The following is a 57671-nucleotide window of genomic DNA, read 5'->3' as shown; positions in this document are numbered from 1 at the left end:
TTTGCCTATGATTTAGCGGCAGATGCTCTGGAAAATACGGATGTGTCTTCCCTTAATCTTGATTTTTCTAATGTTCGTTGCCTGGTCAATGGCGCTGAGCCGGTTAAACCAAAAACAGTCAGACGCTTTGAGCAATTACTTGCCCCGTTTGGACTGGCAAAAAACACCATGAAAACCGGCTATGGTATGGCTGAAACAACCCTCTGTATCTCGTTTGAATCCAGGCGAAAACGCTTTATCAAAGTTGACAGACGATCCTTGGAACAAGGGGTGATTGCCGGGGGTGAAAAATCGACTCGGCAAACCGAACTCGTCTGTTGTGGGGTGATAACCAATTCATATCAATTAAGGATAGTCGATCCCCTGACACAGCAGACTCTTCCCTCAAATCAGGTGGGGGAAATCTGGGTTCAGGGGCATTCCGTAGCCAGTGGCTATTACAACAATCCGGAACAAACCCGCGAAACGTTTCACGCCTTCACCCGCGATAGGCAGGAAGGCCCTTTCTTAAGAACAGGTGATTTGGGATTTGTAACCCCGGATGGCGTGCTCATTGTATGCGGCCGAGTCAAAGACCTGATGATTATTAATGGCCGTAATATCTATCCCCAGGACATTGAAATGGCCTGTTACGAAAGTGATCCCGCATTAATAATGGACAGTGCGGCCGCCTTTTCTCTGGACAATGAACGATCTGAAGTTTGCGTGCTGATTGGAGAAGTCACCCCGGGTCTTCAGGAGGCAGACTACCAACGCATTCTTCAGCAAATCAAGCGAGCCGTGTTCGACAGTGCCGATATTGTGCCCCACGATATTGTCCTCATTCCGCCAAGAAAAATATTTAAAACCAGCAGTGGAAAAATACAACGCAGGGCCTGCAAAAACGCTTATCTTCATGATGAATTTGAGGTCATCGCCCGTTTAAATCCACCGCTTGAGAGCATGGAAGGCAATAACATTGCTCAGCCGAAACAAGTGGATAATGCTGTGATTCACTGGTTGAAGCAATGGATTAGTGAGCAAACCAAAATTCCCATAACTCAAATCGACAGCTATAAGGCCTTTGCTGATTATGGCCTGAGTTCCGTGGCACTGGTTACCATGGTAGGCGAGCTTGAGAAATTTCTGCAAAAACCCTTAGATCCCTGGCTGGTCTGGGAATTTCCAACCATTAGCCGTTTAAGCGAGCAGCTTGTCGCTAAAAACAGGCAAGTGATACCGGATGAGGAAACGGCTGTTTATGAACCCATTGCCATCATCGGCATGCATGGTCTTTTTCCTGGAAAAGAGGACACAATCGAGGGCGTGGATGCGCTGTGGGAAAATCTCAAGGCGAATAAGGACAACATCACCCCCATTCCTTTGGACCGTTGGGATAACCGCCTGTATTTCGATTCTGATCCTGAGAAAAAGGGGCATATGTATTGTTCTGCTGGCGGTTTTTTAAGCCGAATTGATCACTTCGATGCCAAATTTTTTAATATTTCACCTCGGGAAGCGGCCTATCTGGATCCACAACAGCGATTGCTGCTTCAGGCGACCTGGCATGCCCTGGAAGACGCGGGCATGACCGCAGACAGCCTAAAAAATTCAAAAACGGGCATTTATATCGGCATCAGCACACATGATTATGATCAGTTAATTCATCAACAGGTCCCGCTTGAAGAGTTAAACCTTTATCAGGCAACAGGAACCAGCTTCTCAACCGCGGCTGGCCGACTGGCTTATTTTTTAGGGGCGCAAGGTCCGTGCATGGCCATTGATACGGCCTGCTCTTCTTCCTTAGTCAGCATTCATCAGGCAAGCCGCAGTTTACAGAATGGGGATTGCAGTTTGGCCATCGCCGGCGGCGTCAACCTGATGTTATCTCCCAAGGGGAGCATTATTTTTTGTAAAAGCCATATGTTGTCTCCGAGAAATCGTTGTTCTACATTTGATGTAAGCGCCGACGGCTATGTTCGCGGTGAAGGCGTGGGGATAGTCATTTTAAAGAAACTGGCGGATGCCATTCACGATGGCAATTCAATTTATGCGGTCATCCATGGCAGTGCGGTCAATCAGGACGGCGCAAGCAATGGGTTGACGGCCCCCAATTTGCAGGCGCAAATTGATGTCATTCAAACAGCCCTTCGCCGCGCTAATCTCAACGCTGCGCAGATTACGCATGTGGAAGCCCATGGCACCGGCACGGAATTGGGTGACCCCATTGAATGGGAAGGCATTCGCCGCACTTACGGCATGGAGCGAAATGCCCCGCTTTATATTACGTCCTTAAAAACACGAATTGGCCATCTTGAAGCCGCAGCCGGGGTTGCCGGGTTGATTAAAACCGCTCTGGCCATCAGGCATGGCCAGATCCCGGCTCATCTTCATCTGCACCAATTTAATCCCAAACTGCATCAACAAGACACCATGCAGGTCCCGGCTGAATTGACAGACTGGGCTGTGGAAAGCCGTTATGCCGGCGTGAGTTCATTTGGATTCAGCGGTACGAATGCCCACCTTATTTTAGGGGAAGCGCCGAAGGGAACATCAACGGGTGAAAAAGTTATCCGACCTAATCATTTATGGGTGGTGAGTGCACAGGAAAAACCCACCCTGCAGGCTTATCTACAACGTTACCTAGCCTATGGCCAACACCGGGGCGATAGCATTCATTTCGCGTCTTTATGCCACCACTTGTTAACGAAGCGAACTCACCTGCCGTATCGTGCCTTTATCGTGGCGCAGCATACCCCACAATGGGTCGAGAAATTGCAGGGTCAACATTGGGAGGAAGGCGTGATGACGGATGCCAACGCCATGGCCTGGCTTTTTACAGGACAAGGGTGCTTGCAGCCGAACGTGGCCGCTGAATTGTATACGACGCTTCCCCCATTTGCCGCTGTTATTGACCATTGTTGCGCCCGTTGCCAAAAGTGGCTGCCCTACGATTTGAAGGAAATCCTTCTGAATACACCGTCATCGGTGGATATCAATCATACCCAATACGCGCAACCCGCACTTTTTGTGTATGAATATGCCTTGGCTCAATGGCTATTGAAGTTAGGTTTACGGCCCCGATTGTTGTTAGGTCATAGCCTGGGAGAATATGTGGCTGCCTGTATTGCCGAAATCATGTCGCTTGATGAGGCGCTGAGTCTGGTCTGTCAGCGGGCGATGCTGTTCTCAAAATGGCCGGGTGATGGGGCAATGCTTGCCATTGCAGCCGAACAAAACGTGGTGGAATCCCTGCTTAAAGAGGTTGGTAATCTGGTGATTGCATTAAAAAATGGCCCGGGTCAAATGGTTGTTTCGGGAACAAACAAAGCCATAGCCGCCTGTGAGCGTGCCTGCCAGGACAAGAATCTGCGCTGTAAAAAACTGGCGACATCCCATGCCTTTCATTCGCCGCTCATAGAGCCTGTCGCGCAAGAATTTAGAGCGATAGCTGAGGCTATCCATTACCGTCCTGCCAAAATCCCGGTGATCTCAAATGTCACCGGCGTTGAAATAAAAGACGGTCAAATCAATGGCGACTATTGGTGTCGGCACATGCTGCAGACGGTCGAATTTCATCAGGGGCTTAACACCATCCAGGAAAAAGGCACGAATCTCATGCTTGAAATTAGCCCTAAACCGGTGCTGGTTTCTCAACTTCAGGACATGGATAATATCCTTGCACTGGGGACTGTCTCAGATGCTAGAAGGCCGTGGCCGGGTTTGCTGACGACACTGGGCCGTTTATTCTTGAGAGGGGTTGATATCCACTGGCAGGAACTGGATAAGCATCAGATTTTTGTTGACGAGCCCCTGCTTAAATACCCATTCAACGAGAAACAGTACTGGTTACCCCGGTTTGATAAGCATCCGGAAGGTACAACAGCAGAAAACAACTGGAAATCCTGTCTTTATCAGCCGCAATGGGAGAGGCTTAACGGGCAACCTCATCCAGTCCATGCCGTACAAGGCACAGTCTTATTAATAAGCAGGGACCAAAATCCCCCAATCGATGGCTACGTGACCCGGTTAAAAGAAACAGTCTCAGCTGTTAAGGTATTGCTTTATCGCTCTTCCGAGACCGAGTCATTAACGCCTTACCTGGAGCAGGCTGACCACCTTGTCTATCTCTGCCTGACGGAAGAAGGGAAAGTCGAAGAAGAAACGGCTTTTATGATGCAGTTTTCGCAGGAATTGCTGCGCCATTGGCCAGAAAAGCCCCTCTTTTTCTTAACCACGACCGACTCGCTAACCGGTGCGGCCTTACTGGCCTTGCTGCAATCGGTAAAGCAGGAATATCCCGCCTGGCCGCTGCACTGTTTACAGATTGATAAGGGAACCGATGAGCATGATTTTGACTTTATTTTTTCCAAAAAGGATAATCATGGGTCTTTGCGTTACCGTGCAACAGGGGACTATGAGCAGAAAAAAATTATCCCGCTGAATACGTTTAAACTGGCCGATTTTAAAATAACCCCTGACGATGTGTGTTTAATGACCGGTGCTTCAGGCGATATTGGCCAGGCCCTTCTTGAGACACTGTCTGCACTGGGGCTTCAGTATGTGGTTGCAGTGGGGCGCAGGGAAAATGAACCACGCTGGTCAGCCTTAATTCAGGAGAGAAAAGCCAATGGCCTGCAATTGCATTATTGTGCCTGTGACGTATCCAACGCGGAGGAAGTGAAGAAACTACTGAAAAATCTGCCGACGCATTTTCCCCCATTAACCATGATTATTCATGCTGCAGGGACAACTGTCGATAAGCCCTGGCTTAAAACCACGGAACAGGAGATAAGCACTATCCTGAAGGCCAAGGCATTGGGGGCCTGGTCGCTCCATCAGGCCACCGTGGGTTATCCACTGAAAGCCTTCATCTGTATCTCGTCCATAAGCGCACTATTCGGCAATGAGGGCCAGGCCCTCTATGCGGCCGCCAATGCCTATTTAAACGCCCTGGTTTCTTTACGGCGCAGCCAGAATCTTGCGGCGCAATCGTTGATTCTGGGCCCGGTAAAAAACACCGGTTTATTTAAAAAGAATGAAAAATCACTCACTGCGTATCTGGCTGAGCGGGGGGTTACGCCCTTAACCCTGGATGAGCTTCAAACGGTCTTTAAACAGCAACTGGATTGTCCGCAATTAATCGTCGGGCATTTTTCAAAACCCCTTGAGGGTAAGGTATTATCTGCTGAACCCAGCGCCCGGGATGGGCGAGATGAAACAGTGGTCAGGCCAGAGGATATCCTGACAGTCGCTCAGGACATTCTTTGCGTGGCTGCTGGTGATTTGTCCGTTCATGACAATTGGTTTGAAGCCGGTATGGATTCGATTATGGCTGCGCAATTAGCGCATCAGCTTAATCGAAAATACAACAGGAAATGCCTGACGGCGAAAGATATCTTCACTGATTCATCAGCGGCGCAGTTGGCTAAAAAAATTCATCAGGCCTTGCAGGACAGTCAGCGAGCATTGACGGAGCCAGTCGGCAGCAGCCGTTTCCCAAAAACAACCCCTCTGTCCTTGCAGCAACAGGAAATATGGAATTTTCTTAAACAATCAACTGAAAAAGAGGCTTATCAACTACCCATTGTTATCCGCATCGATACTGCTGTATCCAGTGAGAGGCTGCAAAAGGCCTTGTCACAGGTTTTGGCACGCCATGATGTGTTACGTTGTAGTTTTCATGAGGTGTTAGGGCAGGTTAGTCAGCATATTCATGACGAATGCGAGCTCTCTCTCGACTTATCCCGCACGGACCAGGAGGCCGAGGTGGCCGCATTTTTCAGCCTGCCTTTTGATCTCACGCAAGCGCCATTAATCAGAACCAAACTCATTAAACAGGACGAGGGGCGCTATTTATGGCTGCTTAATTTTCATCACCTTATCGGTGATGGTTATACCGTGACTGCCTTTATCCATGAGACGTTACGAGCATATGAAGGGGAGTTTCTCGATGGAAAAACACCACAGTACAGGGAGTTCATTGCCTGGCAATGGGATCATGTTTATCCTGCGCTGCAGGATAGTTTGAAATCGTATTGGTATCAAAAACTTAAGGATATACCAGTCACTGTTCCGTTTGCTAAAGACACGCAAACCCCCATGGAAGCCCATATCGTTTCTGAATCATTCGCCCTTCAAAAAATAAAACACAGCCTGGCATTTCTTGAAAAGCACAATTTATCCATCAGTAATTTTTTATTGGCTAACCTGTTTGATGTGTTGCTTGCCGCCTTTCAACTGGAACAGCTGGGCATTGTTGTCTTTTTCTCCGGGCGGCAAAACAGTGAATTGACGACGGTTTTTGGCGATACGTCGAATGATGTAGTGATCACATCCAGACACGAATCCGATATCTTCACCCACAGTCAATTACTGCAGGAGCAGATTTTATCTTTGGAAGACAAGCAGTATTTCCGTCTTTCTCTGTTAAAGGAACTTGGATTAAACAAGCCCATGATATCATTTGATTTTCAGCGTGGTATTGAGCTCAATCTTAAAACCAGCTTGCCGATAACCATTATAAAAACAAGCAATGTGCAAAACTATTTATGGGGGGATGAGCCGAGGCTGTTATCGTTTAAAGTATCCCTGGCTGAAGACCACTTTAAATTCGCGTTGAAATATCGAGCCGATAAAATTACCAAGAAAACCGCCCAGACCTTGCTGCAGCAATGGCTGACTTACCTGCTTAGCCATGAAGACAGGCTTAAGCAGGATGGCGTAGCCAACAGACTCAGTCAGCCAGCATCCGCGTTACAGACCAACTTGTGGCAATTATTAAAGAATCACCCAAATGGCTTGCCTTATTCAATCCCTCTGTTCAACGTCTTGAATCCCTCAGTGGACATCGAGAAATTAAACCGGGCCTTACAAAAAACCATTCAGGACAACCCCGCTTTACGTCTGTCTTTTAGCGAAAAGGATAACAATCTGCAATGGCAAATCCATCCAGAGGCGTGCCTGCCCATCCAAATTATAACCCCTAAAAATCTCTATGAGGCATTGAATAGCCTGTTGGTAGAACCCATTGATGCAAAGCAGCCGCCTCTTCTTAAAGCCTATCTGCTGGTGCCGGGTCAGGACAACGAAAACAGGATTTTATTCTTTAAGCTGCATCATCTGGTCTGCGACGGTATAGGGGCTGAGTTATTTCTTAAAGCGCTTGAATGGTGGTACGATCATGCCGATGAGGCTGTGGATACAGCGCAAAAAGACGTGGATTATTTAAGGCGGCATCAACCCGATCAATCATCCTATCGCCAATACCTTAAGAACTATGGCGATTATATGGCTAAAACCAACACCCTTCTTTCAGAAAATGACTGGTTGCCATGGGGTAGCCAGGAACCTGAGTTTATAAGTGGCGTCGTTTATAAACAAATCCCCCAGGCACTCACCGAAAAAATACTCACTTTCTGCCAGAAAAATCAGTTCTCGAGTTATGCTTTTTATTTCCATATGTTCTGCAGGGCCTTAAGTGCCCTTATTCAGCAAGAAACGGTTTATATCAGCCTGGTTAAATCAAACCGGCTCACGCAATCAAAGCAGGCGATGATCGATTATTATGCCGATAATATCCCGGTTGTTATGCGAATGCATTCCTCTGACAAGTTAGTGAGGCAAATAAAACAAACCCAGATGACGATTATTGAGTTGATTGAGCAACACCAGTATGCATTATTAACGGAAGACATGAAAAAAATGGATTACCGGCAACCGCCGTTTATTTTCAATCAATACAAAGCGGAGCATGAAAGCCGCCTGTTCCAATCAGCGGATTACCTGGTTCCTATTCTCCTTGAACAAGGGGGAAATCAAGTGACCGTTTGGAATTATCCTAATCCTGAAAAATTGAATCTATTGGTGCGAAGTAGCCAAGCGGGTGACAGGATGGGCCTTGCCTTTAACCCACGCTTCTTCAATGAGGAAGAAGCCGGTTTATTCTTACAACGCCTGTTGCAAGCCATCGAATCGAGCCTGGATTGATTTAATCAGAACAAAAGCCGAGCTAACGATGATATGGCTAGATTGACTTATTACCTTAAAAAGCACTATTATAAAGTCAGCTAGAAATGTCTATTTTATATTCTCCAAATCGTCGTTTTATTCATTTAATCCCTCGTTCGGTAGTTTTTAATTTTGACCGGTTTCCGGCTAATTCGCCTATACAGGCATTAATAAACACTTAAGGATACTTATGTCTAAAACGGTAAACGGGGTTGTGAAATGGTTTAACGAATCCAAAGGATTTGGTTTTATTGAGCAAGAAGACGGGCCGGATGTATTTGCTCACTTTAAAGAAATTTTAAGTTCCGGCTTTAAAACCCTTACAGAAGGTCAGCGAGTACAATTCATTGTGACGCAAGGAGTAAAGGGCCTTCAAGCACAAAATATAGTCGCTCTTTAATTACGGTAGTATGTAAAAAACTTCAGGGATCTTACCGGAAGTTTTTTACGTTGTTATTGATCCGTATCCTATTCTCTATCCGTGAAACAAGCTCCCCATCGATTAAAAAATGAATAGAGTTCCGGCTGTGTTAACAGCTGCTTATGATTTTTGATTAGTCTAATTTTTCTTTTAGACAAAAGCAGCATAGGGCCAAGCCCTGGCCCTGTCCTTACGGCACCTGTTCCAAGCCCTCGAATCGGTCTGGATTGATTTAATCCAGAGTTGCCTGCCTGCTCTGGTTCTGTTAATAGGGTCTTTTCGGCTTGTCTTTATCAAACAAGGAGGACGATGTGGTTCCTGATGGGCTGCCTATGGAAAATAGCCTGACGAATAAACAGAGGTTTGTGTCGAGGGTCCTGCCTCCTCGCTATGGCCTGAACGGACGGCCAAGTGACCACGGTATTCGTCAATCAAACCCTCTTGCCTTGAGGGTGAAGCAAGGATTTCTTCAACCTCTTTATCATCGAGTAGTTCGCCGCTGGCGCGATACCGTTTATAGGCTTGAAAATTCTGGTTTTTTTCTTCGATCTGGTGGTCATTGAAGCATTGGATTAATTGCCTGTGGATAAAAATAAACAGAGCGGCCATTTTTTTTGTTTCGTCATGGGTTTCTTTTTCCGGGTTTTCATCAAAGATCACATTGTTTTTGCGAATCAGATTAAACAGTGCTTCCGGGAGTGTTGCCATGAATTGTCGGGTAAAGAGTCCACCCCCAGTATGCTCATTCACCAAAATTCTTTTCAGCGCGGCATTATCACAGCCTATGTGCCCAAGCTTTTGCATGCGTGATGGCAGGATATTATCGTGTTTGGTGTGATAAATGCTAATTTCCCGCGGTGTCCCTGGCCAAAAACCGGGGGTACCGATGGTCCAGAGCTGATTATATACCCGTCTGCTTTCGGCATTTAATACCATGCCCTCTGTTAAGAACCCCTCAACGGATTTAAGCTCGCCCTTGTCATCCAATGCTTCGGCCAGGCCAAAATCGATAAGGTGAACGAGTCCATGTTCATCGATGACGATATTATCGGGTTTGATATCGCGATGTACAAAATGTTGATGCATATCATAGAGTTGGAGGCAGGCTTGTATTGCCAAATCCAAACGCCTGGCCGGAGCCAAGTTAGGATTTTGACTGAGATAGGACGTTAAATTGACGCCCAAATCCAGCATGACGGTATAATATTTCTCTTTATCGTCTTGCTTTTGCTTGTCACCTTTCACTAGTCCCAAGGCCTGTCCAACGCGAGTCTCCATTTGTTGGAACGGATCATTGGTCGTCTCGATTTTGACCACATAAATCTGACTTTCCTCATCCATGATGTATTTGACCTTGCCGTAGTTGCCGCGGCCAAGATAATGGGGTTTGCCGGGTTCATTGCTGCGGGATAACGCGTACACCTTACCCTGTAACTTGATAAAGGATAAGTTGTATGGGTTGTTCGGTGTTTTTCTTGAAAACTTGGTGCCGTCGGCTGCTTCGGCTAAGGCTAATTTGGCCTGTGTCATGGCGTCCTGGAATGTAGATCCGGGAGCAACTTGAAAAAACTCATGCTTACTACGGGTCATATTATCTTAAATGAAGACATAATGAATAATTATAATACATTCCGCAGCCTCTATGACCGCTCACCATGGGCAGGGTTGCGCAGTAGGCAGCGCACCCTGCTTTCGCTGTTAGTAATAGTCATAATCGATGGAAGTAGCGGATATATCCGTGTAGGTATCCATCGGTTCCTGTTCGATGTAGGTGACTGAATTATAAACAGGTGTACTGCGTACCACGGTAGAACCGCAGCAACTATTGGTTACAACCGGTGTCGTCACAACCGACGTGCAGCATCGCTTAACGACTGGCTTCACCACCGTGGTTGGGCAACAGGCGCTGGATACATAGTTTGTGCCGCAACAGGGCCTGGTGACAACATAATCGTTAACGGAGGTATTGACATAACCACAGGCCGTTAAGCCCATGATAATCGGTGCTAAAATGATCCCTTTCATGATGAATTCTCCCAGCCATATTCACTAGCATAAGTGTATAATATTTGTTCATTAGTTGCCAGTTGGATACGATTTATTTTTGTTTCAAGTGTAATATTTTTAATCCAAATGAGATCAATAAAATCAATTATTTGAATATAAAATAGGCAATTTGCTTTTATTTGATAAAAATAATGGCCATTATGATCTATAATTATTCATAGTGGACAAATGGAGTTGGCCATGACTGAGAAACTGGAATTGGAAGAGTATCTGACGACCTTACTGTCTGGTGAATATCGCACATCCAGACCCTTCGATTAAAAATCCGATATTACCGCAGTAATGGGACCAGAAGCCAAAGCACTGAAAATTCCTGACATCCCCATGGAACAAATAATCCCACCTCGAGAGATGATCGTAAAAGGTATCTATCTTTTGCTTGAACCCGTGTTGAATGAACTGGTAGAAAATAGCGCCTTTGATTGGCAATTATCATATGGCTCTTTATCAGCAAAGGATGTCGCTAAAGGATATCTCTTCAATGCGATCACCAGTTCCATGCTCAAAGACAGACCCTTCACCCCTCAGGAATTGGGTTTACAAATCTTTCTGCGTCACGTCAGTGATGCCTATGTTGACGGCATCAGCGCAGAAAAAGCCATCTCAACATTTGCTGGTAAACCCCATGTGCAAAGCCAATTCGGCACCATGGTCACCTCCATGTCCCTTACTAGACCGACCAAGCAGGATTTAATTAACAGTTATCTGGCTGATAATCGTTTTGTTATCGCTTATCAAGCCAGCCTGTTTGATGAAAGCGAGTTTGAAAAAGGTGTCTCCGATGATTTAAAACAGTCCTTGCTGATGGTCATGAATATCGTCACAAAACACTATAAACCGCATTTCTGGAATAAACCTAAAGAAGTATTCAGTCCTTTAAACCTCAAGATCATTAATGAAACAATGGGTTTGCCCGCGTTGCTGTACTATTTTCTACCGTACTGAAAGAAATCCGTAAAATCAATTCACGGGTGTTTATGGATGAAACCTTAACGGAGATTAAAAAATCCTCATTTTTTTTGCGGAATAGCGTGGATTTAACCGATGACAGCCGTCAGGAATTAAAATTGGCTATGGATAAACTCATTAAAGAAATAGACAGGGTCAGTGAGAAATTAATAAGCAGCAGAATCAAGGAAACGCTCACGTCCTGGACACCTGCCTACCCAGGGAAAACAACCAATATCAGAGGGAGTGTTTAACTTTTAATGACCTTATTAAATGCCAATAACCTCGGGTATTTCAGAGGGCATTTATACGGGTAAATGCCTGTTCTAACTGTTCGCAAATTGCCAATTCCTCGACTATTCTTAAAGAGGGTTGTAAGTCGGAATTGGATATGGATAAACGTTTTGGATTACCTGTTTCTACCACTTCAATGGAGTTTGCCACCGCGCGCGACCACTTTCACCACCAAATGCTTGCTTCTGGCTCTCAGGCGAAGAACGAAGCCAGGCAATTTTTTCTGAAGTATCTGTCTCATTACCGCAACTCAGCCCTGAAGTCTTATTGGTTTCAGAATGAAACGTCATGACCACATGACCTGGAGACAGGGTAACAAGAAAGGAAATGCGTATGGCAAATGATTGGGTAGAAAAAACAAAAACCTGCTTTCTGGATTTACAAAGCAGGGTATGCTCGGAACTTAACAAGTATGAACCTTTGCAGCGCTTTGAAAAGGATGCCTGGACTAGCCCGGTCGGTGATGGGCTGACTTGCGTGCTGGAGGGTGGCGACGTCATTGAAAAGGGGGGAGTGAACGTTTCGTATGTTCATGCAGCCTCCCTGCCGCCGGCGTCGTTAGTGCATAGAAAAGAACTGGCGGGGTTGCCCTTTTACAGCACCGGCATCTCCATAGTCATCCACCCCAGGAATCCGTATGTACCGACATCTCATGCTAATTTGAGGCTATTTTACATGGAAAGAGAAAAGGAGGAGCCTCTATGGTGGTTTGGGGGCGGTTTTGATTTAACGCCATATTATGGTTTTGTTGAAGATTGTCAGTTATGGCATCAAAAGGCGTTAGAAGCATGCCAACCCTTTGGCAAGGACTGTTATAGGGAATTTAAAGAAAGAGCCGATCACTATTTCTACATTAACCATCGTAGAGAGCCGAGAGGCATTGGCGGGCTGTTTTTTGATGATTTAAATCGTTGGGATTTCGACACAACGTTTAATTTTGCCAAGCATGTGGGCGATAAATACCTCGAAGCCTATCTACCCATCGTTGAAAAACGATATACCATGGACTATGGTGAACGGGAGCGCCATTTTCAATTGTACCGTCGCGGGCGTTATGTGGAATTCAATTTGGTCTACGACCGTGGTACCTTGTTTGGATTGCAGTTTGGCGGTAGGACTGAATCCATTCTAATGTCCTTACCGCCGCTGGTGACCTGGTGTTACGAGTATCATGTTCAGGAAAAGAGTGCTGAGGCGGAATTAGTGGATTATTATTTAAAGGCCAGGGATTGGATTAATCTTTAACCTTCTATAACGCAGGCATTTAACAAGTTTTACCCGACAATAACCTAGAGGGTTTATGATGACAAAGACGATTCGTTTAGCCACAAGGGCATCAAAACTGGCCCTGGTTCAGGCCGAAATTGTAAAAAGCAAGTTAGAGGCGTTTCTTTTGGATCGTGCGACAGTAACGATCGTGCCTTTAACAACGCAAGGCGACAGGGATTTGACTAAACCCTTGCACGAAATCGGCGGTAAAGGGATATTTATTAAGGAAATAGAGCAGGCCTTACTGGATGATTTGGCTGATATCGCAGTACACAGCCTTAAAGATATCACGACCAATCTGGCTAAGGGATTGCATTTGTCGGGATTTTTAAAACCGGAAGGGCAAAGAGATGTTCTTGTTTTTAATAAAAAAGATAGTCAATTCAGTGCCTTGCCTGAAAATGCAACGATTGCTACGGGGAGTTTAAGACGTAAAGCCCTGCTGAAATACCTGCGGCCTGATATTCAAACCCTTCCTATCCGCGGCAATGTTTTAACCCGATTGGATAAAATAAAAAGTTTACCCGTCGAGGGGATTTTATTGTCAGAGGCCGGATTAATCCGTCTCAAACTGACGGATCTCAATCAGGAGGCATTAGATCCCAATCTTTTTATTCCGGCACCGGGGCAGGGGGTTATCGCCCTGCAGACGCGCGATGGGGATGATTTTGCTATTGAATGCGCCAAGGCCATCAATGATAGTCACCAGGAGTTGATCTCCACCTCGGATCTTCATTTTTTAAGCCATGTCGGCCTGGATTGCAAGGCGCCTCTGGGTTTATACACCACCGAGCAGCAGGACAGGTTACGAATGAAACTGTTTTTATCCAATGAGCCCCTGACACAGTTTTATCTTAAAGAAGTGGACTTCGCCACGAAAGAGCGTATTAAAGCGATCGATGAATTGGCTCACATGACTATAGAATGGCTTAAAGCCCATGAACACTAGCGATTTACCCTTACGTGATAAGCGTATTGTCTTATTACGCAGTAAGGAAAAAAGCAAGAAAATAGTGGAGAGAATTGAGGCACTTGGCGGAGTGGTTCTATTTCAACCGGTGTTGGATTTAGTGCCTACGGCCACTCTTAAAACCCTTACCCCCGAATGGCTAAGCGCCTATGATACGATTATTTTCGCCAGTGCCAATGCAGTGGATTTTTTTCTTAAACAGCTTAAACAATACGTTATATCACCGGTGAGCTTGTTAAATGGTAAATGCATTATTCCAGTAGGCCAGGAAACAGCTAATTATCTGCTTTCTTTGCAAATTAAGCCTTCATTAGTGCCAAAATCCTATAGTCAGGAAGGGATAATCGAGGCTTTACCACTGGATTTGCGGTCCAAAAAAATACTTCTTCCTAATAACCTCGATTCAAGAAAATACTTGGAAGAGGAATTAATTAAACGCCAGGCTCAGGTCACGGCTTTGCCTATCTATCAAAGTGTACCCGTTATTAAGAAAACAACCTTGAATTTAAAGAATGATGACTTTGTTGTATTCAGCAGCAGCTTAATAGCAAAATTTTTCTTTGAAAATCAAGATAATATTCCTAAGATCAGACCCGTTGCAATAGGGCCATCCACCTATAATACCATTCATGAATATTTTCAAGGCGAGATTTTGCTCGCCGAAGAAAGTTCTCTAATGGGTACTATTGAAATCATTCTTGCGTCTTGTTCCCAATCCATGCGGTGATTAGCGATATTGTTCGTGTTCAAAAAATATTCAATTGAGGAATTGCCTCTGGTGCTCTATAGTTAAGATGTTGCTTGCTGGTTAACAACTATTCAATTGATATTAACTTTTTTTATAACGATAAACAATGGGGTTATGAGGATGGCAAATGTTGTCATAATTTCATTAGTCCAACAAAGCGATACCCTCATCTGGAGAGAGGCAGCAGCAAGCCTTAATGAAGTGACTGGCGCACTCCCGGTACAATTGTTTTCTGGCTCAGATTGCTCAAGACAAGCGACTTGCCCGGGTCTTTGTGGTAATTCTTACTGCAAATGTCCTGACATTGAATCATCCATAAACCAAGAGTCGTTTGTCATCATTAATCTGGTGAATGATCGGTATGTGGCTGAATGGCTAATCGAAATAATTAATCAAAAAAAGCCTAAGGGCATATTTTGCTTTGCCTGTATGCCAGAGTTAATGCAATTGACCAGGATAGGCAATTACAGCATGAAAAATTCCTCAGGAGGGATGCCTGGTCCTTTAAAAAAAATTTTAACGTTTTTTTCGGGGGGACGAGAGGAAGATGTGATTTATGTCTACAGCAAACTCAGTAAAATTACAGCCAGATTGCTGCCTTTTATTCCTAAAAAATACAAGGATGTCACCAATTGGATAAACATTGTTCTATATTGGGGGCAACCTGATGTTTATAATCGCGAGCAATTATTACGCTTTCTTGCGCGTGAAATCTTTGATTTGGATGTGACTTACAAGCCGGTCAAAATTATTCCATCCATCGGCTGTTTTGATCCATTCACCGGGGAAATCTTTTCTTCACCAGACGATTATTTAAGCGCGAAGCGAAACGAGCAGTCATTTTCCTCTGCCAAACCCATGATTGCTTTACTGGTGTTTCGCCAATATGCCATAGAGCGTCAACCCTTTATTCAGGATGTGACGGAGCGCTTATCGGCAAAAAATTTGCTAGTCATACCCATTTTTGCTTCTGGCGTCGAAACGCAAGTGGCGGTAAGGAAATGGTTATTACAAAAGAAAATCGATTGTATCGTCAATACCATGGGATTTTCCTTAGTGGGAGGTCCTGCCATTGCCAATACCCCAGGTCTTTATAAAACCCAATCGGGCGAATTACTAACAGCGCTTAATATTCCCTATCTCGTTGTGCCGCCTTTAGTTGCGCAAAATCGCGATTGCCTGGAGTGTGCTTTTGAGAAAAAGAAAACATGTTGTGGTGTCGGCGTTGATTCTTTTCAAAAAGTGTTGATGTATGACATCCCTGAAATGGATGGTGCCATTGTGCCATTAATATCGGGCGCCATGCGGCAAAATTTAATTCAGGGCATCCCCGATAGGATTAATCAAATCGCCAACCAGGTCTCAGGTTGGGTTAATTTAAGAAAGAAAAACAAGTCGCAGGTTAAAATCGCGATGGTGATTTATAATTTTCCACCTGGGCAAGGCAAAGTAGGCACCGCGGCCTTATTAAACGTTCCTCTCTCGTTGATTTCTATTGTTAAGCGATTAATTGAAGAGGGTTACAACATAGAGAATTTTCCCCAAGAGGAAGAAACTTGCAAAGCCATGATCAGTCGCTTTGACGAACGTGAGGCGCCTAACCAGGCTTCCGTCCAGGATTACCGCAAACTGCTCAATCACGCTAATCAGGCTCGAATTGATGCTAAATGGGGGAATCCGCCTGGCAATATTGACCCGATTGATCGACAGACTATTCGTTTAAATATTCAAGAATTTGGTAATTTGTGCGTGGGCGTCCAGCCTGTTCTGGGTGTTCCCGGGGATCCTATGCAATTTTGTTTTGATAAAAATTTCACCCCTCATCATCAGTATGTTTTATTTTATCGTTGGCTTAAAGAATTATGGCAGGCTGATGTCTTAATTCATGTGGGCATGCACGGTACGGTAGAATGGATGCCTGGATTGCAATTAGGTCTTGGTTCCCTCTGTTGGCCTGACATTTTACTCGGTGATTTACCCAATATTTACCTCTATCCTCTCAATAATCCATCCGAAGCGATTATCGCTAAACGTCGGGCAAATTCGGTAATCGTAAGCCATATGTTACCCCCCTATGTGAGGGTAGGAGATTATTCTCGAATCAAAGAGATGAGAGCGGCGCTCTCTCATACGGATAGCTCTCTGGAACAACAATTTTTTGATCTTACGCGGCAACCCCATGAAACAGATTCTGACTTCAAAAAGCGGGCGGAGACTTACATCAACGATATAGAAGAACATTTAGTCAGTATCGGGTTGCATGTCTTTGGTAAGAATTATGGAACGGAAGAAATAAAAGCCTATTGTTATTCCATTCTTAATGTCAATGGCAGCGAAAAGCCTGGCCTGGCCGAATTAATCCAGCGACAAGTGGCTTGTGATAAAGAAAAGGCTTGGCAATTATCCTGTCAATTGATTGATGCAAGCGTCATTGAGCAATTAAATTGTAAGAAAGCCTGGCAAAAAATCATTGGCAGTGACTTTCCTTGTCCGGTTGACGAATTAACCCCCATCGTAGAGGAAGGGCTTCGCATTGCTCATCATTGTGCAAATAATCAGCATGAGGCGGATGTGCTGGTCAACGTACTCGCTGGCGGTTATGTAGCGCCAGCCCCGGGTCGAGATCCCTTGCGAAGCGGATCCATCGCCTTGCCCAGCGGTCGCAATATTTATGGTACCGATCCCTGGCGCTTGCCTGGCACGATAGCACTGCCGCGTGGCAAGGAGTTAAGCGAGCAGTTGGTTCAACGTTTTCAGCAAAATCACAATCAACAATACCCGGAAACCATTGCGATTACCCTCTGGGCTTTAGATACGATTAAAACAGAAGGCGAGTCCTTAGCCACGATTTTAAGCTTAACCGGTGCAGAGCCACTCTATGATGGTCAGGGTAAAATTTATAAATACCAGCCTGTATCTTTAGCAAAATTAGGGCGTCCCCGCATTGATGTTTGTGTGGATATGAGCGCAATATTTAGAGATTCGTTTTCTCAATTGGTAAATCTTTTGGATAAATTGTTTATTGATTTGTCGAATCTGGAGGAGCCGGTTACCCAAAATTATATTCGCAAGCATTATTTAGAGGCTTTGCAGTCGGGTATTTCCGAAGAAGAGGCTTCTTCTCGTATTTTCTCACGACCTCCGGGACGTTATGGCAATGGGATTGACCAATTAATTCAGGAGTCGGCCTGGGAAGAGGAAGACGAATTGGAAAAGGCACTGCTTCAAACCAGTTCGTTTAGTTATGGGGGAGTAAAGCAAGGCAAACCCTGTCCGGAAATATTTAAAAAAATGCTATCCACAGTAGACAATACCTTTCAAATCATGGATAGCACCGAATATGGTTTAACCGACATCCCCTTTTATTTTTCCAGCAGCGGTGCATTGCGTATGGTGGCTGAACGGATTTCATCCAAAAAAGTTGACTTGATCTACGCAGAAACCTATGCCGGCAAGACCAAAATTAATGAAGCCAAAGAATTAATCGCCAGAGAAGTCCGGGCAAAATTATTAAACCCAAAATGGCATGAGGCATTAATGAACAATGGCTATGCCGGAGCCGCGGAGCTCGGGAATCAATTTACCAATTTATTAGGACTTGCCGCCATTGAAAAAAATATCGATAAATGGGTTTTTGATGAAATGGCAGAAAATTTTATTCTCAACGAAGAAAAAAGACAGTGGCTTGAAAAAGCCAATATCAAAGCCTTAGGCAATATGATTACTCGCCTGCTCGAAGCCCATAATCGCGGTGCCTGGGATGCGGATGAAGACATGCTGAAAACATTGGAAAGTTTCTATGATGACATCGAAGACAAAATAGAAGGTATTAATAATGCAAACAATACATAGTCCAAATAGGGTCTATCCTTTTTCTGGTATTGTGGGACAACAAGGATTAAAAACCGCTTTGATTTTAAATGTGATTGATCCCAACCTGGGCGGTGTACTTATTATGGGGCATCGAGGAACAGGAAAGAGCACCATTGTCCGCTCTCTGCACGCCTTGTTACCACCTCAAAAAGCGATAAAAACATGCACTTATGGCTGTGATCCTCAAAACATTTCACCGCATTGCCCGGCATGTCAGATTTTTCTTCAACAACCCATTAAACCCGCGGCTGTAAAGCGTAGCGTACCTATTGTCGATTTGCCTCTTGGCGCAACAGAAGACCGAGTGGTTGGATCTTTAAACATAGAAACGGCATTAACGCAAGGGAAGCAGACTTTTTCACCAGGGCTGATTGCCAAAGCCAATCGCGGAATTCTTTATATCGACGAAGTGAATCTTTTGGAGGATCACTTGGTGGATTTGTTATTGGATGTGGCTGCCAGTGGCGTCAATGTGGTCGAAAGAGAGGGGATTTCAATTCGCCATCCCGCCAAATTTATTTTGATTGGTAGTGGTAACCCTGAGGAGGGGGATTTAAGACCGCAATTACTCGACCGATTTGGCCTCAGTGCGCACATAGAAACCTTGACCGGTGTCGAAGACAGGATCAGTGTGGTTCAGAAAAGACGTTTATTCGACCAGGATCCAGACGCTTTCAATCTCTCTTTGGAGAAGGAGCAAGAAAAGCTGCAAAACAAAATTAAAAAAGCACAAAAAAATTTGCATCAAGTCGCTCTGCCCGAAACGGTGGTTTATAAAATTGCGGAAATTTGTTCAAAGTTAAATGTTGATGGGCATCGTGGCGAATTGACATTATGCCGGGCCTGCGTCGCGTTGGCGGCTTTCGAGCAGAAAAAAGAAGTCAGTATGAAGCATTTGGCCGTGTTAGCGCCGCTGGCACTAAGTCATCGATTGAGAAAAGATCCTCTGGAAACCGTTGACGATTTAACCAAAATTGATAATGTGATTCACGAAACCTTGGGGATTGTCTCATGAACAGCATGAATCCCCTGCCCATCCCGGCCATGGTCGGTCTAAAGTTGGCTAAAAAAGCCCTGTTTCTTTTAGCGATTAATCCACGTTTAAAAGGGCTGATGTTGTCAGCCAAATCCGGAAGTGGAAAATCCTTAATCAGCAGCGCAGCCAGGCAGTTGTTTGTCGGGAAAAATCTGTTAAACCTGCCTGTACACACGGATGAAGCCAACCTTTTAGGGGGAGTTAATCTGGAGGAAACATTAAGATGTGGCCATAAAGTCGTGACGGCTGGCTTACTAAGCAAGGTTAATAATGGCATTTTAATTTGTGAAAGCATTAATCTATTATCGGCCAGTGTCAGCAATATTGTCTTGAATGCTTTGGATGCGGGTTATCTACAGATTGAAACCACCGGCATCAGCGAATCAATCCAGACCAATTTTCTGCTGATTGGCGCTTACAACCCCGAAGAAGGGATACCTCGTAAACATTTAATGGAACGGGTGGGCCTGCATGTTCATCTCCCTGCCAATGACAGCCGCGATTTAAGAAAAAAAATAATTACTCATAACCTTCTAAGTGACGATGCTCTAAAAGAAGAGTGGCAGGATGAAGAGGCCATTTTAATGGGTATTATTCAAAGCGCGCGTGAATTACTACCCAAAATCGAGTTGACGACAGAACAGATTAGAAAAATTGTCGAAGTGGCTGTTTATTGTAAAGTAGAGGGGAGTCGCGCGGATATTTTTGCTGTCGAAGCCGCGCGGGCAGCTGCTGCGCTGAGTCTTAGAGAGGAGGTTCTCGATGAAGACATTCAATTGGCTCTTAAATGCGTTATCTTCCCGCGAGCACAAATAAGCGAGCAGGAGCTCGCCAATTTGCTGCAAGAAGAAAAGCGTGTTGAACAAGCAAACTCAAGCCAAGAAAATACCAAGGCTTTGTCTACAGAAGAGCCAATAACCAACACAACCCTGGAAAATCTTGATGCGGATTGGGTTACTCAGGATCAACCGACCTCAGAGAGTCATAACGAGCAAAATCAGGATTTAGAGCGTTTAGATACCCTCTCTGCCGAGATTGAAAAAATGGCGGATGTCGTTTTTGAGGCGGAAGATGTCATGTTGCCCTCCGATATTATCAATTTATCGCCCTTTCGTGCGAAGGAATCATCAAGTAAAACCGGATCTCAGGGTAAAACGCTGGCTAGTCATGGCCATCATATTCGCAGCATGCCGGGTGATCTCAACAAGGGGCCGATTGATATTATCGCCACACTCCGCTCCGCGGCGCCCTGGCAGAGGGCTAGAAAAAAAGAAAGCCAAACCTTAGTCATTGAAAAGGAAGATATTCATATTAAACAATACTCCGCTAAAGCCGGTACTTTATTTATTTTTGTCGTTGATGCAAGCGGTAGTATGGGTATCAACCGCATGCGGCAGGCGAAAGGAACCGTCATCAGCCTATTGGAGCATGCTTACATTCACCGTGATCAGGTCGCTTTAATTTCCTGTCGAGGTCAATCCGGCAAAATTATTTTGCAGCCGACTGCCAGTGTTGAACTGGCCAAGAAGCATCTGGATATTTTACCCACAGGCGATGCCACACCGTTGGCCTCTTCTTTAATGCAGGTGTTTGATGTCATCCAGTATGCCAAACACATTGGCATACACCAGTATATTTTAGTGTTAATGACCGATGGCAATTCCAATGTGGGCATTCATGCCAACCAAAAAGAAGCGATTCTTAATGAATTACAAACGCTTTGCGGTGCTATAGTAAAAGTTGGAGTGAAATCCATAGTCGTCAATACCAGAAAAATTGTTTTAAAGCAGAATTCGGCCAAAAAAATTGGCGAATGGCTGCACGCAAAGTATTTTGATTTAGGCAGTAAATTGGATGTGAAATTGGCTGAAAAGATCAAAGCGTCTTTTCAATAAGCGGCAGGACAGTAGCCTATTTGGAGGAATACGCCATGACCTTATCGTCTCAGTTATTTGAACAAGCGCAGGCTCTTTTTCCTGGCGGAGTCAATTCACCGGTCAGGGCGTTTAAATCGGTGGGCGGAATACCAGTCTTTTTCAAAGAAGGGCAAGGCGCTTATTTGATTGATGTAGACGGCAAAAAATACATCGATTATGTCGGGTCCTGGGGCCCCATGATTTTAGGGCATTGCAATAAAGACGTGGTCGAAGCGGCTCGTGAAGCCCTGGGTCATTTTTTAAGTTTTGGCGCACCCAGTGTTCAGGAAATACAATTAGGCGAGCGAATAAGGGCATTGATGCCGGCACTTGAAAAAATCCGTATGATGAATTCAGGCACAGAAGCGGCAATGACGGCCATCCGTCTGGCTCGCGGATATACTGGACGCAATAAAATCATAAAATTCAAAGGCTGTTACCATGGTCATAGCGATTGCTTATTGGCAAAAGCGGGTTCGGGTGTGTTGACTTTAGGCATTCCCTCAACGCCTGGCGTTCCCGCGAGTGTAACGGAGCATACCTTAATTGCTGATTATAACAACCTCGATGAAGTGGCGTTGCTGTTTAAAAATTATGGCGAGGATATCGCGGCGATTATTATAGAACCGGTCTGTGGCAATATGGGATTTGTATTACCGCAGGAAGGATTTTTACAAGGACTTAGAGCGTTGTGTGATCAATATGAGGCCTTGTTAATCTTTGATGAAGTAATGACTGGATTTCGTGTGGCCCTTGGAGGGGCACAATCGCTTTTCAATATTAAACCGGATCTAACCACGCTTGGAAAAGTCATCGGCGGTGGCATGCCTGTCGGTGCCTTAGGCGGACGAGCAGACATTATGGATTACTTAGCTCCCGTCGGCGGCGTTTACCAGGCGGGAACCTTGTCAGGTAATCCTTTGGTCATGACCGTGGGCTTAGCGACAATTGATCAATTGGCTGCCCCAGGCTTTTTTTACCGCCTATCTAAAACAACCGACTCCTTAGTGCGTGGCTTTAATGACCTAGGAGAGCGTTTGGGGATCCCTCTGCATGCTCTTTCCAGAGGCGGGATGTTTGGTTTCTTTTTTAATCCTAAAAAAGAAATTGCCAATTTTTCCGATGTAGCAGAAGGCAATGAAGCCTTATTCAATTTTTTCTTCCACGGCATGCTCGATAAAGGGATATACCTTGCTCCATCGATGTTTGAGGCAGGATTTGTCTCCATTTGTCATGGTCAGGACGACATTGATAAAACCTTGTCCGCCGCTGAAGAAACGCTGAACGAGGCATTAAGAAAAAAGTTTAATGCCTCCGGTGAGGTTTTAAGTTCTCACCAGGAGGCATTAACTCAAACAGCGGACTATTTCAATCACATCGGCTTTGAGCGTTGGAAATTAATCTACAGCGCGAGCGATAAAGCCAATTTCATTCAAAAAAAGATTAGACAGGGCCATCAACAGGTTGTGGAAAATTTGATTGGTTATCTGGGGAAGACTGACAATATCAGGAATAAAAGCTTTTGTGACGCCGGTTGTGGGGTGGGTATAGTCGCTATTGAACTCAGCAAGCAATCACCCTCTGCCATTGTTGCATCGGATATTTCAAAAGCTATGGTGACTGAAGCAAAAAACCGCTATTCACAACAAGGCAATCGAAAGATCAACGCCCAATTTATTGTTTCCAATTTAGAAGACTTGCAAGGGAAATATGATAATGTCATCTGTCTCGACGTGATCTTTCATTACCCGCAGCCTGTAGCGGAACAAATGGTCGATAAACTATTTCAGTTGGCTGATAAGATGGTCATTATTAGTTTTGCTCCTTACAGCGTATTGTTGGCGACTTGGAAAAAAATAGGGGAGTTATTACCGGGTGCAAAGAAAGCAACTCGTGCCCATCTGTTAAAAATGAAACCATTCATTAATCTGGCAAAAAAATACAATTTCAAGCCTGTTTTTATTAAAAAAACCAACGAGTTTTTTTATTACTCCACACTGGTTGTTTTTGAAAAAAACGAGTAGCTTAACGGTTTAAATGCTACGGAGACGCAACAATGACCCCATCACTAATTCGGATGTTTCTATCAGCACGCTCTGCATATTCAGTGTTATGAGTGACAATCAATACCGCTTTCTGTTCTTCATGCGCTAACTTCATCATGAGTTCAATAACTATTTCGGCATTGACAGAATCCAAATTTCCTGTCGGTTCATCGGCAATGATAATCGCCGGATTATTGGCTAAGGCTCTGGCTATCGCAACCCGTTGACGCTCCCCTCCTGACAGTTCATTGGGTCGATTGTTGATTTTTTTTTCAAGGCCAAAATGGCAAAGTAAGGCTTTCGCCCGTTCAAAAGCGGCGTGTTCTTTCACACGATTCAGTTTACGCATCGGCAGTAAAACGTTTTCAATCGCTGTAAATTCCTGGATTAAAAAATGAAATTGAAAAACAAAACCTATTTTTTCCAGACGTATTTGCGCTAATTGCTCGGTGCTTAGTTGATTGGTGGCCTGGTTTTCAATGAGGAGATTACCTGCAGTGGGTTTATCAAGCAAACCCAATAAAAAAAGCAAGGATGATTTTCCCGAACCGGATGGGCCGGTGATGGTGACAAATTCACCCGGATAAATCGCTAAATCTATATTTTTAACCAATTGAACAGGTATTAATTCAGAGCCTAAGACTTTGCTTAAAGAGACGGTTTCTAAAACGGGAGTGGCTTGATTCATTAGGTATCTCCCCGAATAATGTCAACCGGCAGTAAGGCTGAGGCCCTCCGAGCGGGTATAATGGCGGCGAGGATGGATATGGTGAGTGCAAACAAGGCAGAAATTAAATAATTGGTGAAGCCCTTATTCAGCACAAAGCCTTGGGTTTTGGTGAAACTGGAGTTTTCAAAACGAATAGCCGATAACATTTCAACCAATGAAAAACCAATTAACCAACCAATCAGACAACCCGTAATACCAATAGTAATGCCCTGCAGCAGAAAAATGGTGCGAATGTCTTTTACCTGAAAACCCATGGATTTTAATATGGCAATGTCTTTCTTTTTTTCATTCACAATGGTTGAAATAATGTTGTACATGCTGAACAGTGCAATAGCTAGGAGAGCCACAGTACAGGTGTATAACACGCCATTTTGAATGGTGAAGACCCTAAAAATATTTTGATTAAGTTCTTGCCAACTTTGGGTTTTATATAAGTAGGTATTTTCGATGTCCTGAGCGATTGTTATGGCGTTTTGTACATTACCTGTCACCCGCATTTTGATTTGGTTTAAGGTATTTTTTTTCTTGACCAAAACTTGAACTTTATTGAGCAGCATATAGCATTGTTGATCATCCTGGGAGGCAATGCCGCTGCGGAATAAGCCGATGACTTTGGTGTTTAATTTATTCCCTTGATTGGATGTTGCAAACAGGCTGTCGCCGGGTTTAACCCCAAGCTTTTTGGCCAGGCCTTCACCCAGAATAATCCCATTTGGCGTGGTATAAAAATCGGATAACTTCGCGCCGTTGAGCAGTTGTTCATTCAAGTGGGTGATTTTTTCTTCTTTTTTGGGAATGATGCCATACAACAATGCGGTTACTGTTCGGCTGCCCACTTGTAAAAAGACTTCTTCGCTTAATACAGGCGATACGTCGATGTCGGTGCGCTGCGTCAATCCGCTGATGATCCGTTGAGAGCCGCGTATGCCGCGGTTATCATTTTTAGGTTTTAAACCAATCATCTGCACATTATCCGGATGGTTAAAGTAGAGTTCTGACGGCTGTTTGGACACAGTGCGGAATTCATCCTTAAGGACGATATGCGGTGAATTATTAATCACCTGTTCGGTAAAATACAGTTGCAGCCCCTGCAACAGGGCGGCGAGCGCAATGTAAAAGCCCACGCCAATCGCAACCCCGAGTACGGCAACCGTGGTTGCCCGGCGATGGTAGTTTAAATACTTGTTCGCAATCGACAACAGAAAGAACATAATCAGTGCCTCAAGGATTGGGCAGGATTTAATAACAAACGGTCGGTTGCTTTGATATTATCGCTGATAAGTTGTACCTTTTGTAAGGTGGTAATTCCGGTTTTTACAGCCACCGGTTCAAAACCCTGAGCCGTTTTGCGGTAAACTTTGCCTTCATAAACTGTAGTCAAGGGCACCATCAAGGCATGATCAACGACTTCGGCCACGATATTGATTTCCACCGTCATGCCTATCAATAATGGGGTATTGTCAGGCAGGCTAATCCGTACTCGGAATTGCCGCGTTTCAGGATCCCCCTTCGGGGTAATTTTCTTGACTTTTCCTGTCATGACCTGATTCGGGTATGCATCGGATTTGATGAGTACCAATTGACCGACGTGCACCAAAGGAATGTCTTCCTCATCCACCAGGGCGGTAATCTGTAAAGGTCTCGGCTTGCCCACCCAAAAAATGGTGGTGCCGCTTTTTGCTAACTCCCCGAGCTCAATGTCCTTTCGTAACAGGATGCCGTCAATGGGTGAAACCAGGGTGATGCGGTCAAGCAATTTCTTTTGACCCTCATAATTGGCGAGGGCCTGTTCATAATTGCTCAGCGCTTCCTCTGCCGCGGTGACGCTGACTAAATTTTTTTTCAATAGCGCCTGATAGCGTTCATTTTCTTTTTTTAGATAATCAAGTCGTGAAAGAAAACTCGTCAGTGCGGCTTTTTCAACGCGGTTATTCTGGTAAGCCAAGACCTGTCCTGCTTTGATTTCCTGCCCCTCGGTCACATTGATTTGCTCGACCGTGGCCGTTTTGCTGGCCGCAATCTTGGCCCACTTGACTGGCTCCACTTCGCCGGTGGCATAGACAATTTTTTCGGCTTTTTCTAACGTGGGATGAATGGTTTCCGCTTCCTTGGCATGGAGAAAAAAATAGAGCGAGAAACCAACCAGTAGAAATAAGGCCATGAAGACTAATTTTTTCATGTCGCATTCTCTTTTAATGGCAAGGTTTGTCTTTAAAAAGGCCTGACTTCCACCATAACGACGATTAATATCAATAGCAAGGTTGGAAATTCATTAAATAGCCGGAAATAAAGGGTCGATTTAGTGTTTTTATCTTCCGCAAATAAACGGCGGTAGTGGCCAGAGAGCAGGTGATAAGCCCATAGCACCACCACGGCCATGAATTTGACATGCATCCAGGGTTGCGATAGATAATAAGGCCAATTGGCGTATAGCAAGATTAAACCCAATATAGTGGCTATAATGCCTGCGGGCCAGATGATGCCGTAATATAAGCGCCGTTCCATGATTTTAAAGCGTTCGATGCTGATTTGATCGCTGCTTTGCGTGTGATAAACAAATAACCTGGGTAAGTAAAGCAAGCCCCCAAACCAGGCGACAATGGCCACAATATGAAAAGATTTAACCCATAAAAACCACATACCTGTTCCCTTGTTATTATATAGACGGTTAAACAGACTCATTTTAAATGATATAACATCTTCACCGTATGAATTCAAATCAGGTCATGTTGAGCTTACTGGCCGACAATTGAATCAGCATGCGCCTTAAGGATTCGTATTTCATCCGTTCGGGTTCAAATTCCTCATCCGCGGAGTATTTGAGGATAATGGATTTATTAACCATGATTTCCGCGATGTATCCCATGGACCAAAAGGGAAAATCCCTTTCCACGATATCCTGACACCCAATGATTAATAATTTGTGATGTCGTTCATCCCGGGAAATGAGATGATATAAATTCGATATGGCGACAGCGTCACCTTCCAGTATCTGCACAAATTTAAACTTGTTAAACAGTAAGACGCCGGTAATATTATATTTTTTATTGTTGGCGGAAGCATGTTCCCAGATGGCCTCAATATCCTCCGTTTTTACCTGCGGTAAAGCGCTGCTCGTATAAATCAACTGTTTCAAATCCATGACGTTCCCTTTGTTAGCCAGTTGTTTTACCTGTCATTGACTTTTTTGGTCAACAGGTAATTGTTGTTGTGTCTTTCAATCAAGGCACGTAAATCACTAATGGTTTTCATGTCATTGTCTTTACAACAATGCCGTAACAGTATAGTACACAAATGCATCATGGTGCCGGATAATTCTTTCGTTAATTTTTTGACATGTTTCTCGGGATTAGCTTTGAAATCAACGTCATTAAGTGTTTGAGAGATAACATTATCCAGGTAATTTTTAAGGACTTCCCGTTGCGGCTCAATGATTTTACTCATGTAGGATTTGTCGAGTATCTGCTGTAACGAAATGACCTCTCTATTAATGAGACCGTCAAGATACTGGTCAAGGTCGCCATATTTGCTTCTATTCTCCTCTTCCGAGACGGAAGCCAGGTCATCGACATCAAAGTAGTTGACATTGGGGTATTGCCGGATTGACGAGTCGAAACTCCGGGGCAAAGAGGCATCCGCAATATAAACCTTCCTGTTCGGGTTAAATTCGCAATAATCCCTGTCTTTTAAGATGGGTTGATTGGTATTGGTTGCCGAAAAAATGACATCAACATTGAAAAGATGGGGGGTAATGTCATCAATATGAATCACCGTGGCTATTTGCTTTAACTCATCACAGACCCTTTCCGGATTATGCGAGGCGACAACGATTTGATTGGGTTGATAAGGGATGAGGTTAGTCAGGACTTCCTTGACCAGTTTACCGGTGCCGATAAAAAGGTAATTTTTGTTATAGTGATCGGTATATTGCGCCTCAAGTTCATGGAAAAAGCATTGCGTAATCGATGACATGGGTAAAGCAATATGGTTTTGAATGGCTTTTGACACCTGAAAACTGTAGGCGTAAATTGTTTCCAGGGTATGGCCGATGAGGTTATTCTTTTTGGCTTCCAAAAACGCTTGTTTAACCTGGCCATTGATATTTTTTTCACCATAAATTTTGGCCTCCAACCCGGCCACTACTCGCATGATGTGTTTTAAGGCATCAATACCTGACAGATCAACAAAATAATTCAATAACTCTTCAAGACTGGTTTTAGTCCGTAATGAAAGCCAGGAATAGACAATGCCGGGATCGGAGACAATGCAGACGATTTCAAACCGGTTACAGGTATTGAGGATGCAGGCTTCATTTACAGTTCCCAACTCGCACAACTCATGCAATGCGAGTGAATATTGTTCCGGGGACATGCTAAATCGACTACGCACTTGAATATCATAATTTTTATGAGATAAACTGATACAATGCAATCTCTTCATACAACGCCACCTTAAACATTAAAGAAAAATTTGCAATTAGGTTAAAGTGTTAAGGGACATACACAGGTTATAGTAAAATATTGCACACATAGCAAGAAATTTAATCAGCTATCGTCTATAATTACTTCGCGCCTTTCGTTGTGGATATCCTATGACTTTTTCCCCGGGTCCATACCAGAGAAGACTGCGTTATAATCCGGGTATAAAAGACCTGGTACGAGAAAACCACATCCATTTAGACTGCCTCATTTACCCTCTTTTTGTTAGCCATGGCAAAAAAATCAAAAAAGAAGTATCGACTATGCCGGGATGTTATCCATTGTCTAAAGACCTGTTGCATGAACTGAAGGAGAGCATCGCTTTAGGCATCAAAACAATTCTGTTGTTTGGCTTACCTGCACACAAAGACAATCGGGGTTCTGATACCTGGAGAATGAAGTCTAACGCTGTCAACCGAGGAGCGATATGGATACAAACCATCGATTCATTCGGGCATTAAAACGACAACCTGTGGATAAAACCCCGGTTTGGATTATGAGACAAGCAGGACGTTATTTGCCTGAATACCTAAAGACTCGTGACAAAGCCGGTGATTTTATGACCCTTTGCAAAACACCTGAGCTAGCCTGCGAAGTGACGTTGCAACCCATTACCCGCTATGCGCTGGATGCGGCCATCTTGTTTTCTGATATTTTAACCATTCCGGATGCCATGGGCATGGGGGTGAGTATCGTTGAACAGCGCGGGCCGGTCTTTGCGAAAACCATCAAATCATGGGCTGACGTAGAGGACTTGCCTGCAATCGATCCCGGTACAGAGTTAAACTACGTCATGGATGCCGTTCAGTTGATTAAATCCTCCCTGGCGGGCCGCCTGCCGCTTATTGGTTTCTCCGGCAGTCCGTTTACTCTGGCAACCTACATGGTTGAAGGGCAGGGCACCCATACTTTTTACGAAATTAAAAAAATGCTCTATAGCGCTCCGGAATTATTGCATCGGTTACTTGCCAAACTCACCTCGTCCATTCAATCCTATCTGCATGCACAAATCACGCATGGGGTGGATGCCGTCATGGTTTTTGATACCTGGGGTGGGGTGTTATCGACTCGGGATTACCACCAGTTTTCTTTGGTATATATGCAGGAAATTGTCAATTACCTTAAAACGCAAGCCCCGGATATTCCCATTATTCTGTTTACCAAAGGTGGGGGGCAATGGCTGGAGACTATCGCGGAAACGGGATGCCAGTGCGTGGGGTTGGATTGGACCTGCGACATGAATGAGGCAAAACGTCGGGTAGGAAAGCAGGTGGCCCTGCAGGGCAATCTCGATCCTGTGGTGTTATTGGCGCCTCCCGCTGTGATTATTGAAAAGACCAAACAATTACTCGACGATTACGGTGAGGGTCCCGGCCATGTTCTCAATTTGGGCCACGGTATCCTGCCTCATATACCGCCTGAACACCTGGCGGCATTGATAGAAACTGTCAACGACTATAGCCTAAAATTTCATAAAAACGGCGTGGTAACCTGAACGCAGGTGGCGTGAGCCTTTCCTGTACGCGAAAGACTCACCAGACGCGCCTTAGGCCTTTACGCCCAAAGGCAGGATAATATTAATGGAATTGCCGGATTGCCATTGCACCGCACCGCCTTTACCATTGGTCAGGTAGTAGGAGACCGTGAAGCGGGGCTCTGTCGGCAGATTGCTGACATAACCGCAGGTAACGCGCCCGTTGGTGCTATTGTAGCTGACGACTTCATTAAAATAATTGTTCAATTGCGTCGGTAAATCAGTGGGCACGGAATCCGATTTGAAATAAATCAGGTTATTCTGCGACAATAAATTCTCATAACCGTAGCCAGCAATGTAATCACCGAAATTGGTCAACGCATTGCTTCCTATTGACATGGGACAGAAAATATCCACCGTCACGCCAATGGGGCTGGCATGGACTAAGGAAGTTAAGGCTAAACCAGAAATTAACGACACCAACGCTTTCTTTTTCATCATCCGTCCTTCTGTTATTAAATACCGCTTCCATAAAATGAAAATTAATAATGGGGTAGGGAGGCGATGTTGTCAATCCGCCTAAAAAAATATTTATTTTCAGGTAGATGGATAAAATTGGCAGGGTCTTGAAACAGGCTTCATTGCAAGGGATAACGATGCGGATTGCAGGTGTAATACTCGTCAGTGTAGTGCTCGACAATGTAATTGACCATCGCAATAAAGTGCAGATCATGGCTGTACAGCGGGCTGCTCTTCAGTGAGAAAATAATGTCGCGGATGAGCTGACTTTCCTCCTCATCTTCCGAGGGGCTTCTGACGATTGACTCGGCAAGATCCTTTAAGTGATGAATAGCCTCAGGCCTGGTTTTAAAAAACGGGGTGAGGTGCGTGTCGGGTGGAATATAGTCTTTCAGCAGGTAAAAAATAGCGGTCAACGCCCGTGGGATCCGGCAGGCAATGAAGTGTACCCTAAGATAGCAGGCTATGGCCGGTTGATTTGTGTTTTTCGCAATCAGCATGGCGTCCAGGATGGTCTCTGGATCAATGGCATTACTCATGTTGAGTTGGCAGAGTTGGAAGACAACCGAATGTTGCCGGGCACGAACAGCCATTCTCAAAAACTCACCTGCAGCAGGCCAGCCTGGTTCCTGCAAAGCGCCTATTTGTTCAAAAATATTCCATTGTGAATGCTTTGCCGCTTGATGGAGTATGAAATTAACACCGATTTGGTGAGGCCTCAACCCAGCGGCATACAGACGGTCAATGGCTTGCCATTGACTGGCTTTTGCAAGGGCCGTGAAAACCCGGGTACGCATATCTTCGTTGACTCCCATGCGACATAAGGAAACCATGAGGTCCCACTGATGGCTGGACGATGAATGAAAGACGTTCTGCAAGGCGGCATGAATGGCGCCGGTACTGGGAAAATGATGCGGTGGTCCAAGATGCGAGAGGCTCTTTATCAACTCGAGGCGTTCTGAAACAACAGCGGCAAGCAGTACCGTATCAAGGCATTGTTCACTCACCTGGTCATTGCACTGGATATGGCACAACCTGTCAATGATCTGCCAGCAATGCTCGACTTTGTCGGGCTTCCTGTCTTTGAAAAGAGCAATACCTTGGAGGGCGCTGAGAATGGCTTGATCCAATAACCCTTCTGGCATGTGAATCAGTTTAAGGCGGTCGCAAAGGGATTGAACGGTATTGATCAAGCCATTTCCTGATGCGCGAATCAACCGTTCTGAGTCAATGTTTACTGCCATGGATGTGTAGAACAATTCGATCAGGGACTGTTTCTAATTTTAGACTATACGGTATTTTTTTAAATGATGTGCGTGTTTAATAATCTATTCGCGCTTATTATAAGCAGATTATCAAGAGGATTGTTAGCCTTTAATGTCGCTTAAACAAAATGCTATGCTATCGCTCCCGGATCGGATTGTGAATGCCTATGCTGGTATCTAAACACATTGCTATGCTCATTGAAGATTGCATCAAACAGAGCCACATCCATGTCACGCGGTTATACCCTGCTCAGGCTGTTTTGGAAATAGCCGGCGGAGCCGCCTGTTTTTCAGGGACAGATTCTTTTCTGACGCAGGTGATTGGCTGGGGATTTGCCACTGAAAGGGATCGGTTTGGCGACGAGATTACAAGCATAGAGCAATTTTATCGGCATCAGGGGAATCCCCAGGTGGATATCGAACTCTGCCCACTGGTTTCGCACTGGCTTCCTTTGCAGCTGGGTAAACGCGGTTACCGGTTGACGGAAATGAATACCATTTCTATTTTTGATTTAAGGCAGCAGGCGATACAGCGTCCGGACAACACCCCTTGCCTTATACGGCCGGTGCAACGCAGTGACTTGGGTGCCTGGGCCAGGGTTGTCGCGCATGGCTTTAACTGCCTGGATGCAGAAGAGCATTTCTATCATTATGCCTGCGCACCGAATGTGACCGCATTTGCCGCCTGGGTGGACAATAACCTCGTGGCGGGAGGGACTATCGCCATTCATAATGGCATCGCCGATTTGGGTGTTACCAGTACGCTGCCTCTTTATCGCGGTAAAGGCGTGCAAAAAGCTTTGCTCACGAGCAGGCTGCACTTCGCAAAAGAGCAGGGAGTCTGGCTTGCCGCCGTGACGACCGCGCCCGGATCGGTCTCTGAATTGAATTGCCAAAAGGTGGGATTTCATTGTGCGTATACGCGGGTGAAACTGACCTTAAGCCTTGAATAATCACTTCTTTTTTATTTTTTAATTGCCCAGGCCTGGTTGATTTTGATATCATTTGTAAAATTTTTAAACCATAAGGTATCTATGAAATATCTAGCCAGTGCATTGGCGGTGCTGAGTCTACTCCTTGCCAACACCACGGCGGCTTCAGACAGCCACTTGCGTGAAAAGATTGGGCAAATGCTCATCCTGGGTTTTGAAGGGAAAACGGTGGATGCGCATTCTCCTATTCTTCAGGCTGTCGCTGAGGAAAACATTGGTGGGGTGATTCTATTTGACTACAATGAGCAAACCACGACCTTTGATAAAAATATTGAAAGCCCCAACCAGGTTCAGCGTTTAAATCAAACCCTGCAAATCGCCGCAATCAAGGCCAACCGCGCACATCACCGCAAGCCGCTGCCCCTGTTGATTTCAGTCGATTATGAGGGCGGTGAAGTAAATCGTCTGAATGCCAGATATGGCTTCCCCGCTATCCCGTCGGCTGAGGCTTTTGCGCAATTAAACGATGCCAGAGCCCATGAACTGGCTGAAACCATGGCCGTGACTTTAACGAAAAACGGTTTTAACCTGGATTTTGCCCCGCTGATTGACCTGAAGGTGAACCCGGACAATCCCGTTATTGGCCTAAAACACCGCAGTTTTTCTGCTGATCCCACGGTAGTGGCTCATTATGCTGGAATCGTTACCAGCCATTTACGGGCACATGGCCTGCAATGCGCCTATAAGCATTTTCCCGGGCATGGCAGTTCAACGGCCGACTCTCATGTCGAGTTTGTCGACGTGTCGCAAACCTGGACAAACAGGGAGTTAAATCCTTACCAACACTTACTGCGCAAGCCCTTGTCTTGCGGTATGATCATGACTGCGCATATCGTTAACCGCCAACTCGACGACTCCGGTTTACCTGCCACCCTGTCTCATAAGGTATTAACCGGCCTTTTACGCCACAGGTTAAAATTTGATGGGGTGATTGTAACGGATGATATGCAAATGAAAGCCATCAGCAATCATTATGGTCTTGGGAAGGCGTTGACGCTCGCCATTAATGCCGGGGCTGACATGGTCATTTTTGGTAATCAGTTAAGTGCTAAACCGCAAGAGGCTAAGGCTCTGGTTGACTTGATTGAGGCGAAAGTCAAAGCCGGTGAAATCAGCGAAAAGCGCATTAACGAAGCGTATCGGCATATTGTTGCGTTTAAGGGTTCACTTAGAAGGGATTAATTAATTGCAGAAAACTATGACGCGCTGCCTGGCGCTCGATGCATTTCGTGGCTTGACGGTAGCTTTGATGGTGATCGTCAACAGCCCCGGTAATCAAACGGCTTATTCCTGGCTTGAGCATTCACCCTGGCATGGGTGTACGCTGGCGGATCTGGTTTTTCCGTTTTTTATTCTGGTGATGGGGACTTCTTCCGTATTCAGTCTGTCTAACGCATTGTCCCGGGGCCTGACCTTAAGGCAATTGCTGCCCAAAATTGCCAAACGCACCGCCATGCTTTTCTTCATCGGTCTGTTACTAAATGCGTTTCCACATTTTGATTGGCTAAATCTTCGTGTTTATGGTGTATTGCAGCGAATCGCCTTATGCTATTTTGCCGCGTCCCTGTTTTATTTAACCTGTACGGCAAGAACCCAGATTATGCTCATTGCCGCCCTGTTGATTGGCTACTGGCTCCTTCTTGGTTTTATTCCCGTCCCTGATACGGGTTTGATTACATTGAGCCTTGAAGGAAACTGGGTAGGGTATCTGGATCGGGCGTTATGGGCTCCGGGGCATCTGTATACTGGCCTGTTCGATCCTGAAGGATTACTGAGCACCGTCCCGTCAATTGCTACGGCCCTGATAGGAAATGTATTAGGAATTTGGCTGCTTGGCGGATCACGCCCCGAATACAAAGCAGGCATCATTCTGATGATGGGATTGATTTTGGTGGCTATTGGCGGTTTCTGGGGGCAGTTTTTTGCCATCAACAAGGCATTATGGACCAGTTCCTATGTGATATGGACGGGCGGTGTGGCCTTACTCCTGTTCAGCGGTTGTTATTGGCTGATTGACATCAGGAATCGCAGACTGTGGTGTACACCATTCCTTGTTTTCGGTACACAGGCGCTTGCAGTTTATATCCTTCATGTTCTGTTTTTAAAAATCCAGGCGATGATTAAATTCACACTGGCTGATGGCAGCGTGGTAAGTACAAAACTCCTGATTACCCAGACCTTGTTTGGCTGGGCGAAAGCAGAGAATGCTTCCCTGCTCTATGCCCTGCTTTACTGCGGATTATGGTGGACTTTAGCCCTTTTGAGGCAGAAAGCGCGCTTGCCAAATGGGCTTGTGCGTGCCGCTTCAAACGGGTAATAGCCTATTTTTTATGATCAATAACCAGCGTTAGGCCTTGACGGTAAGCTCGGCAGGCGCCTGCCGAATCGTTCAATTCCTGCAACAGATTACCCAGCTCCTGGTAGGCTTCTGGCGTGGGTTCAAGTTCTATGCTTTTTTCAAAATAGGTGCGCGCTTTCCCCCACAGGTGGTTGTGGGTGCTTAATCGTCCCAGGCAAAGCAATAACTCTGTGGAGTCCGGGTGTTTTTTTAGCAGCGATTCTGCAAAGGTCAGTTGTGATTCGCTCACGTTTAATTGGCCATACAGAGTAATCACGAGTGGACTGTATTGTTTACGCAGGGTCTGCCTTAAAATGGATTCTGCCTGGGTTTCCTGTGTGTGTTTGGCTAAGTATCGGCAATATTCGGCCATCAGTTCGGGGTCATAAGTCAGGGCTTTGGGTAAACGGTTTATCAGCTGGGTCAGGGCTTCGCTCTGATCGGCCTTGGCCAAATCAGACAAGGCTTGCAGATAGGTCTGATGCTGTAAGCTGTCATAGTCAGCACCCGTTACCACATGGTATTTTTTCAACTCGGGCAGAAGCTCAATCAATTGCGGCCAGTCCCTGACTTCCTGATAAAGATGGATTAACAGCTTTAAAACATAGGGATGCTTGGGGGCTAAATCCTGCAGGTGCCGTAATGTGGCTAAGGCTTGTTCCCATTGTTTGTTGGCTAATTGCAATTGGGCCTGGGTTAATTCCACTGCAATTTTAGCGTCCGGCATGGATTGCTGGGCTTCGCGCAAATAATGATCGCGCAATTGGTTATCCCCCATTTCCTGCGCGGCACGGGCAGCCGTTAAGTAGTTAAGCAGGGGCGTTTCTGCATTGGGAAGAGCTTTAATCAGGTTATTGCGGGCAGCGGACCAATAGCCTTCACTGAATTCAATCAATCCTCGCCGTGTCTGGGCCTGAGCATGTTGCGTGCGGCGCTTATGCCGCCAGGCTTTATAGGCTCGGGGGGTGCGGCTTAGACGGGCCCCTAAAAGAAACAGGTAATGCAGCAGGAAAAAGCTGAGCAGCACCAGGATAATCGCCACCCACAGGGTGGTTTCCACTGTCCAATGGTTAATGGCAATGAGCAGATAGCCTGGGTCATGGCTTAGCTGGATTCCCAGCCAGACGGAGGTTAACAGAACAATGAAAATGAAGAAGAGCCGTATCATCATCAGTTACCCTCTTCCGTTGAAGCAGGTGGAGCGGCAGGCGGTGAAGCGGCCGCGTTGTCTTCAATCAATTGATTTAAAAGCGGCAGGGATTGACCAATGACTGGGCGGGCAGGATTCAATGCCGTTTGTTTTAACGTGTGTAATTCCCGCACCAGCGATTGGGTGGCCGCTGCCTTTTTTTCAAAGGTGCGATTAATGTCTTTCAAAGCCTGGGTGAGTGATTGTTGATAAACCTGGGCGTTATTCTGCAATAGTGCCCACTGCGCTTCCTGCAGGTTCATACGGATGCTTTCCCGAAGCAAGGCCTGATGCAACGGTGAAAGTATGGGTTTGATATCGTCTGTTTGATGGCGGACCACCACCAGTTTCTCCAACAGATTGAGACTCTCCTTAAGCCTTTCCCGCCAGGCAGAGGGTGTGCTTTTTTGAGCAGCAGGGAGGGTATTGCCTGAAGGGCTGCTGATGCTTTGCTTAATCGGCAACTTGGAAACGATGCTTTGCGCCGCGTCAAGCTGGCTCATCAATCCAGCAATATCGAGCGTGGGGGAGGCTTTCACGTCGGCAATTTCTTTGGCAATGGCCTGGCGGACCTCATAGAGCCGTTGGTCAGACAAGGTTTTTAGGAGATCATCTGCCTGTTGTAAAAGGGCTGTTGTCGTTTCCTGATTGTCTGTCCAATGCGCATTGATTTGTGCCAATTCAAGGTAATAGCGTGCCTTCAGCAAGACCCAATCCTGCTTTTGGTAGAGCCGCTGCGCCATGGCGGTGTCAATGTGTTTATTCAGCTCGGTCATGCGTGCTTGCAGTCTGCTTTGCGTGGATTTAACCTGCGCCTGTAATTCAGTCAGCTTTTGCTCATGGCTTTGCTGCTCCTGGCTGATGCTTTCAAGCGTCGCTTCAAGACGCTGTTTCTCCTCATTGATTTGGCGCGATTCTGAAAGGGCATACCAGGCTAAACCAAGTGACAGGGCTGCGGCTCCCAGCGCAGCAAAAGGCAGCAGCGGCCAGTGTAACCGACGTGACTCGCCTTTTGCTTTAGGACGCTCAGGCGAGGCTTCGGACGGCACAGGGTGAGGAGCGTCATCACGGTGTTTTGTCATGGGCAAGTCCTTGTTGAATGAGTTGAATATCCATTATCGCGTTGAGTGATGAACGATAATTGTTCCTATAAGAAACATGGCTTTATAACTTGTCATTAGTATAATAGCCAAGGTGCCATTGTGCCACGCCGTTTATGCAAATTTTTACTTGCAATGCAGGCATTGATCGCGTGGCTGCCCAAGCTTGACATTGAACGGGCGGTAGTCAATTCTTGCTGTAACAGTCAGTCTGAAGGGATGCAATGGGCAATTTCAAAAAGGCCGTGACCTATCTTGATCATTCAATGCAGCGCAGTCTGTCGCATGCCGCGCATCAGCTCGTTGCCGTTGGAATTCTTGCCTTTGCGGGTTTCCCTCTGTTTTACTGGATTTGGACAGACTGGTTTCCCCAACCCTATGAAAATCTGGGTTTAAGGCTTATTGCAAGTTTATTGGGATTAGGCCTGGCCTTAACACCCTATTGGCCTTTGCGGTTAAAGCCTTATCTGCCCTGGTACTGGTTCATCACCATCCTCTATGCCTTGCCTTTCTTTTATTCCTATTTTTTTTTAATGAGCCACGCCAGCGTGATTTCAGCCATGTCGCTTTTATGCAGCGTATTCCTTCTGGTATTGCTTGTTGATGTCCCCACGATGATTATTCTTCTGGTGCTGGGTTGGGGGTTGGCGCTGCTTTGCCATTATCTGACCGCCCCGGTGGTTTATTTTGGCGAGGAACACGTCGAGATGCTGCTGGTGGTCAGCTTTGTTATTATTGTCGGTTCGACGGTGAACTATAAAACGGCCATGCTGCAACAGCAGCGTTTGGACGGAATGGCTGCGGCTGCCGGTATGATCGCGCATGAATTGCGAACGCCCCTTCTTGGCATTAAAAGCGGAGCCGTGGCGATGGCGCGCTACTCACCGCAACTTTTTCAGGCGTATCATTTAGCCAGTGAAAAAGGCCTGCTTAACCATGCTATCCGCGCCAATCGTCTCCAACAGTTAGCCGGCATCCATGAGCGCATCGTCAGTGAGATTGATTATGCCAATACCATTATCGATATGCTCCTGGTCAAAGCCGGGCGTGAAAATTCCCTGCAAAATTGTACGCTCGAGGCTTGTTCCATCGCAGATTGCCTGGTGCAGGCGCTGGAGCGTTATCCGTTCAAAAGCCGTGAAGAACGCCAACTCATCAGCTGGCATGGCGATTTTAACTTTTACGGTTCGAGATTATTAATGCAGCATGTGCTGTTTAATCTCATTAAAAATGCATTGTATGCCATAGCGACCGTGCAAAAAGGAGACGTGGTTATCTGGGCGGAAGAAGGCGAAAAATGCAATTTCCTTTATTTCAGGGATTCTGCAAAAGGCATGTCTGAACAGCAATTGGCGCGTTTGTTTAATCCTTTTTATACGACTACGTTTATGGGGACTGGCCTCGGTCTGGCTTTTTGCAAGTTAGTGATGCAGCGTTTTGGCGGAGATATCCACTGCGAATCGGCAGAAGGGGTCTATACTCAATTCCTATTGACATTCCCCAAGTACAACTGATATTTATTTGGCAAAAAGATTAGCCTATGTTATTTTTATAAACACGTTGTAAGGCCTGATCATTCAGGTGACATGGATATCGCCTGTTCCGCAGTAAATACCATTTTGTCAGCGCTTATAACTGGTATTGTTATTGGAACGCTTGCTCAGGAGGAGCTATGCAACATTATTCAATTCCCACCTGTTATTTTCCAAGTACTGCCTTGTTTATCGATGACAGCCGCGATTTTTTGCTGAATTTTGTCCTGCAGTTGGATGAGGGATTGGCTTACCGCATGTTCGATTCACCGTTTGATGCACTGGATTGCATTCACAGAAAACGTGGCGAATCAGAAATGCTCAGTCAGCGTTGCCTAAGCGAATACACCGAGACTAAAAATTGCCCGCTGACCAATCAAACCATCAACCTGAACTTGGCAGCGATTCATGCTGAAATTTATAATCCACGCCGTTTCGCGGAAATTTCAGTCGTGGTCGTGGATTACGCCATGCCTGGCATGGATGGCATTGAGTTCTGCCGCCGCATCGCCGACACCAATATCAAAAAAATACTGCTGACAGGCAAGGCGGATGAAAAAGTAGCGATCGAGGCGTTTAATCAAGGTTTAATTCATCGGTACATACAGAAAAGTGATCCACTTGCCGCTGAGTTGATCACCAGGAGCATTTATGAATTGCAATGGCAATATTTTCAGGCCATGTCGGATATGATCGTGCGCATGCTGTCAGTGACGTCGCCAAGTTGTCTATACGATAAACAATTCGCTGAATTTTTTAAGCAATTACGTGAAGAAAAAGGCATTGTTGAATATTACCTGGCGGATAATTCAGGCAGTTTCCTTCTGCTGGATGACGATGCCCGTGTGAGTTTCCTGATTGTAAAAAACCAGTCGGATTTACGTCTGCATTATGATTTGGCCCGCGACAACGGTGTGGATGGCCCGGTGCTTGAGCAATTATTGAATGGCGATAAAATTCCCTGCCTGTGGCAAGCCAACAGTTTAAATTCGAATTGGGAAAATAATCTCGTAGCGGCCCATCCGCTCAAGGGAGAGGATACCTATTATTATGCCTATGTTCAGGGCCCGGCATTATTTGAGGTCAAGGAAGACAGAATTCTTTCATACCATCGCCATCTCGAAGAGGTGGATGCTGAAGAATTATTACTGCTTTAATATCGGCCTGACCGGGCATCTTGATGCTGGAAATGCGCCCGGCTTGCCGGTATCATGTTGATTATTCTATTTTAAAAGGACACGCCTATGCGTTTTGGCTTTTTAATTCTGCTCACAGCCTTATCTTCAGGCGGTTATGCTTTGGACGATTTCGACAAACAACAGATCATTAACCGCATTAAACCGGTCGGGAGTGTACGCGTCCAGAAAGACGATCAGGCACAAACGCCATCCACGCAGCCTGTGCAGACCGCCGCAGTCGAAAAAAAAGAGCCGGGTCAGGCGGTATATGATCAGTATTGCAGTGTCTGCCATCGAGACGGGGTGGCTGGCGCGCCTAAATTTCGTGTCGAAGCCGAATGGAAAGCGCGGCTTGCCGCTCGAAAAGACATCAATGGTCTGACGGCCTCTGCCATCAAGGGCATGAATGCCATGCCGCCGAAAGGAACCTGTGTGGATTGCAGTGATGAGGATATTAAAAACGCGATTCAATACATGTTGCCTCAATCATGAACCATTCGCTTTACCGTTTTTGGCAACTGGTGCTGGTATTTGTGACCCTGTTTGTTTTGGCGGCATCCTTTTATTTTCAACTTGTCAAGGACTTAACGCCCTGTCCCCTTTGTCTGATGCAGCGTTTTAGTGTGATGGCGTTACTGGCTTTCACCATGATGTCCTGGTTTTGGGGGATGAGTCGCGGGGGAAAATACATTGCTGGATTGATTATTACCTTTGCGATTGCGGGTTTTTATTTTGCAGCCCGTCAGATTTGGCTGCAATCGCTGCCGCCGGAACAAACCCCCGCCTGTTTGCCTGGCCTTGATGTTCTAATGCGGTATTTTCCCTGGCAGGATGTGGTACATGCTCTGTTTTGGGGCGCTGGGGATTGCGCGGAAATCACCTGGTCCTGGTTGGGATTATCCATGCCGGCCTGGGCGGCGCTTTATTTTCTTGCCATGGCCATTGCCGGAGTAATCAACTGGATGTTGTTGAGCAAACGCTAGAGTTTCTGGTCAAATGCCGTGCAGTTGGCTATCATGGTCGTTTTTAACAGGCATTAACACATCATGAGTTCATTTCATTGCGAAGTCCTGCGCGCCTATCCCCACAATAAAGCCCGGGTAACCCGCGTTAAAACGGCCCATGGCGAATTGATCACCCCGGTATTTATGCCGGTAGGAACCCGTGCTGGTGTGAATAATATGATGCCTGAGGAATTAATTGAGGCAGGCAGCCAAATCATATTGGGCGGCAATACCTACCACATGCTGTGTGCACCGGGCATGGATGTGATTGAAAAAGCAGGCGGCATGCACCCGTTTATGAATTGGCATGGACCGATGTTGACGGATAGCGGCGGTTTTCAGGTGTTTAGTCTTTCACGAAACAAAGAAATCTGTACCATTGATGAGGAGGGGGCGCATTTTAAACTGCCCATGGGCGATCGCATCATCCACATGACCCCGGAAATGTCGCTTGAAACCCAGAAAATCATCGGTGCCGATATCATCATGGCCTTTGATCAATGCACGCCTGATGCCTTAAGTTTTGAAGAAGCCGAGCAGATCATGACGCGCACCCACCGCTGGCTGAAACAATCCATTGCCTACCATCAGCAGCATCCCGCTTCGCGCTATGGGTATTCCCAGGCTTTGTTCGGCATTATCCAGGGCGGCATTTACGAGGATTTACGCCGCGAAAGTGCTGCGTTTGTTAGCGCTGTCAATACCGATGGCGTAGCCATTGGCGGGGAGACGGTGGGGTTTGATATGGAAAAAACGGTGGAGATAGTCCGCTGGGTCCATGCGTTTCTCCCGGAAAATAAGCCGCGGTATACCATGGGTGTGGGTATGTCGCCCCAGGATTTGCTCGATGTCGTCAAAGAGGGTATCGACATGTTTGATTGTGTGGCGCCTACCCGCAATGCTCGCCATGGCGCGTTGTATTGCGGCGAAGTCATTAAAGAAGGGCATTGGCTTAAATTTGACAGCCCTCACGAAAATCAACGGATCCAGATTAAAAAAGCACAGTATGCTCATGACGACAACCCGATCATGCCAGATTGCCAATGCTACACCTGCCGGCATTATTCACGGGCTTTTCTGCACCATCTGTTCAAGCAGAAAGCCGTCTTATTTACTGCCCTGGCGAGTATTCATAATATTCATGTCATGCACGATGTTTGTGCTAAAATGCGCGACTTGATTTTATCGTCGTCCAATGACGAGCGTCACGTTTAACTGAAGAGGAGTAACAATGGTCATTATTTCAACGTCAATGGGCGATATCCATGTCGAACTGGATAAAGAAAATACCCCGGTCACTGCCGAGAATTTTCTAGACTACGTCCGCAGCGGATTTTATAACGATACCCTGTTTCATCGTGTGATTGACAAATTCATGATTCAAGGGGGTGGATTAACCGCGGACATGGAGCAGAAAAAAGGCAATGCACCGATTAAAAATGAAGCAAAGAGCGCCAAACCAAACAAGCGCGGTACGATTGCTATGGCCAGAACCATGGATCCGCATTCCGCTACCTCGCAATTTTTCATCAATGTGGTCGATAATGCATTCTTGAATTTTACCGGTGAGCACCCACAAGGGTATGGTTACTGTGTATTCGGCGAAGTGGTCGAGGGCATGGACGTGGTTGATGCGATTGTCAAAGTCAAAACAGGCCAGCGCATGGGGCATGGCGATGTGCCGCTTGAAGACGTGGTCATCCGTGAAGTCCGCGAGGTCTAATGAGTTGACGGCAATAAACAGCCAGCCTGTTTATTGCCGATGCCGTTTGCGTAAACTGGCCGAGTAATCAAATTTTGGCATTTCAATGTGAAAGAAGATGGCCAATAATCGTGTCGCAAAAATGGCAGTCATGGTGATGAGTATGGTCAGGTGATTGCTGAATTGGAAATGCTCAAGGGTGATGTACAGTACGGCACCCGCCAGGGCGATGACGGCATAGAGTTCCTTGCGAAGCACCAGGGGAATGTCATTGCACAGGATGTCGCGTAACATGCCGCCGCAAATACCGGTCAACATCCCGCTGATGACGGCAATGCTTGGAGCCAACCCATTGACCAATGCCTTTTGAGTGCCAATAATCACAAAGGTTGAAAGACCCAAGGCATCAAGAATTAAAAAGACTTTCATGATGCGGGCTAAGGAACTGGCAATAAAAATGGTCAGGAAAGCAAAAAGACAGGTATAGAGCAGGTATTCGGGATGAGCAACCCAGGTGATAGGATGAGTATTAAACAACATGTCTCGAACAGTGCCGCCACCCAGCGCAGTAATGCAGGCAATCACCAAAACACCAAAAAAGTCCATTTTTTTGCGTCCGGCGGCAATAGCGCCGGTCATGGCCTCAACACAAATCCCAAGAATGAATAAAAAATGCAGTAACATGATGCGCGCTGTTCGTGAAAGAGACAATGATAGCATTTATTGTCAGACTGACAAAATAGATTGCATACGCTAATCTAAATACATAACCCTGTGTGGATGGAGATAAAGAATGAATGATAATCCGGCTGTTCAAATTCAGAATGTGGATAAAGAGACTCACGATAATATCATGCGCCTTAATCAAAAATTAAAGGGTCTTCAGGTTGAAATTGAAGCCAAAATGGACGCCATGGCTTTGGAGCCTGCCACGCCAGAAGCCGAAGAAAAACGAAAACGCATGCAAACCCTCGCTGACGAAGTTAAAAAAGCCATTGACGCCATTAAGACCTTGGTTAGCATGACCACAGGCCCTGAGCAATACGGATTCAAGGACGATGATCTGCATTCCTTCAGTGAAATGCTCAAAGACAGCGTCGACCAACTGTCCAGGATTAGAGAAAACTTCTAACCAGTTGGTCTAAAGGTTAAAACAGGCTGTCAGGGTTTTCATCAATGGCTTGCATTTCAGCCAGGCACTCCAAACCGAGTTCAATGGCAGCCGTTACGGCGCGGCCGGTTTCCTCCTTGTTGTCTGAGAAGCATGCTCTGTCATCGCCAATGATAGCAAGAATAGCACCTGCCAAAATGGAATTAATCCGGTTTTTTGGGCTTGATTGCTGTGCACGTGCAGAGAATAAAGCCGATAAAGTAAACAGTTGGGCGCATTCCATTTCAGTGGCCAATACACCGGCTTGACGTATCCCTTGCATGTAATGGCGGTTTTCTTCGGTTATGCTTAAGTTAAATTCCCTTGCAAACAGCGAACTTTTGGAATGGACCAGTCCGAAATGGGCTTTGATGGATGAGCCGTTCTTTTTAAGCGCTCTGCCGGCAGCCACTACAAATTCCAGCGAGGCTACAGCCGGGTATTCCCGGTAAATGTAATCCCAGGAGGCTTTATCGTCACGAACAGCGCCAGTGGCGATGACCAGATCGCCGACGTTTACCCACTCTGATTGCAGGGAAGCGGCCGTGCCGATACGCAATAAACGCCGGGCGCCCAGTCCTATCAGTTCGTTAATGATGATATCGGCACTCGGCCCCCCCATACCGGTGGATATGGCGCCTACATCGACCATGCCATGTCGGCCTGCGATTGTGCCTAAATACAGATTATGCTGCCGGGGGTGACGCTTAATGACCGGATCGGTAAACCGTTCACTGATTTGTTGAGCCCGCTCATCAGAACCGGTGAGGAAAAGATATCGCCCTTTGCCGTTGTTGCCAAGAAGATCATTGGCGGCAGCATTCATATGTTGGGGTTTAAATTCGCTCATGTTCGCCTCGTGATAAACGTCAATCCTTGCATGGAGGCAAGTTTTATACCATTCAGGCACTCGGGTGTTATATAATGATCATTCCGATAATATTGTATTCAAACAAGGCGGGAAGGCGGCAATGGGATTCTCCAAAAATGAAAAACAAACCCTGAGTTTTGAGGTTATTCACAAACAAACTGTGGAATGGATGGCTGAAAAAACGGAACTTACCCCCATTGCATTAGAAAAATATAGAAAGAAAATAGGCGATTTGTTTGGGTTACCTGTTAATGAACAGTTGGAATTGATCAGTGATTTATCATCAATTAAAAATTTACCCCAGGAAATAAAAGACTTAACGACTCATTACCCCTATTTACAGACCATGCCGAATGATGCGATTAAGGTCATTGGCTCTTACCTTGACAACAGCAAGGATGTCAGTGCCTTGGTTCTTACCCACAAAAGACCCTATAGCTTATTCCAGACAGCCAGGCTTGAAGAGCAATTATTATTGCATGTGGTCAAGGGAAACCAGAAAAAAGCGGAAGCCATCGTGGCCAAGCATCCTGAACTGCAATTAGTTTCCGGCACAGTGACTGATTATTCGCTTCGAACCTTCAAACAGATTACTGCTTATGAATACGCCTATTGGGCCAAAGATACTTACATGCGTCTCATGCTTGAAAAGTACATGGACGCGGATACAAGCGCTGACATGTTGAAGCGCTGTGAAGCCATGGATAAGGATGGTCTGACCTACACACAAAACGGGATAGAGGTGAAAGGCTCTACCCATTTTGATTTCACCCCACTTAAAACAAGAATGCAGAAGTATATCGACAAAGGCGGTACTTATTTGGATTCCGATCCCGATGCACCCAACGAAGACTGGTTAAAGGTGGGTATGGCCCAGTATGATGTGCCTGTCCATGTGGCCAGTGAATATTGCCGACATGATCGCATCTTTGCTTACTCTCGTTTTGATGGCGCTGAACTGCCAAGAAAATCCTTGCTCTATAAATATGGGCCGGATAAGGATAATGTCTGTTTTTATAACAAGGGGTTGGGTCGTCAGTTTGCTTACCTGCGTGCAACGTCGCATCAGGTCGAAAACCTACCGCATCCTCATCCTGATTGGGTCATCATGGATCTTGGGGCTATCACTCGTTTGGATACGAGAAGAACCCTCGAGCTTACCAAGTCGCTGGACACTCTCCGCTCATTAGCGCAAAAAAAACCGAAAATTGCCTGACATAGAGCCTGCTGCTAATTTATGCCATACTGCAAAGTAAAGATTATTATGCTTGCACGATAAGGAATTCGTATGAAAAATAAAATTTTTGGACTTGCCTTGTTGACTGTTGCGGCAGGGTATGTCATCCCCACGTTGGCTAGTCATGACAGTGAACAATTGTCGAAACAGGCGTTGCAAAAAGTTATCGATAATTACCTCGTCAATAAAGGTAAAATGGAAGATGTGACCGGTATTGCCGCCGCTGTTTTTTTGCCTGAACAGAAAGGGGCTGACAAGGGTTCTATTTACAGCTTTTATGCAGGCGTCAGCGGCAGATCACCCTTCAATACGCCGGTCAATTCAAGCAGCCTGTTTGAGATTGGCAGCATCACCAAGTCGTTTGTGGCGGCGATTATTTTACAACTTGAAGGCGAGGGGCGATTATCCATCAAGGATCCTGTGGGTAAATGGCTGCCGCAATACCCTCACTGGAAAGACGTCACCATCGAGCAACTCTTGAATATGACCAGCGGTATCCCTAATTACACCGCAAGCGAAGCGTTTGGAAAAAAAGAAGACGAGTCGAATTTTAAAATACAATGGACGGACACGGAACTTTTAAATTTTGCCTCACCGGATAAACCCTTGCCGCCTCCGCCAGGCAACCGCTTTGATTATTCCAACTCCAATTATATTCTCGCTGCCTTAATCATTGAAACAGTGACAGGGAATTCATTCGCCGAGGAATTGCAGAAACGAATCATCAAGCCGTATCACTTGCAAAACACCTTTTACCCTGCCGGTGCAGAAGGCCAAAAGGTGCATGAGCAAATCATGCCTCGTATGGCTCATGGTTATGTTTATGATACCGATAAAAAAGCCCTGGTTGACATCACCGATAACAACCTGTCCTGGGCAGGTGGTGCCGGCGCCATCATTGCGGACATGCCGGATGTCATTCACTGGGTGCAGCACTTGTATCATGGCCAATTGTTTCGCCCTGAGTATCGTCAAAAAGCCCTTAAGGAATTAAAATCGGTTGTCTCCATGGAAACAGGCAAGCCGATAGACAACGTCAGCCAAAAGGATCCGCGCGGTTTTGGCCTGGGCGTGGGCTACTATTTTGATAAAGCCACCAAAAACCGTTTTTGGGTTTATGAAGGGAGTACCTTAGGTTACCGTGTGATGTATGTTTGGAGTGAATGCAATAACGTCACGGTGGCTGTAGCGCTTAACAGCAAAGCGGGGGAAGGCAATCCCGATTCGAAACAAGGCGATGGCATTCCGGATTTAACGCTTAATCTTTATAAACAGGTCATTGCGACTCATCCCTCCTACGCCTGCACCAATTAGTACCATCGTCAGCCGCCGCAAGGCGGTTGACTTGCCGGACATCCGTTGTATTAAAACCCGAATGGCGCAATCTGCGGGTACAATAATCGTGTGCAGTAAAGGCCCATTTTGCAGAGATCGCGGTTCAGATTCTCCCCTTCGATGTTTTTCTGGCTGGCGTAGGAAAATACAAGGGGTTGGCCGTTTATGGCAACAGCCAGAGAATAGCCCTGCCGGTAATGGGTTTTTAACTGTTTATAGTAAAGCAATTCATGATAACAGGCCGGGTGATAAAGACTTTGCCAGCTGGCAAAACCTTCTTTGTTCATCCACTCGAGTGCGTAACTTCGGTCAAAGAGCCATAGATTCTGACTAAAGAGATTAAATTCCAGCGCTGGTGTTGAGGACAGGATGAGCAATTGCCGTTGCTGACTCACGAAGCCTATAGCCAGATGGTCGATGTTATGCAGGCCCAACACATCGTCAAACACGCGTGCACTGCGTTGCTTGCCTGCAAACAGCAAATCCAGCAGGTTTGGATGAGGGGTGATCGGGTTACAGCGCGTAGTCATGAGGATTTTTGCGACGTCCCTGTTAATGGTTAAAGTAATTTACAGAGGACAGGGCGAGGTCGATGATTTTCTTCGATTGTTCTTCTGAGGCGCTAATCAGGCTGACATCATTGGCCAGATTAGTCAGAAACGCTGCCGTGTCTTCTGTTTCAGCGGCATTATATAAAGCGCCTGCCTGTAAGAAAATATAGTGAAGTAGTTTCTTGTCAATTGTCAGTTTTTGCGCATTTTGCGCGTGGCTCGACTCACCAAAAAGCAGCCATCCGGGTGAGGTATTCAATTTTTCAGCCATTTCCACCAGCTTGATTGGTTCAGGAATGGCTTCACCCCGAAGATAGCGCCGGCAAATTTGCAGGGAATAATGGGTGATTTCGGCCAACTGATGAATGCAAACACCCGATGTTGAACGGGAAGAGGTTAAACCGGCGCTCATCATGGCTTCCTTTAGCCGGCAGGCAAATTGTTTGGCAAAACCCACTTTGTCCATGCGTTCACTTAAGTTAAATAAAAAAGGAAGTGTAGCAAAGCCTGGCTTTGGCTGTAAATCATAACGAATAGAAACCAATGGTTTCCTTTGGAAATCAATAGTTGACAAATGGCTGTTGTTTGCTACCATTGCCGCGAAACCTTGAGTTTCGAGTCCAGCAGAGGGGTGACGCAGGGAATGCCTCAACTTTCTGACGAAGTGGTTTAACCATAGCGGTTAACCTCGCCAGGTCGGGCCTTGGGCCCGACCTGTTTTACATCGCAACGGCAGGCAGGGGATACGAAAATAATGTTTGCTTTGTGAAGATAGCTTTTATATAATCCTCGCCATTCGCAAATAGTGACGAATTATAGGCACGTAGCTCAGTGGTAGAGCACCACCTTGACATGGTGGTGGTCGGTGGTTCGATCCCACTCGTGCCTACCATCTTAACCCTGCTTTGCAGGGTTTTTTTTTGGACTATCGTTTGACGGAAAACCGGATGGGAGATGGCCCAACAGCCGGTTGTAAAACCTGATTGCTATCGATCCCTAAATTCAGTATAAATGAAAGCCTGGTAGGGGAAGGAGAACAACATGCCAAACATTAAACTGCCTGATGGTCAAATTAAGCACTTTGAACAGGCTGTTTCTGTCGTTGATGTGGCGAACAGCATTAGCCCGGGGCTGGCCAAAGCCACGCTCGCAGGCAAGGTCAACAATCAATTGGTCGATACCAGTTTTATCATCGAAAACGACAGTGACCTCTTGTTAATTACCGACAAGCAGGAAGAAAGTTTGGAGGTTATCCGCCATTCCACCGCCCACCTGCTGGCTCAGGCAGTGAAAAGTCTGTTTCCCAGCGCGCAGGTTACCATAGGTCCGGTCATTGAAGACGGCTTTTATTATGATTTCGCCTTTGGGCGTCCGTTTACGCCGGATGATCTCGAACGCATTGAAGCTAAAATGACTGAGTTGGTCAAGGCGGATTACCCGGTGACGCGACGGGAAATGCCGCGAGATGAAGCCATTGCCTACTTTCGCGGTTTAGGCGAAGAGTACAAAGCAAAAATTATTGCTGATATACCGGCTGGCGAAGTCATTTCTCTTTATAAGCAAGGTGATTTCGAAGATTTATGCCGTGGCCCCCATGTCCCTTCGACGGGACGCTTGAAAGCGTTTAAATTAACCAAAGTTGCGGGTGCTTACTGGCGCGGTGATGCCAATAATGAAATGCTGCAGCGCATATACGGCACAGCCTGGGCTGATAAAAAAGCACTGGAAAGTTACCTGCACCGTATTGAAGAAGCGGAAAAACGCGACCATCGCAAACTGGGTAAAGCACTTGATTTGTTCCATTTTCAGGACATTGCCCCGGGGATGGTGTTCTGGCATCCAAAAGGCTGGACGATTTATCAAATGCTTGAGCAATATATGCGCGAGCGCTTGCGCCATTTTGGTTACCAGGAAATCAGAACCCCGCAACTGGTCGACAGAACGTTGTGGGAGAAATCCGGTCACTGGGATAATTTTCGTGAAGAGATGTTTGTTACCGAAACTGAAAATCGCCATTACGCGGTCAAACCCATGAACTGCCCCTGCCATGTTCAGGTTTATAATAATGGCTTAAAGAGTTATCGGGATTTGCCTTTGCGTTTTTCCGAGTTTGGTAACTGTCACCGCTGCGAACCATCCGGATCCCTGCATGGTTTGATGCGGGTACGTAACATGGTGCAGGATGATGCCCATATTTTCTGTACGGAAGAGCAGATTCAGTCAGAAGTGACGATGATTCTGGAACTGGTGCAGTCGGTTTATGCTGATTTTGGATTTAATGAAATCAAATACCGTCTGGCGCTGCGCCCTGAAAAACGGGTCGGCAGTAACGCGGTATGGGATAAAGCAGAGCGTGCTTTACAGGAAGCGATGCGCAGTCGGGGTATTACCTGGGTTGACGCACCGGGCGAAGGGGCTTTCTATGGACCTAAAATCGAATGCTCCCTCGCCGATTCATTAGGCCGAATCTGGCAGTGCGGCACCATCCAGGTGGATTTCTCCATGCCGGATCGCCTGGAAGCTAGTTATGTCGCTGAAGATGGCAGTAAAAAAACACCGGTTATGCTGCATCGTGCCATTTTGGGTTCGTTTGAACGCTTCATGGGAATTCTCATTGAGCACTACGCTGGGAAATTCCCCTTATGGCTGGCTCCGGTGCAGGCTATTGTGTTAACCATCAGTGAAAAGCAGGATGATTTTGCCACGAAAGTAACGGAAATTTTGCAAAAACAAGGCATTCGTGCAAATTTTGACTTGAGAAATGAGAAAATAGGCTTTAAAATTCGCGAGCATACTCTGCAAAAAGTTCCCTATTTGCTGGTAATAGGCGACAAAGAAGTCGAAAGCGGCTCTGTTGCTGTCCGCACTCGTGAGGGAACTGATTTGGGCGTGATGAGTATTGATAAAATTAGCGAAATTCTGCGGCAGGAAATCGCCGCAAAAAGCCGCATGTAAATCAAAGTTTGGAGGATAAGACCATTAGTGTAACAAACAAGCGTGACAATGATCGCGCACGAGTTAATGAACAGATCAATGTACCCGAAGTACGTTTAATTGATGCTGATGGCAACCAAGCAGGTATTATTTCAACGCGTGAAGCGTTGCGCGCAGCAGAAGAAAGTGGCTTGGATTTGGTGGAAATTTCGCCCACAGCCAAACCGCCTGTTTGCCGCATTATGGATTATGGTAAGTTTCTCTTTGAGTTGAGTAAAAAGCAGGCTGAAGCACGTAAAAAGCAGAAGCAGATTCAAGTTAAAGAGCTGAAATTCCGTCCCACGACGGAAGATGGGGATTATCAGGTCAAGCTACGCAACCTGATACGTTTCCTAAATCATGGGGACAAAGTCAAAGTCACGCTGCGATTCCGCGGCCGTGAAATGGCTCACCAGGATATTGGTATGAAAATCATGGAGCGTCTGCAACAGGATACTGCCGAATATGGGGTGGTTGAACAGCAGGCAAAACGTGAAGGACGCCAATTATTGATGGTATTGTCACCTAAGAAAAAGTAGAGTGGTTTTCTGACGTCCGGGATGTAATTGCCCCAGTTGTCCAGTAGTCACTTCATTGTGTATGTAGCAAGATAAAAATGCGGAGTATATTTTTATGCCTAAATTAAAGTCACATCGTGGAGCGAGCAAACGCTTCCGTAAGACAGCGAGTGGTTCTATTAAGCGTCGCGGCGCTTACAGAAACCATATCCTCACTAAAAAATCCACCAAGCAGAAGCGCCATTTGCGTGTTGCGTCCGGTCGTTTGAAAGATTGTGATGCAAAGTTGGCGGCTCGTATGTTGCATGGTAGTTAAGGGGAGGATAGAAAATGCCAAGAGTTAAACGTGGTGTGACTGCGAAAGCCCGTCACAAGAAAATATTAGATCAAGCCAAAGGGTATTATGGTGCCCGGAGCAGGACTTATCGCGTAGCCAAGCAAGCGGTTATTAAAGCCGGTCAATACGCATACCGCGATAGACGTCAGAAAAAGCGTCAATTCCGTGCCCTGTGGATTACCCGTATCAATGCTCAGGCGCGTGAGTGCGGTATTTCTTACAGCCAATTGATCAATGGCTTGAAAAAAGCTGCAATCGAACTGGATCGCAAAATCCTGGCCGATATGGCTGTCTATGATAAACCTGCATTTGCAGCTGTTGCTGAGCAAGCGAAAGCCGCCCTTGCAAAATAAACAGAGTGTTTGTTGAATAACGAGGAGGCTTTGGCCTCCTTTTTTACATGTAGGCAAAATCATGCAAGATATTATCAAATTGCAACAACACGCGTCGGAAGCAATTCGTCAGGCACAGGATATCAACGCGCTGGAAGGGATACGTGTTGACTATTTGGGGAAAAAAGGCCGTCTGACAGAACTTTTGAAAGGATTAGCCGCTTTGCCGCCCGAAGAAAAACCGCGCGTAGGCCAATTGGTTAATCAGGCCAAACAAGCCATCAGCACGCTCATTGAAGAAAAAATGCTGGCATTGAAAGAAGACCTGCTTCAAAAAAAACTCGAGTCAGAACGCATTGATATTACCTTGACGGGTCGACAGCCTAAGTATGGCTCCCAGCATCCGGTGACCCAGGTTAAGCAATTCATCAATGATTATTTCAGCCGTTTAGGCTTTGATATTGTCAGCGGCCCGGAAATAGAAACCGAATTTTATAATTTCGAGGCATTGAATATTCCCGGACATCATCCCGCACGCGCCATGCATGACACCTTTTATTTTGGCGATGGCCATTTGTTGCGTACGCATACATCACCCGTACAGATTCGCACCATGGAAGGCCGTAAACCGCCGCTGCGTCTCATTGCGCCCGGACGTGTTTACCGCTGCGATTCTGATTTAACGCACACGCCGATGTTTCATCAGGTCGAAGGCTTGCTGGTGGATAAAGAGGCGACCTTAACCGGTCTTCGCGGCTTGCTGCATGATTTCTTCGCCGCCTTTTTTGGTCGTGAATTGGCGTTACGCTTCAGACCATCCTATTTTCCTTTTACCGAACCGTCAGCGGAAGTGGATATCGAGTGCACGCAATGTTCCGGCGCCGGTTGCCGCTCCTGCAAATTCACCGGGTGGCTTGAGGTTTTAGGCTGCGGTATGGTGCATCCTAATGTCCTGGCTGCGGTGAATATCTCACCTGACGACTATCAGGGCTGGGCTTTTGGAATGGGCATAGATCGGTTGGCCATGTTGTATTTTGGTATCGACGATTTGCGAATGATGTTTGAAAACGATTTAACATTTTTAAAGCAATTCTAATGGTTGCCGAGCTGAGGCAGCGTATTAAAAGTCTCCAAACAGTGGACAGGTATTGACGATGAAAGTTAGTGAAATATGGTTACGTGAATGGGTGAATCCTGCAAAAAATGCCCAGGAATTAGCAGCGCTTTTAACAATGGCCGGTTTGGAAGTCGATGCGGTCAATCCGGTTGCCGGTGCGTTTGACAAGGTCATTGTGGCGCAGGTCAAGCAGACCATGCCCCATCCTCAGGCCGATAAACTGACTTTGTGTGAAGTAGAAACGGGCAGCGGCAAACCGCTTAAAGTGGTTTGCGGCGCGTCCAACGTCTGTGCCGGTTTGAAGGTGGCTTTGGCGCAAGTGGGTGCGACTCTTCCGGGAGGATTAACCATCAAGGAATCAACCCTGCGCGGTGAACTGTCACAGGGAATGCTGTGTTCGGCTTCCGAGTTAGGGTTGGCGGATACGTCGGAAGGCATCATTGAGCTGGATGAAGATGCTCCTGTGGGCCAGGATTTACGTGATTATCTGATGCTCAATGATCAGGTTTTGGATATTGACTTAACGCCTAATCGTGCCGATTGCTTAAGTGTTTTAGGGATAGCCCGTGAAGTGGCGGCCATCAGCCAATTACCGTTTAAAAGGCCGGCATCAGCTCATTGTCCGCCGGCTATTGATGAAGAAATTAGCCTCGAATTGCATGACAAAGAAGGCTGTCCGCAATATTACGGCCGGGTTATCCGTGGGATTAACCCGCAGGCAAAGACTCCCTTGTGGATGCGTGAGAGACTTCGCCGTTCAGGTATCCGTGCCATTCATCCGGTGGTCGATATCACCAATTATGTGATGCTGGAATTGGGGCAACCCATGCATGCATTTGATTTAAAGCAGGTCGTGAACGGCATTCGGGTGCGTAAGAGCCATCCAGGCGAAATGCTTGAGTTACTCGATGGTCAGCAGGCAAAGTTGACAGGCAATGAACTGGTCATTGCCAATGCCAGTCAACCGCTTGCTATTGCCGGGGTAATGGGCGGTTCACACAGCGGTGTGACGGATACAACAGTGGATATTTTCCTGGAGAGCGCCTTTTTCAATCCTGTCACGATAGCCGGTGTCGCTCGGCGCTACGGCTTAAGCACCGATTCCTCGCAGCGGTTTGAACGCGGGGTTGATCCCGCTTTACAAGGCGAAGCCATTGAGAGAGCCACCGAATTGTTACTGGCTATTGCCGGCGGCAAGCCCGGTCCAGTATCGCGTATCAGTCATGCAGAGCACTTGCCGCAAAACAACGCCATCGCATTGAAGCCTGGCAAAGTCAAACAATTGACCGGGATTGATGTAACGCCAGAAGACATGTTGAAGATGTTGACAGGATTGGGCATGCAGGTTGATAGCCAGGGCGCGGTGTGGAAGGTCATGCCGCCTTCCCATCGTTTTGATATGCGGCTGGATGTCGACCTGATTGAAGAGATCGTGCGGTTATATGGGTATGATCGAATTCCAGGCGATAAAATGATTACTACCGTTCAGGCCGGGGTGATCAATCCGCTGGAAACCCTAGCCCGCCAGTTGTCGCAGTTCTTTATGGCGCGCGGTTATCACGAAACCATCAGCTACAGCTTTGTTGACCCGGAATTGCAGGCGGCTCTTTACCCTGAAAAAGAGACCATGACCCTGCTCAATCCCATTTCCTCGGAGTTGTCGCAGATGCGCACAGGCATGTGGCCGGGGCTTATTGCGTCGATGGTATATAACATGCATCGTCAACAGCCGACGCTGAAATTGTTTGAAAACGGCGTTATTTTTGAAGTAACAAATGGCCAATTGACCGAACAGGCCTGTTTTGCCGGTTTGTTAACCGGTCAATGCGGTGCCCTTAGCTGGCTTGAGCCGACCCGTCCTTTTGATTTTTATGATGCCAAGGGGGATTTGGAGGCCTTGTTTGCTGCATTGCATCTACAGGGTATTGCCTTCCAGAAGGCGGAGCACGACGCCCTTCACCCCGGTAAATCTACCCGTATCCTATGCCATGGGCAACCCATCGGCTGGTGCGGTGTGCTCCATCCTCGTCTGGCGCAGGCCCTGGATGTCACTGACGAAGTCATTTTGTTTGAACTGACATTGCAATCCCTTGGTCAGGTCGAGCCAGTGCGCTATCAGACCATTTCGAAATTTCCGCAAATTCGCCGCGATTTGTCTTTGCTGGTGGATGACAAAGTCGCGGTGTCCGACATTGAATCCCTTATTCAGCGCACGGTTGCCAATGGTTGGCTTAAATCATTTGATGTTTTTGACGTCTACACCGGCGGTTCGATTCCTGCGGGCAAGAAGAGCATTGCTATAGCCCTGACGCTTCAGGATGATAAGCGCACTCTGATTGATCATGAGATCAATGAGATAATCAGTGCTATAATCAAAAAACTGGATGAGGAATTTGCTATAACATTGAGGGAGTAATCGTGAACGCTCTAAGTAAAGCAATGATCGCAGAAACGTTATGCAATGAATTGGGGCTGGCCAAACCGGATGCCAAAATCATGGTGGAACAGTTTTTTGAAACCATTCGCCATGCCCTGGAGAACGGCAGGCACGTGAAACTCTCTGGTTTTGGCAATTTTACTCTGCGCGACAAACCACAACGCCCGGGCAGAAACCCCAAGACCGGGGAGGAAATTCCGGTGGTTGCCCGACGGGTAGTGACCTTTAAACCCGGGTTAAAACTAAAAACCAAAATTGAAGAACGGGGCAAATAACTTTTGAATCACTACACCAGACATGTCTTCCTGTGCACCAATCAGAAGCCGGCAGGTAAAACCTGCTGTGCTAACCAGGGTGGAGAAGCCTATTTTACTTATCTGAAAGAAAAACTGCTGGAACTCGAAGTGCATGGTCCCGGTAAGATTCGCGTCAGCAAATCCGGTTGTCTCGGCCGTTGCAGCCTGGGGCCCTGTGTCGTGATTTACCCCGAAGGTGTGTGGTATAGCTATTCTTCGTTTGAAGATATCGATGAAATCATTGACACCCATTTGCTTAAAAATGGCACGGTGGAGCGCCTGTTAATTCAGGGATAAAGGAATTGCCAGGTGATTCAGGCACCTGATGTGCACGAATAAAAAAACAGGGCTTGAAAAAAATTTCATATTTCAGTATCCTGCGAGGGTTTATAAGTATTGTTTTCTTCCAACTTGTATTCAAATCCAGCTGCTCCAGCAGGAGCGGCTGCAGCGATGGTGTACCGGAGTTAAACAAGAACTTTTATTATTGATAACCAATAATTACAAGTTTTATTTGTAATTGACTTGTAGGTTATTGCAGTTTTGGTTAAAATCGCCCGTCCAAGATTGAAAGATTACCAATGAAGGCGGTACGGAGTTAATTAATGAAGACATTTAGCGCCAAGTCTCACGAAGTCAAACGTGACTGGTACGTCGTCGATGCTAGTGATAAAACATTAGGTCGCCTGGCTACTGAAATTGCTCGTCGTTTGAGAGGCAAGCATAAGGCTGAGTATACCCCACATGTTGATACCGGCGATTATATCGTGGTAACCAATGCTGAAAAGGTGACAGTCACAGGCCGAAAATTCAAAAACAAGATGTATTACCATCACACCGGTTTCCCCGGCGGTATTAAGTCAGAATCTTTCGATAAAATGCAGGCTCGCAAACCCGAGCGTATTATCGAACTGGCTGTGAAGGGCATGCTGCCTAAGAATCCTTTAGGTAGAGAAATGTATCGAAAATTAAAGGTTTATGCAGGTAATGAGCATCCCCATGCTGCACAACAACCTAAGCAACTAGAGATTGAGGAATAAGTATTATGGCTGAAATGCAGCAATACTATGGCACTGGTCGTAGAAAAAGTTCAACGGCTCGTGTGTTTTTGCGCCAGGGCAAGGGTGAAATCAAGGTTAACAACCGCAAGCTGGAAGAATATTTCGGCCGTGAAACCTCCTGCATGGTCGTTCGTCAACCTCTTGAGACGGTTGATCAATTAGACAATTTTGATTTGTATATCACTGTCACAGGCGGTGGTATTTCTGGTCAGGCTGGTGCCATTCGTCTTGGTATAGCCCGTGCGTTAGTGGCTTACGATGAGTGTGATCTGGCGGAAGACGCAGAAGCTAATCCAGATTCTTACCGCAGCAAGTTGCGTGCACGCGGATTGCTGACCCGTGATTCACGTCGCGTGGAACGTAAAAAAGTTGGTTTGCA

General features: G+C 46.2%; 52 protein-coding genes, 1 tRNA gene and 1 pseudogene (1 of these 54 running past the window's edge). 38 read left to right on the top strand and 16 right to left on the bottom strand.

Annotated features, from left to right (window positions below; genetic code table 11):
- Both Lery_RS08360 and Lery_RS08355 read left to right on the top strand, forming a co-directional pair.
- Positions 1-7968, top strand: partial view of a type I polyketide synthase gene (locus Lery_RS08360; RefSeq protein WP_237759183.1) — the 3' portion only. Its footprint begins 786 nt before the window's first position; only the last 7968 of its 8754 coding nucleotides appear in the window; its start codon lies off the left edge, out of view; it ends in the stop codon at positions 7966-7968.
- 211 nt (positions 7969-8179) lie between these two features.
- Positions 8180-8389, top strand: a complete 210-nt coding sequence (locus tag Lery_RS08355; protein ID WP_058526786.1) for a cold-shock protein — start codon at positions 8180-8182, stop codon at positions 8387-8389.
- A 351-nt stretch (positions 8390-8740) separates the two neighbouring features.
- Here Lery_RS08355 and Lery_RS15805 read toward each other — a convergent pair whose 3' ends face one another.
- Both Lery_RS15805 and Lery_RS08345 read right to left on the bottom strand, forming a co-directional pair.
- Positions 8741-9940 (bottom strand): protein kinase domain-containing protein, encoded by a 1200-nt coding sequence (locus Lery_RS15805; protein ID WP_058526785.1) that lies wholly within the window; start codon positions 9938-9940, stop codon positions 8741-8743.
- 168 nt (positions 9941-10108) lie between these two features.
- Entirely contained in the window at positions 10109-10435 is a 327-nt protein-coding gene (locus Lery_RS08345) for a hypothetical protein (RefSeq protein WP_058526784.1), read from the bottom strand.
- Between the two features lie 324 nt (positions 10436-10759).
- Between Lery_RS08345 and Lery_RS08340 the strand changes: the two genes are divergently transcribed.
- The 11 genes and pseudogenes from Lery_RS08340 (at position 10760) to bchM (ending at position 23555) form a co-directional block, all read left to right on the top strand.
- Positions 10760-11422 carry a hypothetical protein gene (locus tag Lery_RS08340; RefSeq protein ID WP_131751036.1) on the top strand — a complete coding sequence of 221 codons (663 nt, stop codon included), beginning with the start codon at positions 10760-10762 and terminating at the stop codon, positions 11420-11422.
- A 32-nt stretch (positions 11423-11454) separates the two neighbouring features.
- On the top strand, positions 11455-11679 hold the full coding sequence (locus Lery_RS08335; RefSeq protein ID WP_058526782.1) for a hypothetical protein: 225 nt from the start codon (positions 11455-11457) through the stop codon (positions 11677-11679).
- Between the two features lie 137 nt (positions 11680-11816).
- Positions 11817-12011 (top strand): hypothetical protein, encoded by a 195-nt coding sequence (locus Lery_RS15275; RefSeq protein WP_131751035.1) that lies wholly within the window; start codon positions 11817-11819, stop codon positions 12009-12011.
- A gap of 41 nt (positions 12012-12052) precedes the next feature.
- Entirely contained in the window at positions 12053-12964 is a 912-nt protein-coding gene (gene hemF, locus Lery_RS08330) for an oxygen-dependent coproporphyrinogen oxidase (RefSeq protein WP_058526781.1), read from the top strand.
- 55 nt (positions 12965-13019) lie between these two features.
- Positions 13020-13937, top strand: a complete 918-nt coding sequence (gene hemC / locus Lery_RS08325; protein ID WP_082657162.1) for a hydroxymethylbilane synthase — start codon at positions 13020-13022, stop codon at positions 13935-13937.
- Positions 13927-14685 (top strand): uroporphyrinogen-III synthase, encoded by a 759-nt coding sequence (locus Lery_RS08320; protein WP_058526779.1) that lies wholly within the window; start codon positions 13927-13929, stop codon positions 14683-14685. The genes hemC and Lery_RS08320 overlap by 11 nt, the downstream gene beginning before the upstream one ends.
- Before the next feature lie 141 nt (positions 14686-14826).
- The gene (gene bchH, locus Lery_RS08315; RefSeq protein WP_058526778.1) at positions 14827-18558 is read left to right on the top strand and encodes a magnesium chelatase subunit H; all 3732 of its coding nucleotides are present in this window, start codon (positions 14827-14829) and stop codon (positions 18556-18558) included.
- A complete protein-coding gene (bchI, locus tag Lery_RS08310; protein ID WP_082657160.1) occupies positions 18542-19594 on the top strand; it encodes a magnesium chelatase ATPase subunit I in 1053 nt (350 codons plus the stop codon). The genes bchH and bchI overlap by 17 nt, the downstream gene beginning before the upstream one ends.
- The gene (locus Lery_RS08305; protein ID WP_058526777.1) at positions 19591-21510 is read left to right on the top strand and encodes a VWA domain-containing protein; all 1920 of its coding nucleotides are present in this window, start codon (positions 19591-19593) and stop codon (positions 21508-21510) included. Before bchI ends, Lery_RS08305 begins: the two co-directional genes overlap by 4 nt.
- Positions 21511-21545: 35 nt before the next feature.
- A pseudogene (hemL, locus tag Lery_RS15665) lies at positions 21546-22820 on the top strand (glutamate-1-semialdehyde 2,1-aminomutase); the annotation flags it as partial.
- Complete coding sequence (gene bchM / locus Lery_RS15660) at positions 22812-23555, top strand: magnesium protoporphyrin IX methyltransferase (protein ID WP_237759189.1); 744 nt, start codon at positions 22812-22814, stop codon at positions 23553-23555. The pseudogene hemL and the gene bchM, both read left to right, overlap by 9 nt.
- A 16-nt stretch (positions 23556-23571) precedes the next feature.
- On the opposite strand, the gene Lery_RS08295 is transcribed toward bchM, so the two are convergent.
- The 6 genes from Lery_RS08295 to Lery_RS08270 form a co-directional block, all read right to left on the bottom strand.
- Positions 23572-24264: an ABC transporter ATP-binding protein gene (locus tag Lery_RS08295; RefSeq protein WP_058526776.1), complete on the bottom strand. Its 693-nt coding sequence runs from the start codon at positions 24262-24264 to the stop codon at positions 23572-23574.
- Positions 24264-25517, bottom strand: a complete 1254-nt coding sequence (locus tag Lery_RS08290) for an ABC transporter permease (protein ID WP_058526775.1) — start codon at positions 25515-25517, stop codon at positions 24264-24266. The genes Lery_RS08295 and Lery_RS08290 overlap by 1 nt, the downstream gene beginning before the upstream one ends.
- Before the next feature lie 2 nt (positions 25518-25519).
- Positions 25520-26485: an efflux RND transporter periplasmic adaptor subunit gene (locus Lery_RS08285; RefSeq protein WP_058526774.1), complete on the bottom strand. Its 966-nt coding sequence runs from the start codon at positions 26483-26485 to the stop codon at positions 25520-25522.
- Between the two features lie 32 nt (positions 26486-26517).
- The gene (locus tag Lery_RS08280; protein WP_058526773.1) at positions 26518-26946 is read right to left on the bottom strand and encodes a CopD family protein; all 429 of its coding nucleotides are present in this window, start codon (positions 26944-26946) and stop codon (positions 26518-26520) included.
- A 79-nt stretch (positions 26947-27025) separates the two neighbouring features.
- A complete protein-coding gene (locus tag Lery_RS08275; protein ID WP_058526772.1) occupies positions 27026-27448 on the bottom strand; it encodes a BLUF domain-containing protein in 423 nt (140 codons plus the stop codon).
- 26 nt (positions 27449-27474) lie between these two features.
- Positions 27475-28746, bottom strand: a complete 1272-nt coding sequence (locus tag Lery_RS08270; protein ID WP_058526771.1) for a glutamyl-tRNA reductase — start codon at positions 28744-28746, stop codon at positions 27475-27477.
- A gap of 151 nt (positions 28747-28897) precedes the next feature.
- On the opposite strand from Lery_RS08270, the gene Lery_RS08265 reads away from it, so the two are divergent.
- Together Lery_RS08265 and hemE are read left to right on the top strand one after the other, a co-directional pair.
- Positions 28898-29245 (top strand): hypothetical protein, encoded by a 348-nt coding sequence (locus Lery_RS08265; protein ID WP_058526770.1) that lies wholly within the window; start codon positions 28898-28900, stop codon positions 29243-29245.
- On the top strand, positions 29212-30279 hold the full coding sequence (gene hemE / locus Lery_RS08260; RefSeq protein WP_058526769.1) for a uroporphyrinogen decarboxylase: 1068 nt from the start codon (positions 29212-29214) through the stop codon (positions 30277-30279). Before Lery_RS08265 ends, hemE begins: the two co-directional genes overlap by 34 nt.
- 51 nt (positions 30280-30330) lie before the next feature.
- Here hemE and Lery_RS08255 read toward each other — a convergent pair whose 3' ends face one another.
- Positions 30331-30759 carry a hypothetical protein gene (locus Lery_RS08255; protein ID WP_162262961.1) on the bottom strand — a complete coding sequence of 143 codons (429 nt, stop codon included), beginning with the start codon at positions 30757-30759 and terminating at the stop codon, positions 30331-30333.
- A gap of 137 nt (positions 30760-30896) precedes the next feature.
- A complete protein-coding gene (locus Lery_RS08250; protein WP_131751033.1) occupies positions 30897-32021 on the bottom strand; it encodes a hypothetical protein in 1125 nt (374 codons plus the stop codon).
- 182 nt (positions 32022-32203) lie between these two features.
- Between Lery_RS08250 and Lery_RS08245 the strand changes: the two genes are divergently transcribed.
- The 3 genes from Lery_RS08245 to Lery_RS08235 all read left to right on the top strand — a co-directional run bounded on the left by Lery_RS08245 (position 32204) and on the right by Lery_RS08235 (position 35351).
- Complete coding sequence (locus tag Lery_RS08245; protein ID WP_337589164.1) at positions 32204-32995, top strand: GNAT family N-acetyltransferase; 792 nt, start codon at positions 32204-32206, stop codon at positions 32993-32995.
- 81 nt (positions 32996-33076) lie between these two features.
- Positions 33077-34216 carry a glycoside hydrolase family 3 protein gene (locus Lery_RS08240; RefSeq protein ID WP_058526766.1) on the top strand — a complete coding sequence of 380 codons (1140 nt, stop codon included), beginning with the start codon at positions 33077-33079 and terminating at the stop codon, positions 34214-34216.
- Between the two features lie 4 nt (positions 34217-34220).
- The gene (locus tag Lery_RS08235) at positions 34221-35351 is read left to right on the top strand and encodes an acyltransferase family protein (RefSeq protein WP_131751032.1); all 1131 of its coding nucleotides are present in this window, start codon (positions 34221-34223) and stop codon (positions 35349-35351) included.
- A 4-nt stretch (positions 35352-35355) separates the two neighbouring features.
- On the opposite strand, the gene Lery_RS08230 is transcribed toward Lery_RS08235, so the two are convergent.
- On the bottom strand, positions 35356-36540 hold the full coding sequence (locus Lery_RS08230) for a heme biosynthesis HemY N-terminal domain-containing protein (protein WP_058526859.1): 1185 nt from the start codon (positions 36538-36540) through the stop codon (positions 35356-35358).
- 2 nt (positions 36541-36542) lie between these two features.
- Positions 36543-37643: a uroporphyrinogen-III C-methyltransferase gene (locus tag Lery_RS08225; RefSeq protein ID WP_058526764.1), complete on the bottom strand. Its 1101-nt coding sequence runs from the start codon at positions 37641-37643 to the stop codon at positions 36543-36545.
- A 242-nt stretch (positions 37644-37885) separates the two neighbouring features.
- Here Lery_RS08225 and Lery_RS08220 point away from each other — a divergent pair, with 242 nt between their 5' ends.
- From Lery_RS08220 to Lery_RS08195, 6 genes are all read left to right on the top strand, one after another.
- Positions 37886-39175, top strand: a complete 1290-nt coding sequence (locus Lery_RS08220; RefSeq protein WP_058526763.1) for a sensor histidine kinase — start codon at positions 37886-37888, stop codon at positions 39173-39175.
- Between the two features lie 158 nt (positions 39176-39333).
- Positions 39334-40350, top strand: a complete 1017-nt coding sequence (locus Lery_RS08215) for a response regulator (protein WP_058526762.1) — start codon at positions 39334-39336, stop codon at positions 40348-40350.
- A gap of 87 nt (positions 40351-40437) precedes the next feature.
- Positions 40438-40863 (top strand): c-type cytochrome, encoded by a 426-nt coding sequence (locus tag Lery_RS08210; RefSeq protein WP_058526761.1) that lies wholly within the window; start codon positions 40438-40440, stop codon positions 40861-40863.
- Positions 40860-41354: a disulfide bond formation protein B gene (locus Lery_RS08205; protein ID WP_058526760.1), complete on the top strand. Its 495-nt coding sequence runs from the start codon at positions 40860-40862 to the stop codon at positions 41352-41354. Before Lery_RS08210 ends, Lery_RS08205 begins: the two co-directional genes overlap by 4 nt.
- Positions 41355-41417: 63 nt before the next feature.
- Entirely contained in the window at positions 41418-42590 is a 1173-nt protein-coding gene (tgt, locus tag Lery_RS08200; protein WP_058526759.1) for a tRNA guanosine(34) transglycosylase Tgt, read from the top strand.
- A gap of 16 nt (positions 42591-42606) precedes the next feature.
- Entirely contained in the window at positions 42607-43098 is a 492-nt protein-coding gene (locus tag Lery_RS08195) for a peptidylprolyl isomerase (protein WP_058526758.1), read from the top strand.
- A gap of 30 nt (positions 43099-43128) precedes the next feature.
- On the opposite strand, the gene Lery_RS08190 is transcribed toward Lery_RS08195, so the two are convergent.
- A complete protein-coding gene (locus tag Lery_RS08190) occupies positions 43129-43761 on the bottom strand; it encodes a trimeric intracellular cation channel family protein (RefSeq protein ID WP_058526757.1) in 633 nt (210 codons plus the stop codon).
- Positions 43762-43870: 109 nt separating this feature from the next.
- On the opposite strand from Lery_RS08190, the gene Lery_RS08185 reads away from it, so the two are divergent.
- Entirely contained in the window at positions 43871-44209 is a 339-nt protein-coding gene (locus Lery_RS08185) for a hypothetical protein (protein WP_058526756.1), read from the top strand.
- A 16-nt stretch (positions 44210-44225) separates the two neighbouring features.
- Here the strand turns inward: Lery_RS08185 and Lery_RS08180 are convergent, their stop codons facing one another.
- Positions 44226-45077: a nucleoside phosphorylase gene (locus Lery_RS08180; RefSeq protein WP_058526755.1), complete on the bottom strand. Its 852-nt coding sequence runs from the start codon at positions 45075-45077 to the stop codon at positions 44226-44228.
- A gap of 121 nt (positions 45078-45198) precedes the next feature.
- Between Lery_RS08180 and Lery_RS08175 the strand changes: the two genes are divergently transcribed.
- Together Lery_RS08175 and Lery_RS08170 are read left to right on the top strand one after the other, a co-directional pair.
- A complete protein-coding gene (locus tag Lery_RS08175; RefSeq protein ID WP_131751031.1) occupies positions 45199-46314 on the top strand; it encodes a hypothetical protein in 1116 nt (371 codons plus the stop codon).
- A 72-nt stretch (positions 46315-46386) separates the two neighbouring features.
- Positions 46387-47649: a serine hydrolase domain-containing protein gene (locus Lery_RS08170; RefSeq protein WP_058526753.1), complete on the top strand. Its 1263-nt coding sequence runs from the start codon at positions 46387-46389 to the stop codon at positions 47647-47649.
- Between the two features lie 50 nt (positions 47650-47699).
- On the opposite strand, the gene Lery_RS15525 is transcribed toward Lery_RS08170, so the two are convergent.
- Entirely contained in the window at positions 47700-48200 is a 501-nt protein-coding gene (locus tag Lery_RS15525) for a hypothetical protein (RefSeq protein WP_065230267.1), read from the bottom strand.
- Between the two features lie 22 nt (positions 48201-48222).
- Positions 48223-48687, bottom strand: a complete 465-nt coding sequence (locus Lery_RS08160) for a helix-turn-helix domain-containing protein (protein WP_058526858.1) — start codon at positions 48685-48687, stop codon at positions 48223-48225.
- A 351-nt stretch (positions 48688-49038) separates the two neighbouring features.
- Here Lery_RS08160 and Lery_RS08155 point away from each other — a divergent pair.
- From Lery_RS08155 to rpsI, 11 genes are all read left to right on the top strand, one after another.
- Positions 49039-49113, top strand: a tRNA-Val gene (locus Lery_RS08155).
- Positions 49114-49262: 149 nt separating this feature from the next.
- Positions 49263-51176, top strand: coding sequence for a threonine--tRNA ligase (thrS, locus tag Lery_RS08150; RefSeq protein WP_058526752.1), 1914 nt, complete (start codon positions 49263-49265; stop codon positions 51174-51176).
- Positions 51177-51199: 23 nt separating this feature from the next.
- On the top strand, positions 51200-51733 hold the full coding sequence (infC, locus tag Lery_RS08145; protein WP_058526857.1) for a translation initiation factor IF-3: 534 nt from the start codon (positions 51200-51202) through the stop codon (positions 51731-51733).
- Positions 51734-51827: 94 nt separating this feature from the next.
- Positions 51828-52028, top strand: a complete 201-nt coding sequence (gene rpmI, locus Lery_RS15010; RefSeq protein ID WP_082651407.1) for a 50S ribosomal protein L35 — start codon at positions 51828-51830, stop codon at positions 52026-52028.
- Between the two features lie 14 nt (positions 52029-52042).
- A complete protein-coding gene (gene rplT, locus Lery_RS08140; RefSeq protein WP_058526751.1) occupies positions 52043-52402 on the top strand; it encodes a 50S ribosomal protein L20 in 360 nt (119 codons plus the stop codon).
- Between the two features lie 61 nt (positions 52403-52463).
- Entirely contained in the window at positions 52464-53477 is a 1014-nt protein-coding gene (pheS, locus tag Lery_RS08135; RefSeq protein ID WP_058526750.1) for a phenylalanine--tRNA ligase subunit alpha, read from the top strand.
- Positions 53478-53535: 58 nt separating this feature from the next.
- Complete coding sequence (pheT, locus tag Lery_RS08130) at positions 53536-55914, top strand: phenylalanine--tRNA ligase subunit beta (protein ID WP_058526749.1); 2379 nt, start codon at positions 53536-53538, stop codon at positions 55912-55914.
- A 2-nt stretch (positions 55915-55916) separates the two neighbouring features.
- Complete coding sequence (locus tag Lery_RS08125) at positions 55917-56210, top strand: integration host factor subunit alpha (RefSeq protein ID WP_082657159.1); 294 nt, start codon at positions 55917-55919, stop codon at positions 56208-56210.
- A 3-nt stretch (positions 56211-56213) separates the two neighbouring features.
- On the top strand, positions 56214-56528 hold the full coding sequence (locus Lery_RS08120) for a (2Fe-2S) ferredoxin domain-containing protein (RefSeq protein WP_058526747.1): 315 nt from the start codon (positions 56214-56216) through the stop codon (positions 56526-56528).
- A gap of 308 nt (positions 56529-56836) precedes the next feature.
- Positions 56837-57271 carry a 50S ribosomal protein L13 gene (gene rplM / locus Lery_RS08110; RefSeq protein ID WP_058526745.1) on the top strand — a complete coding sequence of 145 codons (435 nt, stop codon included), beginning with the start codon at positions 56837-56839 and terminating at the stop codon, positions 57269-57271.
- Between the two features lie 5 nt (positions 57272-57276).
- Positions 57277-57671, top strand: a 395-nt coding sequence (rpsI, locus tag Lery_RS08105) for a 30S ribosomal protein S9 (RefSeq protein ID WP_156412486.1), incomplete at its 3' end; no start/stop codon positions are given.

The organism is Legionella erythra (assembly GCF_001467615.1).
In the GTDB taxonomy this organism is placed as follows: Bacteria; Pseudomonadota; Gammaproteobacteria; order Legionellales; family Legionellaceae; genus Legionella_C; species Legionella_C erythra.
This window is presented reverse-complemented; position numbering and strand designations above follow the sequence as displayed.

What these genes read in the sequence shown, in the direction of transcription:
- Lery_RS08355 (WP_058526786.1), top strand. Translation starts at nt 8,180, where the DNA reads ATGTCTAAAACGGTAAACGGGGTTGTGAAATGGTTTAACGAATCCAAA.
- Lery_RS15805 (WP_058526785.1), bottom strand. Translation starts at nt 9,940, where the DNA reads ATGACACAGGCCAAATTAGCCTTAGCCGAAGCAGCCGACGGCACCAAG.
- Lery_RS08345 (WP_058526784.1), bottom strand. Translation starts at nt 10,435, where the DNA reads ATGAAAGGGATCATTTTAGCACCGATTATCATGGGCTTAACGGCCTGT.
- Lery_RS08340 (WP_131751036.1), top strand. Translation starts at nt 10,760, where the DNA reads ATGGGACCAGAAGCCAAAGCACTGAAAATTCCTGACATCCCCATGGAA.
- Lery_RS08335 (WP_058526782.1), top strand. Translation starts at nt 11,455, where the DNA reads ATGGATGAAACCTTAACGGAGATTAAAAAATCCTCATTTTTTTTGCGG.
- Lery_RS15275 (WP_131751035.1), top strand. Translation starts at nt 11,817, where the DNA reads ATGGATAAACGTTTTGGATTACCTGTTTCTACCACTTCAATGGAGTTT.
- hemF (WP_058526781.1), top strand. Translation starts at nt 12,053, where the DNA reads ATGGCAAATGATTGGGTAGAAAAAACAAAAACCTGCTTTCTGGATTTA.
- hemC (WP_082657162.1), top strand. Translation starts at nt 13,020, where the DNA reads ATGATGACAAAGACGATTCGTTTAGCCACAAGGGCATCAAAACTGGCC.
- Lery_RS08320 (WP_058526779.1), top strand. Translation starts at nt 13,927, where the DNA reads ATGAACACTAGCGATTTACCCTTACGTGATAAGCGTATTGTCTTATTA.
- bchH (WP_058526778.1), top strand. Translation starts at nt 14,827, where the DNA reads ATGGCAAATGTTGTCATAATTTCATTAGTCCAACAAAGCGATACCCTC.
- bchI (WP_082657160.1), top strand. Translation starts at nt 18,542, where the DNA reads ATGCAAACAATACATAGTCCAAATAGGGTCTATCCTTTTTCTGGTATT.
- Lery_RS08305 (WP_058526777.1), top strand. Translation starts at nt 19,591, where the DNA reads ATGAACAGCATGAATCCCCTGCCCATCCCGGCCATGGTCGGTCTAAAG.
- Lery_RS08295 (WP_058526776.1), bottom strand. Translation starts at nt 24,264, where the DNA reads ATGAATCAAGCCACTCCCGTTTTAGAAACCGTCTCTTTAAGCAAAGTC.
- Lery_RS08290 (WP_058526775.1), bottom strand. Translation starts at nt 25,517, where the DNA reads ATGTTCTTTCTGTTGTCGATTGCGAACAAGTATTTAAACTACCATCGC.
- Lery_RS08285 (WP_058526774.1), bottom strand. Translation starts at nt 26,485, where the DNA reads ATGAAAAAATTAGTCTTCATGGCCTTATTTCTACTGGTTGGTTTCTCG.
- Lery_RS08280 (WP_058526773.1), bottom strand. Translation starts at nt 26,946, where the DNA reads ATGTGGTTTTTATGGGTTAAATCTTTTCATATTGTGGCCATTGTCGCC.
- Lery_RS08275 (WP_058526772.1), bottom strand. Translation starts at nt 27,448, where the DNA reads ATGGATTTGAAACAGTTGATTTATACGAGCAGCGCTTTACCGCAGGTA.
- Lery_RS08270 (WP_058526771.1), bottom strand. Translation starts at nt 28,746, where the DNA reads ATGAAGAGATTGCATTGTATCAGTTTATCTCATAAAAATTATGATATT.
- Lery_RS08265 (WP_058526770.1), top strand. Translation starts at nt 28,898, where the DNA reads ATGACTTTTTCCCCGGGTCCATACCAGAGAAGACTGCGTTATAATCCG.
- hemE (WP_058526769.1), top strand. Translation starts at nt 29,212, where the DNA reads ATGGATACAAACCATCGATTCATTCGGGCATTAAAACGACAACCTGTG.
- Lery_RS08255 (WP_162262961.1), bottom strand. Translation starts at nt 30,759, where the DNA reads ATGATGAAAAAGAAAGCGTTGGTGTCGTTAATTTCTGGTTTAGCCTTA.
- Lery_RS08250 (WP_131751033.1), bottom strand. Translation starts at nt 32,021, where the DNA reads ATGGCAGTAAACATTGACTCAGAACGGTTGATTCGCGCATCAGGAAAT.
- Lery_RS08245 (WP_337589164.1), top strand. Translation starts at nt 32,204, where the DNA reads ATGCCTATGCTGGTATCTAAACACATTGCTATGCTCATTGAAGATTGC.
- Lery_RS08240 (WP_058526766.1), top strand. Translation starts at nt 33,077, where the DNA reads ATGAAATATCTAGCCAGTGCATTGGCGGTGCTGAGTCTACTCCTTGCC.
- Lery_RS08230 (WP_058526859.1), bottom strand. Translation starts at nt 36,540, where the DNA reads ATGATACGGCTCTTCTTCATTTTCATTGTTCTGTTAACCTCCGTCTGG.
- Lery_RS08225 (WP_058526764.1), bottom strand. Translation starts at nt 37,643, where the DNA reads ATGACAAAACACCGTGATGACGCTCCTCACCCTGTGCCGTCCGAAGCC.
- Lery_RS08220 (WP_058526763.1), top strand. Translation starts at nt 37,886, where the DNA reads ATGGGCAATTTCAAAAAGGCCGTGACCTATCTTGATCATTCAATGCAG.
- Lery_RS08215 (WP_058526762.1), top strand. Translation starts at nt 39,334, where the DNA reads ATGCAACATTATTCAATTCCCACCTGTTATTTTCCAAGTACTGCCTTG.
- Lery_RS08210 (WP_058526761.1), top strand. Translation starts at nt 40,438, where the DNA reads ATGCGTTTTGGCTTTTTAATTCTGCTCACAGCCTTATCTTCAGGCGGT.
- Lery_RS08205 (WP_058526760.1), top strand. Translation starts at nt 40,860, where the DNA reads ATGAACCATTCGCTTTACCGTTTTTGGCAACTGGTGCTGGTATTTGTG.
- tgt (WP_058526759.1), top strand. Translation starts at nt 41,418, where the DNA reads ATGAGTTCATTTCATTGCGAAGTCCTGCGCGCCTATCCCCACAATAAA.
- Lery_RS08195 (WP_058526758.1), top strand. Translation starts at nt 42,607, where the DNA reads ATGGTCATTATTTCAACGTCAATGGGCGATATCCATGTCGAACTGGAT.
- Lery_RS08190 (WP_058526757.1), bottom strand. Translation starts at nt 43,761, where the DNA reads ATGTTACTGCATTTTTTATTCATTCTTGGGATTTGTGTTGAGGCCATG.
- Lery_RS08185 (WP_058526756.1), top strand. Translation starts at nt 43,871, where the DNA reads ATGAATGATAATCCGGCTGTTCAAATTCAGAATGTGGATAAAGAGACT.
- Lery_RS08180 (WP_058526755.1), bottom strand. Translation starts at nt 45,077, where the DNA reads ATGAGCGAATTTAAACCCCAACATATGAATGCTGCCGCCAATGATCTT.
- Lery_RS08175 (WP_131751031.1), top strand. Translation starts at nt 45,199, where the DNA reads ATGGGATTCTCCAAAAATGAAAAACAAACCCTGAGTTTTGAGGTTATT.
- Lery_RS08170 (WP_058526753.1), top strand. Translation starts at nt 46,387, where the DNA reads ATGAAAAATAAAATTTTTGGACTTGCCTTGTTGACTGTTGCGGCAGGG.
- Lery_RS15525 (WP_065230267.1), bottom strand. Translation starts at nt 48,200, where the DNA reads ATGACTACGCGCTGTAACCCGATCACCCCTCATCCAAACCTGCTGGAT.
- Lery_RS08160 (WP_058526858.1), bottom strand. Translation starts at nt 48,687, where the DNA reads ATGGACAAAGTGGGTTTTGCCAAACAATTTGCCTGCCGGCTAAAGGAA.
- thrS (WP_058526752.1), top strand. Translation starts at nt 49,263, where the DNA reads ATGCCAAACATTAAACTGCCTGATGGTCAAATTAAGCACTTTGAACAG.
- rpmI (WP_082651407.1), top strand. Translation starts at nt 51,828, where the DNA reads ATGCCTAAATTAAAGTCACATCGTGGAGCGAGCAAACGCTTCCGTAAG.
- rplT (WP_058526751.1), top strand. Translation starts at nt 52,043, where the DNA reads ATGCCAAGAGTTAAACGTGGTGTGACTGCGAAAGCCCGTCACAAGAAA.
- pheS (WP_058526750.1), top strand. Translation starts at nt 52,464, where the DNA reads ATGCAAGATATTATCAAATTGCAACAACACGCGTCGGAAGCAATTCGT.
- pheT (WP_058526749.1), top strand. Translation starts at nt 53,536, where the DNA reads ATGAAAGTTAGTGAAATATGGTTACGTGAATGGGTGAATCCTGCAAAA.
- rplM (WP_058526745.1), top strand. Translation starts at nt 56,837, where the DNA reads ATGAAGACATTTAGCGCCAAGTCTCACGAAGTCAAACGTGACTGGTAC.